This is a genomic window from Luteitalea sp. (assembly GCA_009377605.1).
Classification (GTDB): Bacteria; Acidobacteriota; Vicinamibacteria; order Vicinamibacterales; family Vicinamibacteraceae; genus WHTT01.
Genome location: WHTT01000043.1, coordinates 1 through 53,425 on the forward strand (window position 1 = coordinate 1; position 53,425 = coordinate 53,425).

A 53,425-nucleotide genomic window follows, 5' to 3' on the forward strand; every position below is an offset into this window, starting at 1 on the left:
GTTGCGGCCGAGACGGTAAGTGTCAACCGGACAGCAGTGGGACAGCCCCCGTTTTACGGAACACGTAAGGAAGTACGCAGTTCCTTCTTCATGGTTTCATGGTAGACAAAGGACAGTGCCCGTTTTACGTGTTCCGTAAAACGGGGGCTGTCCCCGTTTTATGTCGACGATAGCCGTTATCGGTGCCGGAAGTTGGGGTACCGCGTTCGCTATTCATCTTGCACGGCGTGGCCACGAAGTGCGCCTCTGGGCGCGTGATCCTGCGCTTGCGGCTGACATCGCCAAGCGGCGCGCCAATGCCGTGTACTTGCCAGATGCGGTCTTGCCCGATGGCGTCACGCCGGTTGCGCGTCTGGATGAGGCGCTGTCCGGCGCCAGCGTCGCGGTCTGCACGGTGCCATCGCACGGCGTTCGGCTCGTGCTCCGTGCTGCGGCGCCACATCTCGAGCCGGGCGTTGTCCTCGTGAGCGGAACCAAGGGGCTCGAGACCGGCAGCCTGCTTCGCGTGTCCGAAGTGATTCACGACGAAATCGGAGCGGCACACCCGATCGTCGTGTTATCGGGGCCGAGCTTTGCGACGGAGGTGGCTCGCGGATTACCCGCCGCGGTGTGCGTCGCTTCCACCGAGAGCGCGGCGGTCGAACGGGTGCAGGCGGAGTTCCGCGGACCCAGCCTACGGCTCTACGGCAGCACCGATGTGGTAGGTGTTGAGATTGGCGGTGCGCTCAAGAACGTGATTGCCATCGCCGCAGGTGTTGTCGAAGGGCTGGGCCTTGGTGCCAATGCCATGGCTGCGCTCATCACCCGCGGTCTCGTGGAGGTCTCCCGGCTGGCCTGCGCTCTTGGCGGCCGGCGTGACACGCTCGCCGGTTTGAGCGGCCTCGGGGATCTCGTGCTCACCTGCACGGGCGAGCTCAGTCGCAACCACCATGTTGGCGTGGAGCTGGGCAAGGGGCGTCCCCTGCACGAGATTCTGGCCGGGATGAAGATGGTGGCCGAGGGCGTGAAGACGACCGAGGCGGCCGTGGCGCTCGGTGCTCGGCTCGGGGTCGAGCTGCCGATTGCGAGGCAGATGGCCGACGTGCTCGGGGACCGCAAAGCCCCGCGCATTGCCGTCGAGGAGCTCATGGCGCGGCCGCAACGGAATGAGCTGGAGTAAGCCGGACGTCATGGGATTCTTCGATCGACTCAAAGCAAGCCTGGATCGGACCAAGCAGCAGTTCCGCGGCCGGTTCGACGATCTGACCGGCGCGGCGGACCAACAGCGCGCGTCGACGCGCACCGTGGAAGTGGACACGCTCGAGGCGCTCGAAGAGCTGCTCATTTCGGCCGACGTGGGCGTGGCGGCCACCGAACGGATCGTCGCCACGGTCGGGCAGCGAGCTCGCCGAGGTCAGAGCTTGGGCCACCTCGTGCAGGAGGAAATCCTCCAGATCTTCGACGAGGTGAACCAGCCGCCGCCAGACGGTGCGACGCCGCGGATCATGCTCCTGGTCGGTGTCAACGGCACGGGCAAGACGACAACCGTCGGCAAGCTGGCGAACTTGTTTCGAATGTCCGGCCAGGCGCCGCTCGTGTGTGCCGCCGACACGTTTCGTGCGGCTGCGGTCGAGCAGCTGGAGGTTTGGACGACCCGCGCCGGCGTCGATTTCGTTCGCGCCCATCCCGGCGGCGATCCCGCAGCCGTCGTGTTCGATGCCATCAAGTCAGCGCAGACCCGCCGCCGCGATCCGGTCATCGTCGACACGGCCGGACGCCTGCACACGCGGGTCAACCTGATGAACGAGCTCGAGAAGATCAAGCGCATCGCGGGGCGAGAGGTGGAGGGCGCGCCGCACGACGTCCTCTTGGTGCTCGATGCCACGGTCGGCCAGAACGGTCTCGTCCAGGCGCAGCAGTTCATGAACGCTGCCGGCGTGAACGGGATCGTGCTGACGAAGCTCGATGGAACCGCCAAGGGCGGCGTCGCCGTGGCGATCGCGCAGGACCTGCGGCTCCCGATTCGTTACGTGGGCACGGGCGAGACCATCGAGGATCTCGTGCCGTTCTCGGCTGGCGAGTACGTCCAGGCCTTGTTCGAGGAGACCTGGTAGCCGTGTCGCTCGACGCGAGCGCGCAGGATGCTGTCGATCGTGAGCTCATGCGTCGCGCGTTGCGGCTTGCCGAGCGCGGGCGCGGCCAGACGAGCCCGAACCCGCTCGTGGGCGCGATCATCGTGTCGCGGAGCGGCGTGCTGGTCGGCAGTGGCCATCATCGCAGAGCCGGCGGACCGCACGCCGAGATCATGGCGCTCGAGGAGGCCGGTGGCGCCGCGCGGGGGGCCACGCTGTACTGCACGCTCGAGCCGTGTTGCCACCAGGGCCGGACCGGCCCGTGCGTGGTACCGATTGCCGCCTCGGGGATCCAGCGCGTCGTGATTCCGCTCGAGGATCCCGACCCCCGGGTCGCCGGACGGGGCGTCCAGTATCTCCGCGAGCACGGTATCCGCGTAGACGTCGGCATTGGCCGCGACGAGGCTGTCACGCTCAACGCCGCCTTTTTCACCGGTTTGCGCGAGCGGCGCCCGCATGTCACCATTAAGATTGCGATTAGCCAGGACGGGCGGATCGCGGCTGCACCTGGTCAGCGCACGCCAGTGACTGGGGAGGCGGCACTGCGGCGCGTGCAGCGGCTCCGTGCGGAGGTCGACGCCGTTGGCGTCGGATCGGAGACGGCGCTGGTCGACGATCCTCTGCTGACCGTGCGTGAGGTCTATCGCGCACGGCCACTGGTGCGAGCGGTGTTCGACCGTCGCTTGCGGACGCCGCCGACCTCGCGCCTTCTCTCGGCGCCGGAGCGTGGCACTGTCTGGATCATCACAACGCAAGCACGCGTGGAGGACGCAGCCGAACGGGTGCGTGCGCTCGAAGCGGCAGGTGCGACGCTCGTTTGCCTGGACCAGGGCCACCTGGTGTCAGCGCTTGCCGAGCTGTACGCACGTGGCATCCAGTCGCTGCTCGTCGAGGGTGGCGCGCTCTTGCACCGTGCTTGTTGGGACGCGGGTGTTGTCGATCGTGTGGAGATTCACCAGAGCCCACGGGTGCTGGGCTCGGGCGGCGTGGCCTGGATGATGCCGGCTGAAACGGTCGTCGAGCGCCTCAGCGGCACGCGCCGGACCACGGCAGGAGACGACGTGATCGTGACGGGCGACGTGAGGCGTGGATAACCTGATGTTCACGGGACTGATCGAAGCGGTGGGCGAGATCGTCGCGCGGGAGATCTTCGAGCACGGAGAGCGGCTGCACATCACAGCGCCGATTGCCGACGAGCTGTCGGTGGGCGACAGTATTGCCACGAGCGGCGTTTGTCTGACCGTGACAGCGCTCACCTCGTCTGCCTGGAGCGTTGACGTCTCGCCGGAAACGCTCCGCGTCACGACACTAGGACAGATCGAGCCCGGCCGCCTGGTCAACCTGGAGCGACCGCTGCGCGTGGGTGCGAGCTTTGGCGGCCACTTCGTGCAGGGCCACGTGGACGGCATCGGCAGCCTCATGAGCGTGGTCGAGGAGGGCGAGTTCCATCGGATCACGGTATCCTATCCTGCAGTGCTGGCACCGTTCATGGTGTCGAAGGGCGCCATTGCCGTCGACGGAGTGAGCCTGACAATTGCCGATCTGCGCAACGGCGAGTTCGACGCCCAGATTGTGCCGCACACCTGGCGGGCGACGGCGCTCCAGAGGACGCGTGTCGGCGACGCGGTGAATCTCGAGTGCGACATGCTGGGCAAGTACGTGATTCGATTCTTGGAGTTCCGGGCGCCCTGACGGCGAAGGACACGAAGGGACGGGAAGGACACGAAGGTTTTCACCACGAAGGACACGAAGATCACGAAGAAAACCAATTTGAATCCTTCTTCGTGAACTTCGTGTTCTTCGTGGTTGATTCTTCGTATCCTTCGTGGTCGTCGACTTCGTGGTCCGCCGCCTTCGTAGCGGTGACGGCGAGTGAGTGAAGTTCCATGAGCACGAAAATTCGCTTGGCGAAAGGCGCGCGGCGCGAGCGGTTGCCGTTTGCGCGGATCGAGGAGGCGGTCGAAGCGTTCCGCGCGGGGCGCATGGTCATCATTGTCGATGACGAAGACCGTGAGAACGAGGGGGACCTCGCGCTTGCCGCCGAGAAGGTCACGCCGGAGGCGATCAACTTCATGGCCACACATGGCCGGGGCCTGATTTGTCTGTCGATGACCGCCGAGCGACTGGACGAGCTGCAGATTCCGCTCATGGTCCAGGACAATACGTCGTGCTACGGCACCGCGTTTTGCGTGACGATCGAGGCGAAGTACAAGACGACCACCGGCATCTCGGCGTCGGACCGGGCGGCCACGATTCTCACGGCCATCGATCCGAATACACAACCGTTCGACCTCGCGCGGCCCGGCCATGTGTTTCCTCTGCGCGCGCGTGCGGGCGGTGTCCTCGTCCGCGCCGGCCAGACCGAGGCCTCGGTCGACCTCGCGCGGATTGCCGGGCTGACGCCTGCCGCGGTGATTTGCGAGATCATGAACAGCGACGGCACGATGGCGCGCGTGCCCGATCTCCGCCGCGTCGCTCGCAAGCACGATCTCCTCGTCATCACGATTGCGGATCTCATTCGGTATCGCGTACGCACCGAGCGTATGGTACGGCGCATTGCCGCCGCTCAACTGCCCACTGGCTTTGGCGAGTTCCGTGTCTTTGCGTATGAAAGCGATATCGATGGCCAAGGCCACGTGGCGTTGGTCCGCGGCGACGTCGGCGACGGCGAGAGCATCATGGTGCGCGTCCATTCGAAGTGCCTCACGGGTGATGTGTTCCACTCGATGCGCTGCGATTGCGGCGCCCAGCTCCATCGGGCGCTCGAGCGTATTGCGCAGGAAGGGCGAGGGATTCTGTTGTACCTGCATCAAGAGGGACGTGGCATCGGTCTCGCCAACAAGATCCGCGCCTATGAGCTGCAGGACCAAGGCTACGATACCGTCGAGGCCAATGAGCGACTGGGGTTCAAGGCGGATCAGCGGGACTACGGCATCGGTGCGCAGATCCTCCGTGATCTAGGCGTTTGCTCCATGCGACTCCTCACGAACAATCCGCGCAAGTTCATCGGCCTGGAAGGCTACGGCCTGTCGATTGTCGACACGCTGCCCATCGAGATCCCCGTGTCGGAGCACACGCGCCGATATCTGAAGGCCAAGAAGGACAAACTGGGCCACAAGCTGTCCAGCGTGTGAAAAGGTACGCGGTTCCTGTTTTTCCGCCAGTTTGACAGGTGGGGTGTGGCTAGGCTACTCTAACTGTTTGCGTGCGAGTGGCTTAGCGCCCACGTATGCGTACCGACGGCCATGTTCGAGTCTCTGAGCACACGACTTCAGGACGTTTTCCGCTCCCTCCGCGGCGAGGCACGCCTCACGCCGGAGCTGGTCGAAGTCGCCCTGCGCGAGATTCGCATGGCGCTGCTCGAAGCCGATGTGAACTTCAAGGTCGTGAAAGCGTTCGTCGACCGCGTTCGCGACCGGGCCGTCGATCAAGAAGTTCTCCGTAGCCTCACGCCAGACCAGCACGTCGTCCGCATCGTCCGGGACGAGATGTTGGCGCTCTTCGGCGACGCGCAGGGCGGGTTGGCGCCCACCTCCGAGACGCCGCGCGTAATCCTCTTGTTAGGGCTGCAGGGGTCCGGTAAGACGACGACCACAGCGAAGCTCGGGAGGTGGCTGGCGCGCCAGGGACGGCACCCGATCGTCGTGTCGACCGACGTCCGACGGCCCGCCGCGATCGAGCAGCTCACGCTGCTCGGCCGTCAGGCCAGTCTGCGCGTGCACGATCCGGACGGCAACCTGGATCCGGTGTCTCGAGCGTCCGGCGCCGTCGCACAAGCGAAGACGCTTGGCTTCGACGTCGTGCTCGTCGACACGGCGGGGCGTCTCCACATCGATGACGAGCTCATGGGGGAGCTCGAGCGCATCAAAGCGGCTGTTACGCCCAGCGACATGCTGTATGTCGCAGACGCCATGACCGGGCAGGATGCCATCAAGAGTGCCGGTGAGTTCAACCGCCGGATTGGCATCAGCGGCGTGGTGCTGAGCAAGATGGATGGCGACGCGCGAGGTGGTGCAGCGCTCTCGGTGGTCTCGGTCGTGGGCGTGCCCATTGCATTCGTGGGCAGCGGGGAGCGATTGGATGATCTCGAGTCGTTCCACGCCGAGCGTGTGGTGTCGCGCGTGCTCGGTATGGGTGACGTGCTGTCACTCATCGAGAAGGCCGAGCAGGTGGTCACCGAAGAGGAAGCGGTCCGCCTCGAGGACAAGCTGCGGTCTGCCTCCTTCACGCTCGAGGATTTCCGCGATCAGCTCCGGACGATACGGCGCATGGGGCCGCTGGAAAATCTGCTGGGCATGCTGCCAGGCTTTGCGCAGGTGAAGAGCCAGCTCGCCGGCGGCGTGGACGAGAAGCAGATCACCCGCGTCGAGGCGATCATCGATTCGATGACGTCAAAGGAGCGGGACCACCACCAGATCCTCAACGGCAGCCGGCGCAAGCGCATCGCGCGCGGCAGCGGAACGTCGGTCGAAGAGGTGAACCGCCTGCTCAAGCAGTTCGTGCAGATGAAGAAGATGCTCAAGATGATGGGGCCAGGGTCCGGTGGCGGCAAGGGGAAGAAGAAGATGCGCAAGCAGCTTGGCGCCATCCGACAGATGATGGAGGCCGAGCGTTGGTGAATTCCAGAAAGGTTCTTACATGCTAGTAATCCGGCTGCGCCGCCATGGTGCGAAACGAAGTCCGTTCTATCGAATCGTCGTCGCCGAGGATGCGAGCCGACGTGACGGGCGGTTCGTCGAGGTGATCGGTCACTACAATCCCCGCACGAAGCCCGAGCAGGTAAAGCTCGATTACGAGCGGCTCGCGCATTGGCAGTCGAAGGGCGCGCAGGTCAGCGACACGGTTCGGACGCTCGCCGTGCGTCACAAGGGGGCGGTCGCGGCGGAGCGGGGGACCATCCGTGAAGGGGGCGAACCGGTGCCGGAGACTGCCGGCGCCGTTGCCGACACGACGGCCCCGCCGCCCAGCGCGGCGCCAGATGCCGGGACCGAGGAGGCCGGACCGAGCCCGGAGCAAGCCCCGTCGTGAGCCACGCGCGCGCGGTCGTCGAGGTGATTGCCCGGACGTTGGCGGATCACCCAGAGCACGTCGCAATCACGGAGGAACAACACCGCGGCACAGCGGTGCTCGAGCTCTATATGGAGCCTGGAGATCTCGGACGCGTGATCGGGCGTCAAGGGCGCACCGCCACCGCGCTGCGGACGCTCGTGGCGTTGGCGGCGGACCGGGACGGGCACAGGGTACAGCTCGAGTTTCGTGACTGGCCTCCGGCCGGCCATGACCAGTGATTGGGACGAGATGGTCGTCGTGGGGACCATTGCACGACCTCACGGCATCCGCGGAGAAGTGGCCATCGATCCGCAGACGGATTTTCCCGACGAGCGCTTTCGACGAGGCGCCCAGCTGTTCGTGAAGCGGGCGGGCCAGGTCGAAAGGCTCACGGTGCGAGGGTGTCGCGCGCACCAGCGCCGCGTCCTGGTGCTCTTCGAGGGCGTGGCCACGCGCACGGCCGCCGAAGCACTTGGTCGAGCCGAGCTGCGCGTGCCAGCGTCGACGCTCCAGTCGCTGCCACCGGACACGTACTATCAGCACGATCTGGTGGGCTGCCGTGTTCGGCTCGCCTCTGGAGAGCTGGTGGGTGAGGTGGTGGGGTACGACGCCGGGCCCGAGGCTGGGCGGCTGGTCGTGCGCTCCGCGCGGGGCGAGCTGCTGATCCCACTCGTGCGCTCGATATGCGTCTCGGTCGACACCGGGGCAAAGGACATCCTCGTCGACCCGCCCGAAGGGCTGCTGGATCTGTGAAGTTCGACATCGTGACCATCTTTCCGAAGATGGTCGAAGCCGGGCTGACCGAGGGCATCGTTGGGCGCGCGCGTGCTCGCGGGGTGCTCGATGTGGCGGTTCACGATCTCCGCGGCTTCACGGCGGACCGGCACCGGACCGTCGACGATGTGCCGTTCGGTGGGGGGCCGGGGATGGTCATGAAGCCGGAGCCGCTGTTCAAGGCGGTTGAGTGGATAGGTGAGCAACGCGGCTCGCCCGACGCGGTGCTGTTGCCTTCGCCGCAGGGCGCGCGGCTGACACACGCGTACGCCGAGCGGCTCAGCGGTCTCGAGCATATCGTGGTGCTCTGTGGTCGCTACGAGGGGGTCGATGAGCGCGTCCGCGCAGCCTTGGCCACCGACGAGCTGTCGATTGGCGACTACGTGCTCACGGGGGGGGAACTGCCCGCGCTGGTCATAGTGGACGTGGTCGCGCGGCTGATCCCTGGTGTGGTAGGCGACCAACGATCGGTCGAGTGTGACTCGTTCGCGCGCGGGGTCTTGGACCATCCACACTACACGCGCCCGGCCGATTTCCGAGGCATGGGCGTTCCCGACGTGCTGCTCTCCGGGCATCACGCGGAGATCGAGCGATGGCGCAAGCGCGAATCGCTCGGCCGAACGCTGGAGCGGCGACCGGATCTGCTGGCTGCCGCGACGCTGGATGAAGAGGAGCGGGCGATCCTGGAAACGTTGGAAACGCGCCCACGCACGTAGCGCGCAGATGTTGGAACGGAGCAGAAGCCATGAACGTCATTGATATCATCGAGCAAGGGGAAGTCACCGAGCGGCCGGCTATCCGCCCGGGCGATACATTACGCGTCCACCTGAAGGTGCGCGAGGGCGACAAGGAGCGCATCCAGGTGTTCGAGGGAACCGTGATCGGGTTGCACGGCAGCGGGACGCGCGAGACGATGACCGTGCGCAAGGTGTCCTTTGGACAAGGCGTCGAGCGGATCTTCCCACTACAATCGCCGTCGATCGACAAGATCGATGTCGTGCGGGGCGCACGGGTTCGCCGCGCGAAGCTGTACTACCTCAGAGGTCTTCGTGGTAAGGCCGCCCGCATGCGGGAGCAGACACGGAAGCGAACCGCTTAGGGAAAAGGGGCCTGTCCACGTTCCGCTCTCGAACTTCCAACCTCGGACCTATGGTACGCGGGGCCCGTCGGACACACGAGAATCTCCTCCGCCGCCAAGGGTACGCCCGGATCGCGGGCGTCGACGAGGTCGGGCGTGGGTGTCTTGCCGGCCCGGTTACGGCGGCGGCCGTGATTCTGAATCCCGGACGGCGATGCGACGGCTTGCGCGACTCGAAGCTACTGACAGCGGCCCGCCGCGAGTGGCTCTACGGGACGATTACGCGGCGGGCGCTCACCTGGGCGGTTGCCTCCTGTGAGCCACCGGAGATCGATGAGCTGAACATCCACCGGGCGACGCTCGTGGCGATGCACCGCGCGGTGCTGGCGCTGGATCCGTTGCCCGATTACGTGCTCATCGATGCCTTTCGTGTCCCGGATCTCGCGGTTCCCCAAGAAGCCGTCGTGGGCGGCGATCGCCGATGTGCGGCCATCGCGGCCGCCTCGATCGTCGCGAAAGTCACGCGCGACCGCTTGATGCGCGCCCTCCACGAAGCGGATGCGCGCTACGGGTTCGATCGCCACAAAGGGTACGCAACGGCCACGCACCTGGCTGCGATTCGTCGATACGGCTACTCGGCGATTCACCGCAAGACGTTCAGGCCACCGACGCTCTTCGACCTGTTTGATACGATAGGCGAGGCCTGATGCTGATCGGGTTTCGATGACCGTCGAACCGCGACGCGCTGTGGAGGTCGGCTATCTCGGTGCTCAGTCGGCTCATGTTCGTGATTTACTTCTTCGAGGTGGGCCTCCTCCTCATCCTCGTCCCGTGGTCCACCTTCTGGGAGCGCAACTTCTTCGTCGAGCATCTGTCTTGGCTTCAGCAGATCACGCACAACTACTACGTGCGCGGTGCCGTTTCCGGCATCGGTCTGGTCAGCCTCGGCGCCGCGGTTGCTGATCTCCTGCTGTTACTCGGTCTACGCCGGGAAGCCAGCGCTCACGCCATCGACAAACAGTGGGAGCCGAGGCGGCCGTAATTCAGTGGTCAGTGGTCAGCCGATGGGCGAGCGGTTGGGGGCTGGCGACCGGGTTGGCGACCGGGTTGGCTGCCGCGTTGCGACGTGGGCCTCGAGCCGTGGCCTACCGCCTGGCCACTGATCACTGGCCACTGATCACTGAACTGTGGCAGGCATCTTTCAGCTCGTCACTGATCACGCGAGACTGGGACCGCCGCAATCGGCGGAGGCCCTCGATGCGCTGGTTGCTCTCGTCGCAGCGGCGGGCGAGGCGGGTATTGACTTAGTGCAAGTTCGCGAGCCCTCACTGTCGGACGAGGCGCTGTTTCGCCTGGTCGAGCGGCTCGTGGCCAGAACGCCCCCCAACTGTCGCATCCTCGTCAATGAGCGATTCGACATTGCCCTGGCTGCCGGTGCCTCTGGCGTTCACCTCCGTGCTTCGTCATTGGCGGCGTCGCGCGTTCGACGTGTCCTGCCGCCCGGCTTCCTCATTGGCCGATCCGTCCACACGACCACCGAGATCAGGGCAGCGTGCCGCGACGCGGCCGTCGACTACCTCCTCTTTGGCATGGTGTTCCCGAGCGCCTCGAAGGCATCGGGACATCCGGCGGTGGGAATTGCCGCCCTCGGGGCTGCCGTGCGGGCCTCCAACGTGCCAGTGCTCGCCATTGGGGGGATCACGGTGGAGCGTATCCCCCAGGTTGCCGAGGTGGGAGCTGCGGGCGTCGCGGCCATTGGGTGGCTGACAGATGCGGCCCGACGTGGCACGCTCCCCTCGGAGCTGTCCGCCGCTCGCCAGTCGTTTCGCACTGGGGCAACCGACCTACGGTAGAATTGGAGCGAGGCCGATAGGTACCACGGATGACGTTCAGTGAAGAGCTTCGAGCGGCGCGCGAACAGAGTGGCATCACCCTGCGGCAGATCGCCGAGCGGACCAATGTCGCCGGAGGTTTGCTCGACGCGCTCGAGCGCGGTCAGTTCGACAAACTGCCGGGCGGCATATTTTCTCGCGGCTTCGTGCGCGCGTATGCCCGCGAGGTAGGTCTCGATCCGGATGAGGCCGTTCAGCGATTCCTTGCCGAGTGTGCGAGCTATCCAGCGTACTGCGCGAAGAGCCCTGCCGCGGGGACGCCTGAGGATCACGCGCGCGCCGTCGCCGAGGAAGCCAGCGTGACGCAGAGACGCATGGCTGCCCTGCAGGTCCTGACCGCGATCGTTGGCGGCATCTGTCTCTTCGCGGCCATCACCTACGGCATGGTCAGGCTGTTCAGTGGGCCGGAACAGGCGGAGCAGGCGCGTCAGCCTAGCACCGCAGCGGACCAGCGCGCGCCAGCGCCGGAGCAAGTCGCGGAGGCTCCGCCGGCGAGCCCGCCGGAGGGAATCACGGTCCAACGCGTTCGAACGACGGCCGCGGCCGATCACCTGACCATCGATATCCAGCCGCAGGCTCCCTGTTGGGTGCGTTTGGTGATTGACGGCCGAGTGGCAATGGCTCGCCTCCTCGAGCCAGGCGATCGTGTCGTGCAGCGCGCCGAGGAGAGAATCGTCGTGCGGGTCGGCGACGCCGCAGCCTTCCAGTACACCCTCAACGATGCGCCCGGGAGGAGCCTTGGCGCGGCGGGCGAGGTTGTGACGGCACGCATCGACAAGGACAACCTCGATCAGTTCATCGTTCGCCAATAGGCTGTGCGCATCGGCGTCGATACGGGCGGAACGTTCACCGATGTCGTCGTGCTCGACGACGCCGGCCTCAGAATCCACAAGGTACGATCCACCCCCGCAGATCCTTCTCGAGCGATGCTGCGCGGCATCCAAGAAGCCGCCGGTCCAATGGCCCATGCAGACATCGTCCACGGTTCCACCGTGGCGACCAATGCCGTTCTCGAAGGGCGCGGCGCCCGCGTGGCGCTCATCACGACGGCTGGCTTCGAGGATGTGCTGAAGATCGGCCGGCAGACGCGGCGCGCGTTGTACGACTTCATGGTCACCGCACCTCGAACGTTGATTGCACCAGGCTCGACATTCGGGCTGCAAGAGCGCGTGTCACGCAGTGGTGAGATTCTCGAGCCGGTTCACGAGGACCAACTCGAGGCGTTGATCCTCCAACTACAGGCACGAACACCGGAAGCGGTGGCTGTTTGTCTGCTCCATTCGTACGCCAATCCTTCTCATGAGAAGGCCGTGGCGGAGCGCCTGGCGGCATTGGGCGTGTCGGTCTCCTGCTCACACCAGGTTCTGCCGGAGTATCGCGAGTTCGAGCGTTGGAGCACGACTGCCATCAACGCGTACGTGGCGCCGCTCATGGATCGGTATTTGGCGAATCTGGAGACGCAGGTGGGAAGCGCCCGTCTGCGGGTCATGCAGTCCAACGGCGGCTGCATCTCTGCCGAGACCGCGAGGCGCGCAGCGGTTCGCACGATTCTGTCAGGTCCTGCGGCCGGTGTGGTCGGGGCTCGGGCCGTGGCGGAAGCTGCTGGCTTTTCCCGCGTCATCAGCTTCGACATGGGCGGCACCTCGACCGACGTGAGCCTGATCGATGAGAGCATTGCGGTGACGACCGAGTCGCTGATTGCGGACTGTCCGGTCAGGCTGCCGGTCATCGATATACACACGGTGGGTGCTGGGGGCGGATCGATCGCCTTCGTCGACGCAGGCGGAGCCCTTCGTGTTGGGCCGCGGAGCGCCGGGGCAGATCCTGGGCCAGCGTGCTACGGCAGCGGCGCCGACGTCACGGTAACCGATGCCAACCTCTTGTTGGGCCGTCTGGACCCAGCGTATTTTCTCGGTGGACGGATTGCCCTCGACGTCGAACGAGCCGAGCGATGCGCGGCCGATCTCGCCAAACGTGCGGGCCTGACGGTGCGCGCGCTGGCACAAGGGATCATTCGTGTTGCAAACGCCAACATGGAGCGTGCCATACGTGTGGTGTCGGTCCAGCGGGGCTTCGATCCGCGCGATTTCGCCTTGCTCGCCTTCGGCGGCGCAGGCGGCATGCATGCGTGCGAGATTGCCGAGGCGCTCGACATCCGGACGGTAATCGTGCCCCGACATGCCGGTGTCTTGTCGGCACTCGGAACGCTGCTCGCGGACGTGAAGAGGGACTATTCGCAGAGCGTGCTTCGGTCAGCCTCCGACCTCCGCGACGCCGACCTGCGGACGCTCTTCCAGCCGTTGATCGCACAGGCGCAGCGGGATATGGCAGATGAGGGATTTTCGGGCGAGCGCTTGGCCATCGACTGTTCGGTCGACGTGCGTTACATCGGGCAGTCTTACGAGATTACCGTGCCACTGACGCCGCACTATTGTGACGAGTTCGATCGACATCACGCACGTCTCTACGGCTATTCCAATCCCCAGCGATCGAGAGAGGTCGTCAACGTCCGCGTGGTTGCCATCGGCCTGTCACGAAAACCGGCGCTGCCGCGAATGCCGCGCGAGCAGGCGATCAGCGCGACGCCGTGCCGTCTGCGTGACAGCGTCTTTGCGGGCCGCTCGCATCGAGCCGCCGTTTATCGCCACGATCAGCTGGTGTCGGGAGCCAGCGCCGACGGTCCGGCGCTCGTCGTGAGCGAGATGGCGACAACCGTTGTACCGCCCCGGTTCCGGTTCGAGGTGGACGACGTTGGCAACGTCATTGTCTCCGGACGTGCCGCGCATGCTCGACCCAGAAGGTCGGGCCCGCGCGTCGAGGCGCCGGGCGGCGGAGGCGATTGGGGGCAGACAAGGTGACCGGGGTGACAGGGTGATGGGGTGACAGGGGATGGGGTTGCGCGAACGTCCGTGGCGAGTGCCTGCTTGGCTCAGCTCCGCACGGGACGTCTCCCCCGGCTTGCGACCTCCAACCACCGAGTTGCCCCGTCACCTGGTCACCCGGTCACCTTGTCACCTCGTCACCCGGTTACCCCGGTGAGCCGGCCAGCCCCACCAGGTGACGTTAGCGGGCGAGCTCTCGCTCGATGTTGTCGAACATCTGTCGCGTCAGTTGGCGAGCGACGCCGGTCAAGAGACGCTGGCCGACCGACGCAATGAGCCCGCCCACCTGGGCTTGCCCCTTTACGGACAGCAGTGTCTGGCTGTCGCTCGTTTCGCTCAGGTCCAGCTTGGCCGTCCCCTGCATGAAGCCGGGAGCGGCGCGTCCTTCGATCTCGAGCGTGTAGCTCGCAGGAAAATCCTTCTCCTTGATTTGCACCACGCCGTTGTACGTGCCTTTGACGGCCGCGACACCCACGGTGAGCGTCGCGGCGTAGCGATCCGGCCCGATGGCCTCGAGTCGCTCACAACCTGGGATAAAGTTCACCATGCTCTCGGTGTCGTGCAGGACGCGCCACAGTGTTTCGCGTGACACGGGGAACGAGCGCTCCATATCGATGTTCACGTCCGCCTCCTTCGGGCTCGGGGTAGACACCATGATACCGACAGAACACGAGGATCGATTGCCATGACCACGATGGTTGCCAAACCGCCCTGCGACGCCGGAGAGATCCTCAGCGGGCCGCTCGTCATCGCCTGCGATCCAGCCGTCGGCCGCTGGGTGCTCACGGCAACGATCCTGGGCAGCAGCATGGCCTTCATCGATAGCTCCGCCGTCAACGTGGCGCTGCCGGTCTTGCAGAGCAGTCTCGGCGCCTCCGTGACCGAATTGCAATGGATCATCGAGGTGTACATGCTCTTTCTCGCGGCGCTCATCCTGGTGGGTGGCGCACTGGGAGATCGCCTCGGACGCCGCCGCGTGTTCATGTGGGGCGTGGGCGCCTTTGCCACGGCGTCGCTCTGGTGTGGGCTGGCGCCGGACCCCACCCAGCTGATCATTGCGCGCGCAGGGCAGGGCATTGGCGGGGCGCTGCTGGTGCCAGGAAGCTTGGCCATCATCAGCGCGTCGTTCGACAAGTCTTCCAGAGGCAAGGCCATCGGGACATGGTCCGGCTTCACGGCGATCACCGCGGCGGCTGGACCGGTCCTCGGGGGCTGGCTCGCGACCACGTTCTCCTGGCGCTGGGTCTTCCTGCTCAACCTCCCGTTTGCCGTCGTCGTGCTCCTGATCGCTGCGACCCGCGTGCCCGAGACGCGGGACATGTCCGCGGCAACCGCTAACCCCGGCGCGGGACGGATCGACTGGCTCGGCGCCGGGCTCAGCGTCGCTGGACTGGGCATGCTCGTCTATGGGCTGATCGAATCGGCGAACCTCGGGGTGACACACCCGATCGCGCTGGGAACGATGATCGCCGGCGTTCTGATCCTCGGTCTCTTCGTTTGGGTGGAAGGGCAGGTCGCGGCCCCGATGATGCCGCTCGACGTCTTCAGATCCCGAACCTTCACGGGCGCGAACCTCCTCACGGTCCTGCTCTATGGCGCCCTTGGCGGGGCGTTGTTCTTCCTGCCGTTCAATCTCGTTCAGGTCCAGGGCTACACGCCGGCTCAGGCGGGGGCGGCGTGGCTCCCCTTCATTCTTGCCATCGCGTTCCTCTCCCGCTGGACCGGTGCACTCGTCCCCCTCGTCGGCGCCAAGCTCCCCCTCGTTGTGGGCCCGCTGGTCACCGCCGCCGGCTTCGCGCTTGCGGTGCGTCCCGGGACGGAGGGGAGCTACTGGACGACCTTCTTCCCAGCGTTTCTGGTCATGGGAGTGGGCATGGCGATTGCCGTTGCCCCACTGGTGACCGTCGTCATGAGCTCGGTGGAATCGGACCGCGCAGGCGTCGCCTCCGGAATCAACAATGCGCTCTCCCGCGCTGCCGGCCTGCTGGCGCTCGCCGTCATGGGACTGCTGGTCGTCAGCACGTTCAACGAGGCACTGGACGATCGCCTGGTCGCGCTCAACGTCGGTCCGCATGTCGTGGAGCAGCTCGCGGAGCAACGGATCAACCTCGCCGCAGCGGAGCCTCCCGCAAGCGCGTCACCCGCGGAGGCACGAGAGCTTCGGAAGGCCATTGACGAGTCGTTCCTCGTGGGCTTCCGCGTGGCGATGTGGAGTGGTGCAGCGCTTGCCGTGGCCAGCGCGCTCGTCGCCTGGATGATGATCGGTGATGTGCGACCTCCGGCCAAGGTGGCTTGACGGTGAAGCTCATATGAGCCGATAATATGGCTCAGGTGATTAGTTTCGGAGATGGTCGACCTGCCTGATGTCATGTACGTGCTCGCTGGCGCGCGTGCGCGTCAGATGCGCATGCGGTCCTGGATTGATTTCCATGAGCGCCTCACCGGCGGCTTGCCGAAGCACATGTATCAGCATGTGTTCCGCCTCATCGCCGCACACCCCTTCCACAAGGATGTCGTGAGCGGGCTCGAGCGTTTCGTCGTGGCACCTGCTACGCTCAAGCGTCGGACGGATCGGCTCTCGCCCGAGGAGAGCGAGCGGCTCGCACGCGTCGCACGGCTGCTGGCGATGGCGACCAAGGTCTTCGATGATCCGGAGGATACCGCGCGGTTTTTGACGCGCGCTCATCCCCTCCTCGGCCAGAAGAGTCCTTTCGAGTTGCTCAAGACGGACGTCGGGCTACGCCAGGTCGAGGACGTCCTTGCCAGGATCCTCTACGGCTTACCTGTGTGACAGATGCGAGCGTATCGGCTGGGCGACGCCAGATTTCCGCTGTTGAGCGGCGAAGGCGCGGCGCTGTATGGCGGTAGGTGGAATTCGCCCGGACGGCGCGTGGTCTATGCGTCGTGTGATCTCGCGACCGCCATGCTGGAATATCTCGCAGCCAGCAACGACATCGTGGCCAAGCATTCGGTCTGGCTCGAGCTGACGCTACCGGAGGCGGTGGCCGTCGAACGTGTTGGCCGAGCAGACCTTCCGGAATGGGACGCCCATCCGCCGTATGCGAGTCGCCTCTTCGGAGATCAGTGGCTGGCGAGGTCCGAGTCAATCGCCCTCGTCGTCCCGTCGGTCGTCGTGCCTACGGGTGAGAATATCGTCCTGAATCCCGCTCACCCAGGCTTTTCCAAGATCTCTGCAGCTCCACCGAACCCGCTACGGTGGGACCGCCGCCTTGCGCGTCTTCTCCGGCAAGTTCTTGCCGCGTCGCTGCCAATGGGTCTCTGGACGCACCTTTGGCGGGCGCAGGTGCTTGCTGGGTGAAGATCTGCTCACCAGCGTGTTCCACGCCGCCATCGCGCAATGAGCGACCGCGAGTAGCGTCTCGCGCGAGGCGCCGTCGCGAGCCTGAATGGACATGCCATGCTGGACAGTCGCGTAGAACGTGGCGGCGGCACGACAGTCGAAGCCTTCGGAAAGCTCCCCCTCGGCGACGCCGCGCTCCAGCCGTAGACGTAGCGTCTTGGCGTTCTGGGCACGGTGATCTCGTAGCTCGCGGCAGACAACCGCGTCCGACCCGTCACGCGTGTGAAGGGCGCCCAGCGCGATGAGGCAGCCCCTGGGCTTACCCCGCCTCGTGAACGACTCAGCCGTTCGGTGGAGAAAGCGCTCGATCGCCTCCCGCGCCGTCGGAGCGTTCGGAATGGCGTCCCAGATTTCCGTGCCTTCGCTTGCGCCGTAGAGCCGCACAGCTTCCCGAAACAGCGCCTGTTTGCTACGGAAGGCAGCATACAGGCTGGGCGAATTGATGCCCATCGCGGTCGTCAGGTCTGACAGCGACGTGCCGTCATAGCCTTTTGCCCAGAACAACTCCATCGCGCGCCGCAGCGCGGCGTCGCGGTCGAAGCTGCGTGGACGACCTCTGTCTGGCATCGGAACCCTCTTTCTGTACCGATCAATATATAAACCCTTGACGCGACCGGGCAAGCGCTATTATATTCTGTATCGATCGATACAGAAAGGAAGTGGTGAATGCCTGGACTCAAGAACAAGGTTGCACTGGTGACGGGCGGCAGTCGCGGGATTGGAGCGTCGATCGCCATGAGGCTCGGCAATGAGGGTGCCAACGTGGCACTGACGTATGCGCGCTCCGAGGAGAAGGCACGAGCGGTCGTCTCTGACATCGAAGCTGCCGGGCGGCGCGGTCTCGCCATTGCGGCGGACAATGCTGATCCTGCCGCCTTGGATGCCGCAGTGGAACAGACCGTGGCGGCTCTCGGACGACTGGATATTCTCGTCAACAATGCTGGCATCTTTTCGGCGGGACTGTTGGAGACGGTCACTCTTCAGGACTTCGACGCGGCCATGGCGGTCAATGTGCGCGCCGTGTTCATCGCGTCGAAGGCAGCCGCGGGCCACATGGGCCAGGGCGGGCGCATCATCTCGATCGGCAGCAACTTGGCCGAGCGTGTTCCCGGCCCGGGGCTCAGTGTGTATGCGGCGAGCAAGGCAGCGCTCGTCGGGCTCACCAAAGGGATGGCGCGTGATCTCGGCTCCCGTGGGATCACGGTGAACGTCGTCCATCCCGGCTCGACCGACACCGACATGAACCCCGCCGAGGGACCGCTGGCTGACGAGCAGCGCAGCCTCATGGCGATTCCGCGTTACGGCGAGCCGCACGACGTCGCCGGTCTGGTCGCGTGGCTCGCGGGCCCGGACGGGCGCTTCGTGACGGGCGCCGCCCTCACCATCGACGGCGGAGCCAACGCGTGAAGGCAGCGTCTCGACTCGAGCCGGCATCCCCGGGGCCGCCGGCGCTCTCTCTGAACGCCACGACCGCCCTGTTTGCCTTCGCGGTCGCAGTGGTCGTGACAACGGAGTTCATCGTCGTTGGCCTAGTGCCCATGATCGCGCGGGACCTCGCAATCTCTCTTTCGGAGAGCGGTCGTCTTGTGACGTGGTTCGCCCTGTCATCGGCATTCCTAGGGCCGCCGCTTACCATTGGTGTGAGTAAGCTCGAGGCGCGGCCCGTTCTCGTTGTGGCGCTGCTCATCTTCGGGCTCGGGGGCCTCGCGGCGACGGTGATCCCGAGCTATCCGATCCTGGTTGCTGTTCGTGTCGTCCAAGGCGCCGCCCTGCCCGTCTTTGTCAGCGTTGGCAGCGCGGCCATCGCCCGGATCGCCGGGCCAGGCCGCGACGGAAGGGCGCTCGCCCTCATCAATGTTGGCGTGATCGTGGGGGCAGTACTTGCGATGCCTGCCGGCGTCCTTCTGGCCGATCGCGCAGGCTGGTCGGCGAGCTTCGTCGGCCTACTCGGCCGCGCCGACGCGCGGCGAAACGAGCTCGCGGTCCGTACCGCCCTCGGTTGCAGCCGTGCTCGCATCGCCCGCCAGGCTAAGGCCTCGCGGCGGAGGAAGCCTTGGTGCCCTTGTAGCCGGGGCCGAGCAGTGGGCGGCCTGGGCGAGCTCCCGAATGCTCCCCCTGGTCGATCACCAGCGCCCCGTTGACGATCGTATAGAGCACTCCCTTCGCGTACGACTTGGGCTTCTCGAACGAGTTCGTGTCTCCGACGGTCGCCGGATCGAAGACCACGACGTCGGCTGCGAAGCCCTCGCGAATCTGGCCGCGGTCGCGCAGGCCGAGGATCTGGGCTGGCAGCGACGACATCTTGCGGACCGCTTCCTCGAGCGTCAGGCCTTTCTTCTCGCGGACGTACCGGCCGAGCACACGAACGTTCGTCCCGTAGCTGCGCGGATGAGGGAACCCTGCTACGTCGAGGTTGAGGGCGCTGCCATCGCTTGCTGGGGCAACCCACGGCTGCCTCATCACCATTTCGACGTTCTCTTCCGACTGGTTGTGGAAGATGCCTCTGACGTTGCCTCCTTCTTCCGCCAACAGCGTGATGATGGTATCGGCGGGGTCTTCGTCACCGCGCTGCTTGGCAATGTCAGCGACCGACATACCCTCGTACTTGCGGTTCTCCGGCGTCGACGCAGTCCCCAAGACGATGCCCTCCCACCAGCCGTGCTCCTTCGACCAGGCGATGAACTCCGGATCGTTCTTGACCTTCTCGCGCAGAGCCGTATCGGTCATTGCTTGCTCGAGCCGCTCGGCGAACTTCGTGGGACCTCCCTCACGCATCCAGAGTGGAAAGCAGGCGCTCCAGCCGTGCTGCATCGCCGTGTAGGGATAGAGGTTCGCGGTGACGTCGAGGCCACGGTCACGCGCGGCCTGAATCTGTTCCACGTTGGACCGCAGTTTCGGCCAGAGCTCCTCGCCACGGATCTTGAGGTGGAAGATGTGTACGGGCATCTTGCCCTCTTCGGCCACCCGTATCGCGAAGGCGATCTCCTTGTCCTGCTCGTAACCCTCGCTGCCGTGGTGCGTGGCGTAGTTGCCGCCATAGGTGGCCGCGACCTTCGCCAGCGCCAGAACCTCATCTGGGTATGGCGGGCCCCCGCTCTCGAAGCGGCCGACGAGCCCCCAGGCACCCTCCTCCATCGAGCGCGCCACGAGCTGCTTCATACGGTCGAGCTCGGCCGGCGTCGCCGGACGTGTCTCGTAGCCGAGCACGACACGACGCACCTGCTCGGAGGAGACGTGTGAGATCACGTTCATCGAGATGCCTTGGCGCTTCAGCAGCTCGAAGTAGTCAGTGAAGGTCCTCCACCGAGCATCCGCGAGGTTGTCTCCCGGCGCCACGGTGCTTCCTTCACCGAGGACGTCGATTGTGACGCCCTGCCGAACCTTGCTCTCCGCGTTCCCGTCGGCGACGAGAGGTTCGTCTGAATGCGTGTGCAGGTCGATGAAGCCGGGCGAGACGACGAGACCGGTCGCATCGATGACGCGTCGAGCGCTGGCGTTGTCCAGCTGGCCGACGGCGGCGATCCGATTGCCTCGTATACCGACATCGCCACTGAACCAGGGATTGCCGGTCCCATCGATGACTCGGCCTCCCCGCACGAGGAGGTCGTAGCGCTCATCCTGTCCCTGCAGCCAACGAGCGCTGCCGCTCAGGAGAACGACTCCCGCGATGGTGATGAGAAGCGCGCGGCGCCAGCGAGTCGACATAGCTACTGCTCCCGCGCCCGACCTAACCGCGTGTTGTCACGCGGCGGCGTCAGAGAAGTTCTCAACTGAGGTTCTCTGTAGTATCCCATCGATCCGGTAACGACGCCCAGCCGATACTGCCGGTCGTCCATCAACCACGGACGTCTCCAACGCGATGGACGGGTCGACGAGTAGATGCGGAGCTCGCCCGGGAGGCTGGTGATGATTTCTTCACGCCAGTCTCCCAGGACGTCCGCAATGGCCAGCACGCCTCCTTCGATGTTCATGATCGTCTCATCCGGATACGTGAACAATCGACCGTCGACCACGATCTCCTTCTGCGCGTCGTCGTCCCACCACACGGCCAACGGGCCAAGGATGCCGAACGATGGATCCGAGAGACGCGTGCCATCGGCTGCGTACAACCAATACTGGCTGCCGTTCTGTTCGCCTCCGTACAATTCCATCCCAGGGTGCGCCGGATCGATGTCACCGATCATCCCTTTGGAATGGATGTGTTGCGTTGGACCGTCGTACGACCAGAGGATGCGCCCGTCCCGTGCGGAAATCAGTGCCAGCCCCTGGCTGGACCGGCGAGGTTCGATCCCCACGAACAGCTCTAACCCTGGGCGGTTGGGATCGATGTCGGCGAGGTGGCAAACATCGGGATGCCCCAGTCCGGTCTCCCAGAGCACGCGTCCGTCATGGTCGAGCGCGGTCGCCCCCAAGATCAACTCGTCGCGACCATCGTCATCGACGTCGGCGCTGATCAGGCCGTGGGTGCCGGGACCAGGCAGATCGTGAGGATTCTTGGCTTCTCGGTTCCAGATCTGATTGAAGTCCTTGTCCAGCGTCGTAGTCTTCATCAGATCATACGTGCCACGCTGCATGATCAAGGCAGGAGTCTTGCCATCCAGGTAGGCCACCGCCAGCATGTGCCGCTGGGAACGATTGTAGTGATTCCAGCCCCCGCGGGACAGCCATTCGGTGCGGGCTGTGACCTGACCCGTACGCCCGTCAAGCTTCACCAAATATTCAGGACCGGTCAGGACACGGCCGTCGATCTCCCGCGGATCTCCTTCGCCCGCCTTTGTGTACACCTCCGCAAAGCCGTCCTGATCGATGTCGTACACGACGAACGGGGAGTACCACGTCCCCGTTTCGATGGCCCAGCCCATGTCGTAGCGCCATATCAGCCGTCCATTGGCGCCGTTGTAAGCCTCCAGTTTGTAGGGTTCGGCGCTCCGCTTCCAGTACCGCTGGCGATAGTAGGGATCCGTGTTGAAGTCCGGCTGCTTGATGACGAAGTCGAGGATCCGATCGCCGTCGAGGTCGCCGATACCTACGGCTCGGGCCGTGTAGTCACCGTCGAGGGCGATGGAGACGTAGGGTTTGTGCCAGTCCGTGGAGGTGACGTAAGCCGTCTCTCGGTCGGGGACTTCGTTCGCGTCGACAATTGATTGGACCCGGTAGCGATAGGATTTGCCGTTGCGCGCGCTGTCGTCCACATAGGTCGTACTCTCGGTGACGGGATTGGACGTCAGGCGCTCATATTCCGTGGCGCCATAGATATCCTGACGGTAGACATGAAACGCCACCGTTTCAGGATCCTGGAGCACATCCGGGCGGATCGTCACCAGGGGTCGGTTGTTGGACTGCGTGAACGCGATGCCCGCAGGATCTGGCATATTGACGGTTGGGGTCAAGTGCTGCCCGGTCTGCAGAATCCCGATGAGTGAGACCATCCAGCCGCCAGCAAGCGCGTCTACCACCCCTGGGGCGCTGGCTAACCACCGCTGGCCCCGGCCGAATGGCAACTCATAGAGGACGAAGTTCACCCATCGGTGCGTCGGAATGAATTGCCGCGGGCCGCGCTGCCCGAGGGGCTCATGCGGATCTTCCCCCTGGCCCTCTTCGATATCGCGCGCCCAGGTCCAGGTGGACTGGAAGCTCAAGCCGTTCCTGAGCCGACGCCGCACCTCGAGGTTCAGCGCATGGTAGTCGTGGCGCGCGCCGTTGTCGATGAAATTGATGGCCGGATATTGCGGGAACAGGCGGGGGACACAAGACCCGTGAGGCCGATTTGTTCGCGCCGCGAACTATATCGCCAGGCGACGTTGACCGTTCCCGAACAGTTGCTCCGCATTATCTCAAGCGCAACTGGAAAGCGCCTTCAGCCGAAGGATAGAAAATCGGCGAGGTGGACCTTTCGCGAGCAAAGGGCCCGTAGCGCGTCTGCCTCAGCTTTGTCGCCATACAATATATGATCTGCGTTCGTTGTCAAGGCACCGTCCTCACGCTCGAAAAGCGCAGGCCTACAGACACACGAAAAGGACGTCAATCGGTCTGCTGGGGGTTACGCCGATAACCCGGGCCCGTCAGGACTTGACCCGGCAGTGCACCAGTGTGCTTGCCGTTATCGAGGACGAGCACGCCGTTGACGATGACGTAAGGAATGCCCTCTGGATACTGGTGCGGCTCTTCGAAGGTCGCCTTATCCGCCACCGTATCCGGATCGAAGACAGTCACATCTGCCCAATTGCCGGTCTTCAAGACGCCGCGATCCACGACGTTGATCTTCTCGGCGTTCATAGTCGTCATCTTCCGGACCGCTTCGGGCAAGGTGAGCAGCTTTAGCTCCCGCGTGTAGCGCGCGAGCACCCGTGGAAACGTGCCGTACCAGCGAGGGTGCACGTGTGTGCTGGCCCTGCGGCCGTCACGTGAAATCGCGGATCCGTCCGAGCCGATCGACGTATAGGGCTGCTTCATCACCTGCTGCATATCCTCTTCGGCGTGGTGAAAGAAGATGGTGGAGACGCTTCCTTCCTCTTCCAGCAGCACATCGAAGAGCACCTCGACTGGATCCCCACCGCGCGCAGCAATGAGCTCGCTCATACGCTTGCCAACGAACGGCGCGTTTCGCTCGTCGGCGAGGGCAACGAGCTGCATGCCCCCCCAACCGCCGCCAGTGGCGAGGTAGTGGTTGTACCAGCCCGGGAGGCCCTCGAGAATCTCTCGACGCATCCGGGCGCGTAGTCGTGGGTCCCGCAGGCGCTCGAGCATCTTCTCGTTCCCACCGTCGTGCGCCCACGGTGGAATGATGGATCGCAAGTTGTTGTTGCCCGCGCGGTATGGATAGACGTTGGCGCGGATGTCGTGTCCATCTGCGCGCGCCTGCTCGATCATCGTGAAGATCTCCGAGACACGGCCCCAGAGCTCACGATGCGCGATCTTCATGTGGATGATATCCACTCGGATGTCCGCCCACGTGCCCACGTTGATGGCTTCTTGCACGGCGTCGAGCACGCCCTCGCCTTCATCGCGAATATGCGTCGAATAGATGCCGCCGTACTCGCCTGCCACGCGCGCGAGATCCGCCAGCTGCTCATTGGTCACGAGATTGGCGGGAGGCATCAGAAGGGACGTCGATAGGCCCATGGCGCCCTCGCGCATGGCTCTCGCGATCTCCTCTTGCATTGCCTCGATTTCGTCAGGCGTCGCCGGGGTCATCTCGTGCCCTTTGACGTAGGTCCAGACCTGCCCCTGGCCGACGTACGAGCCGATGTTCGCGGCGACGCCCTTGTGCGCGACGTGGTCGAAGTATCCGCCGAGCGTTGTCCAGGCGCGTTCGCCTTCCCTGAGGGGGCCCTGTGACTCGCCTTCGCCGAGCACCATGGTCGTGACGCCCTGGCGGATCATGCTCTCGCATCTGGGCTCATCGAGCAGCGTGTCGTCGGAGTGGTTGTGCATATCGACGAAGCCGGGCGCAACGACGAGGCCCGTGGCGTCGATGGTCCGAGCGCTCTGAGCGCTGCTCAAATCGCCCAGCGCCACGATCCGTCCGTCGCGGATGCCCACATCTTCGCGCCGGCCTTCGGCTCCGGTGCCGTCGACCACGGTGCCGTTGACGATGAGCAGATCGTAGGATTCTCGCGAGCAAGCCGGGATGGCGAGCGCGAGCGTCAGGATCAGGAGGAAGCAGCGCATATGGATGAGACGTTTCCAAGTCGTGGTAAGGCGCCTTAGCGCCCGACCTAAAGGTCTGGCCTACAGCAGCTATCAGCTCTCAGCCATCAAAGTAGGCCCGACCTTTAGGTCGGGCGATCCGCGAGGGCCGCCCCGATCTATTGACGTGTGGTGTTGGATTGATTCGGTAGGGCAAAGGCAAAGTATGCTGCTTGCGCCTCGTCTTCTGCCGTTTCCGCCGCCTTTGCTGGAGCCGCGCCTGCGGGCTCGATCGCTTCCGCCTCTTTCGGGGTTGCCGACTCGTCGGACTCTTCTCGCAAGGGGCTCGCGGAAATGACGACATACTGCCGGCCGCCAGCTTCGTAGGTCGCCGCGACGCCGAGCGGGTTCAACGGCAGTTTCTTCGTCCACAGCTCCTCGCCCGTATCCTTGTCGAAGGCACGGAAGGTGCCGTCTGGTGTGCCGGAGAAGATCAAACCACCGGCCGTCACCACCGCCCCTCTCGGTGAGCCCGATCCGGTGTGCTCGATGCCCTTCTCGACCAGCTCTGGAACCTCGCCGATTGGCACCTGCCACTTGATCGTTCCCTTGTTGAGATCGTAGGCGGTCATCGTCGACCAGGGCGGCGCGATTGGCGCTGGCCCAATGGTCGGCCGCATGTACCCGTAATCGCTCCAGAAGCGCAGGGGACCGGTCGCCTCGTCGGCCTGCCTGCCCTCGGGGTCGGCACGATGTTCCGCATCGAACGCGGCTGCCGCTTCTTCCGCCGTGCTCGGATCGGCCAGATACGCGATGAGGCCGGTCAGCTCGCGATCCCCGAGCTTGAACGGCGGCATGCGGCCCATACCCACGAGCAGCGTTCGCTTGATGGTGTGACTGTCCAGGCGCGTGGTGACACCGACGAGCGACGGAATCTCCGGAGGGACACCGCGGAGCCCCTCGCCGTGACAGGCCTGGCAGGTCTCTTCGTAAACGATCCTGCCGATCTGTTCCGGCGGGCCCTCCGGCAGCGTCTGGCGTCGCGGTGGACGCCGCTCGAGCTTGAGCATGGTCGGTTCATCCTTCGACAGGACGTACACCACTCCCTGTGTCGGGTCGGCCGCCGTGCTTCCCCAATTCGCGCCCCCCGCGTTGCCAGGAATCTGCATCGTGTTCTGCAAGGCGGGCGGCGTGAACAGTCCCTTGTTGACCGAGCTTCCCACCATGTCCGTCCATTTCGCATGCTCGGCAGCGTCCAGGTGGGGACTGATGTCTCGCACCGTAAACGATTGGCGGGCGAACGGCGGCGGCGCGGTGGGGAAGGGCTGCGTCGGCCATGCCTCTTCGCCCGGCACATCGGAGGCGGGTACCTTCCGCTCTTCGATGGGCCACAAGGGCTCGCCAGTGACACGGTCGAACACATAAAGGAAGCCTGTCTTACCGGCCATCGCCACCACGTCGACTTCCTGGCCCTCGTGAGTGACGGTCACGAGCTGCGGCGCGGCCGTGTTGTCGTAGTCCCACAAGTCGTGGTGGATCACCTGATAGTGCCAGAGCCGCTTGCCGGTCCGCGCATCGAGCGCAAGCAGGCAGTTGCCGAACAGATTGGATCCTTTCCGGTCGCCGCCGTAGAAGTCGTACGTCGGAGACCCAGTCGGCACGTAAACGATCCCGCGGGCTTCGTCCAGGCTGATATCGCCCCAAGCATTGTTGGCGCCGACGTACTCGTGGGCCTCCTTGGGGTACGTGTCGTATCCGAGCTCGCCGGGGCGCGGGACGGTGTGGAAGGACCACACCAACGTGCCGGAGACGACGTCGTAGGCACGAATGTCCCCAGGCGGCGAGTTGTAGGCCTCACCTGTTCTCGATCCGACGATGAGGAGGTTCTCGAAGACGCGACCGGGAGAGGTCCAGCCGAGCGAACCAAAGCCGAACTCGATAATCGAGCTCGGGTCTCGCCCGAGGCCCTCGCGCAGGTCGACCTTGCCGTTCTTCCCGAACGAGGTTATGAGCTTCCCGGTGCGCGCGTCGATGGCCTGCAGGTAGGCGCCCGCGGCAAAGAGAAGACGGCGCTCGGAACCGTCCTGACGTTGCCAGACGTTGATCCCGCGGTCAGTGATGTCGCGCTGGAATAGCGGGTCGTGCTCATAGACCCAGAGCTCCTTGCCGCTGGTTGCATCCAGAGCGACAATAGATCTTTCCTTCCCCAGTGCGTACATCGTGCCGTCGACGACGATAGGATTGAACCGTAGTCGATCGTTGGCGCCGGCCTGATACGTCCAGGCGATCTCCAACCGATGCACGTTGGATCGATTGATCTGCGCGAGAGCCGAGTAAGATGACGAGTCCGCGCCTCCGAGATAGTCGGGCCACTCGGGGGCGGACTGCCCGCTGGTCGTGCCGCGGACGCCGAGCGGGACAATGAGGCAAGTTACGAGCACGGCGGTCACCTTGTGGCGATGTAGAGGGACGTTACCGAGCTGTACGCGCATGAGCGCTCTCCACGATATGAAACGGGGCACGACGTGTGGCGCGGATTATTGGGTGCGCCGGCGGTTGTGTCAACCGCACATGCGCACGGACAAGCCAATGCGTCACGCCGTCGATGCTCGCATGCATCGTCAGATATTGCCGCCGAGAAGGTGCTAATGTAAAGTGTTTAAAATTCATTGCCTGTCGTCCGAGCCAACCCTATTTCCGTAGACTGGCCCAACGATGCTGAACTACATGTGCAGGGATTAGGAGGTTGTGTGCCATCAGCTGCTGTCATTCGTCCGGATATCCTGCGTGCCTGCGCGGAGCTCTTCGGCAGTCAGACCGTCGAAGGTCGAGCGCTGAACGTGGAGGATCTCATCGCACGACTCACGATGGAGGCTCGGGACGACATCAATGTGCTTCTGCAAGCGAGGCATCAGCGTCAAGCGCAGGTCGCGCGTGGCGAGGATCGCTATGACTTCTTGGAGAGCGCCGTGATGGTCACGGATCCAGATGGTAACCGTGCGACGGTGTCGATGATTCGGCAGGGCATGCTCGACGCTTTCATGGGGCGCGCTACCGCGGCGGCCTGGAAGATTGCGCCGAGCCGGCCGATTCCGGACGAAGTGACGAGGCCGGGGCTCGAGGGTACCGGTCCTTGCATCGACCTCGGCATGGCGATGGGCGCGATTGGTACCGGTGCGTCCTCATGGATGTGGGATTGGGAAGACGCCGGTGGCGACTATCGTGACCAGCTCTATCAGGCCTGGCGAAATCTCAAGCAGATTCTCGCCCATGAATGGGATGACCGCCCGTTCGACCATCCAACGAAGGTGCAGAAGGACGCGCAGGGGAACAGCGTGCCGCGCCGCTATACGATCGACGTGCCACCCGAGCAATGGCCGACGATCTTCCACCGCGTCCCTGGCCTGCATCTGCGGAACCGGCAGATAGCGGTCGACGGGCGTGCCGTCCCAGCCATCATCCCGGCTCTCGTGATACATGCCTTGAACAACTATGACGCGCAGAGACGAAACGGCTCCGGAATCTACTACTACATTCCGAAGATCGAGAGCTGGCAGGAAGCGCAGCTCGTCGGACGGCTGCTCAAGTCGCTCGAGAACGCGATGGGACTGGGTCGAGGCTCCCTGAAGATCAAGATGCTCAATGAACGCGCGGAGTTCGTCCTCCAGCAAGAGGTGATTCAGTGGGTGCTGCGCGAGAACCTGATAGGACCCAATGTCGGCCGGTGGGATTACCTGAACAGCCGTGAAGACATGTTCCACCACGATCCGGATATGGTCATCCCGAACCCTGGTGCGGTGACGATGACCGAGCCGACGATGACGTGCTACACGAGGCGCAATGCGCTGCTGGCGCTGCTGGCTGGCGGCATGCCGATTGGCGGCATGGCGGCGCAAATGCAGAATCCACGTGCGCCCGAGAACGACGAGAAGGCGCTGCGCGACATCTGGTTCGACAAGCTGCGCGAGCGGCTGACCGGCCTGTTCGTCATCAACGGGACGCTCTATGACACGTACCGTCAGAGCTGGGTCGCGACCATCACTCCTGCATACGTTGCGGCGGGGCGTGAGCCGCTCGTCGCAGAGCTCGGCGAGCTGGAGCGCATCGTTGGCACGGCCACCGACGGCGAGCGCGCGCGGTTGGAAGCGCTTGGCGTCCTGACCAACGGGCGGATCACGCCGCTCGAGCTGTCGGAACGTGACCTGACCGCCGAGCGCCTGTTCTCGGAGGAGGCGCGCACCGAGCTCCTTGCTCGACCGCAGGGCCCGACGACGGAGGAGGGGCTTCGGCACGCGATGTACATGGCGACGGAGTACATGTATCAACAGCTCCACGGTAACAACGCCGCCGCCATTGACGATCCCTCGACCGGCCTGCGGTTCATGAACGACCTGGCGACCTATGAGATCTTCTGGCATTTCCTGTACTTGACCGTGTCTCACCGTGTCCGCCTGGACGCGGACGGCCGCTACTCGAAGATGGGTGATCGTGTGACACCGGAGCTTTTTCTCCGTCTATTGGACGAGCGCCGTGAGACGGTCAAAGAGCTGTTTGCGACGCTGGGCATCACCTATGAAGAGACCGATGCCGAGCTCGTCCTGGACATCCTCCGTCGTCAGGTCGTGGAAACGGCGAAAGACGACCGGGTCATCGCGCAGCCACGGTGGATCAAGTACGGATCGCGGGTATTGCTCTCCTTGATCGAGCAAAGTCAGAGCGACCGTCAAGCCATTCTCGATGGGATCTTTGGTGAGCGACAGGATCTCGTCGCGCGACTCGAGCGGGCGCCGGACGGCGAGAGCCGGGATCTCGCGCTCCGTGTGTTGGAGGCCCACGACTACGTGTACGACACGTTCGAGCCCGCCCCTGGGCGCGCGGATGTCGGCGGTGTGACCGAGCGGTGGACGACGGCCTCTTGATCGAGCTCCGGACGATGAGTAGACACAAGAAATGGATCGACCCGGCGAACTGGGCCAGCCTCAAGCCGTTCGGCATCGGTGAGGGAAAGCCCAACAACTACGGCGAGATCGTCAGAGCGCTTGGCGAGAACCGCGGGCAGCTTCGGTACGCCTGGCGCATCCTGCGGCACGGCACCTGTGACGGCTGTGCGCTGGGCACCAAGGGGATGCGGGATTGGACCATGCGCGAGGTCCACCTGTGCAACATCCGCCTCCGGTTGCTCCGACTCAATACGATGCCGCCGCTCGACGTTACGCGGCTGGACGACGTCAATCTGCTGGCGGGGAAGTCCAGCGCTGAGCTCCGCGAGCTCGGCCGGCTGCCTTACCCGCTGCTCCGCCGAAGGGGTGAGCAACGGTTCGTCCGGATTTCCTGGGATGAGGCGCTCGCGCTGGCGGCCGAACGGCTGCAGGAGACGGCCCCGGCCAGGTTCGGCGCGTATCTGACGAGCCGCGGGCAGCCCAACGAGAACTACTTCGCGGCACAAAAAGCCGTCCGCGCCCTGGGAAGCAACTCCATCGACAACGCGGCACGCGTCTGCCATTCGCCGAGCACCTTCGGCCTCAAAGGCGCGCTCGGCGTTGCCGCCACCACCTGTTCGTACTCGGACTGGATCGGGAGCGACCTGATCGTCTTCGTTGGCTCGAACGTCGCGAACAATCAGCCCGTCGCGATGAAGTATCTCTACCACGCCAAGAAGGCGGGCACGAAGGTCGTCTGCATCAACCCGTACCGGGAGCCGGGAATGGAGCGGTACTGGGTGCCGTCCAATATCGAGAGCGCCCTCTTTGGCACCAAGATCACCGATCGGTTCTTCCAGATCAACGTCGGCGGCGACATCGGCTTCTTGACCGGCGTCCTCAAGCACATGGTCGGCAACGAGTGGGTCGACCAACGCTTTATCGCGGAGCACACCGCGGGATTCACAGATGTGAGCGCCGCCCTCGACCGGCACAGTTGGGACGAGCTCGAGGCGGTCTCGGGCAGCACCGAACGAGAGATGCTCGCGCTCGCGGAGTTGCTTCGTGCGGCCGACACCGCGGTCTTCGTATGGAGCATGGGCATCACCCAGCACGAGTTCGGCGAGGACAACGTCCGCGCCATCATCAACCTTGGCTTGACCAAGGGATTCGTAGGGCGCACCAACTGTGGCCTCATGCCGATCCGCGGGCACTCGGGCGTGCAGGGTGGCGCGGAAATGGGTGCGTATTCGACCGTGCTTCCCGGGGGCGCACCGATTACCGAGGATGGCGCCCGTCACTTCGCTGACTTGTGGGGCTTCCCTGTGTCCAGTGCCATGGGCCTCACCGCACCGGAGATGATCGACGCCGCTCACGAGGGGAAGCTCGACGTGCTCGTGAGCTCCGGCGGGAACTTTCTCGAGGTGCTGCCAGATCCTGCCTACTGCCGCGACGGGCTGGCCAGGATCCCGTTGCGTATCCATATCGACATCTGTTTGTCGAGCCAGATGCTGATCGATCCTGCCGACATCGTGCTGCTGCTGCCGGCCGAGACGCGTTACGAGATGGCGGGTGGTGTGACGGAAACATCGACCGAGCGGCGCATCATCTTCAGCCCCGAGATTCCGGGCCCGCGGATTCCCGAAGCGTGGCCCGAGTACCGCATCTTTGGTGAGATCGCCGCGCGGGCCCAGCCGGAGCTGGCCGGCGCCGTCCGTTACGACAGCACGCGCGCCATCCGCGAAGACATCGCCAGGGCAGTGCCGTCGTACGCCGGGATCGAGAAGCTGGAGAAGTTCGGCGACGCCTTCCAGTACGGCGGCCCGCACCTGTGCGCTGGCTGGAGGTTCCCAACCGTCGACGGCCGCGCCCATTTCTCGGTGGTGGCGCTACCAGACTGTTCTCGACCGGACGGGACGTTCGTGGTGGCCACCCGGCGAGGGAAGCAGTTCAACAGCATGGTGCAGGAACACAGGGACCCGCTCACCGGCGCTGCACGCGAAGCGGTGCTTATGAATCCGCGTGACGCCGATCGGCTCGGCCTCGCCGACGGTGATGCCGTGGTGCTGACCAGTGAAGCAGGTTCGCTGACCGGGCGTGTTGCTCGCGCGCCTGTGGCACCTGGGAATCTCCAGGTGCACTGGCCGGAGGGTGAGGTACTGATCGACCGCAGGCGTCGCTCCCCACAGGCGAAGATCCCAGACTACAACGCGGTGGTTCGGGTCGCGGCCGCCGAGCTGTCGAGAGGAACGTAGGCCCGACCTTTAGAGTCTGTGAGAATTCCTCGTAGCGCAGGCCTTGAGGCCTGCCCATGGCGGCGCTGGCAGGCCTCAAGGCCTGCGCTACGGCCATTATTGCTCACGCTCTTTAGGTCGGCCGGGATGCGCTATGACAAATGGAAAGACGCCAGGCCGGTGGGGAATCGCTGCGGCTGCGGTGCTCCTGCAGCTCGCCCTTGGTGCCGTGTACGCCTGGAGCACGTTCTCTCGCGCGCTCCAGAGCGAGGAGTCTCGATTCGCGCTCAGCGCGTCGCAGGCGGCGCTGCCGTTTTCGGTGACCATCGCGATGATCTTCCTCGGCACCTACATCGGCGGCCGGATCCAAGACGTCAAGGGACCGCGCATCGTTGCGTTCGTTGGCGGCGTGGTCTACGCGGCAGGCATTCTCCTGGCTGGCCTGTCCAGCAGCGAGAGCCAGCTGTGGCTGCTGATCCTGGGCTACGGCGTGATTGCCGGTTTCGGGCTCGGCCTCGGCTACATCGTGCCGGTGGCCATGTTGCAGAAGTGGTTCCCGGACAAGCGCGGTCTCATCACCGGTATTGCGGTTGGCGGATTCGGGTTCGGCGCGGTGATCACATCCCCGATCGCCCAGGAGTTGGTCGAGGTCTATGCCGAGGTGCCGACCCGTGCGTTCCTCTGGCTCGGCTTCGCGTATCTCATCATGACATCGGTGGGCGCGGCGTTCTTCCGGAACCCGCCGGCGGGCTATCACGTGCCCGGTTGGACGCCGCCTACCGGCGGGCGGGTGGTTCAAACGGCCCGCGAATACACGCAACGCGAAGCGCTCCGCACGCCCCAGTGGTTCATGCTCACGGCCGTTCTGACGCTCAACGTGACTGCGGGCATCGCATTGATCTCTGTTGCCAGCTCCGCAGCGACCGACATCGCCGGCTACAGCGCGGCGGGCGCGGCGACCTTTACTGGTGTCATGGGGCTGTTCAACGGTGCTGGACGTGTCTTCTGGGGATGGCTGTCGGAGCGGACCGGCCGGATGGTCGCCTTTGCGGGGATGCTGGCAGTCCAGGGGGTCTGTTTCTTGATGCTGCCGCACGCCTCCTCGGTGGTCCTCTTCGCGGTGCTCGGCGCCCTGATTTATCTGTGTTACGGCGGGGGCTTTGGTACCATGCCGGCCACTGCCGGCGACTTCTTCGGGCTCCGCAACGCCGGGGCAATCTATGGCCTGATGGTCGTCGGCTGGAGCATCGGCGGCGTTGTCGGCCCATTGCTCGTCGCTGAGCTGATCTCTGGAAAGCAGTACACGTCCGCGTTCACCACGATCGGCGTGATGGCGCTCGCGGCTGTGATGCTGCCGCTACTCACCCGTCGGCCGCGCGAGGAGCCAGACGAGCTGCCGGAAAAGAGCCTTCAACCGGAATGACCAACGATGCCTTGCCGCGGAAGCTCGGGTTCTTCGACGGCGCTTCGTTGCTCGTCGGGTCCGTTATCGGATCCGGCATCTTCGTCGTGCCCAGCCTTATTGCTCAGAGAGTGCCGGAGCCCGGGCTCGTGCTCGGCATCTGGGTCTTTTCGGGATTGCTCGTGCTGTGCGGTGCGCTCACGCTGGCGGAGCTTGGGACGATGCTCCCGCAATCGGGTGGGCTCTACGTCTACATGCGCGAGGCTTACGGGCCGTTCTGGGCGTTCCTCTACGGCTGGACGATCATGCTGGTCGCCATTCCGAGCTCGATCGCCGCGTTGACCAGCGCCTTCCTGTTGTACCTCCAACTCTTCATACCGATGCCCTGGCTGGCCGAAAAAGGGGTCGGCATCTTCCTGATTCTCGGGCTCGCCCTCGTCAATGCGAGGGGCGTGAAGCAGGGTGCGGGGGTGCAGAATCTGTTCACCGTGCTGAAGGTCTCCGGCCTCGTGGGCCTCGTGGGAACGGCGCTCGTCACGCTCCGCGGTGAGCCGTCGCACTTCTTGCCGGTGCTGCCGGACGAGCTCTCGGGTGGGCTGCTGACTGCTATTGGCCTTGCCATGATCTCGACGCTCTTTGCCTATGATGGCTGGCACTTCGTTGGCTTCGTGGCGGGCGAGATCCGTGACCCACAACGTAACGTACCTCGCAGCATCATTCTCGGTGTTCTCATCATCATCGTGGTGTACGTCAGCGCCAACCTGGCGTATATCTTCGTCCTTGGCCAACCCCGTATCGCCTCGTCTGCGCGCGTCGCGACGGACGCGATGTCGGCGATGATCGGGCCCACCGGCGCGACGCTGATCACGTTGGTCATCCTCTGTTCCACGTTCGGGGCGATCTCGGCCAACGTGCTGGCGGCGCCCAGGGTCTTGTTCGCGATGGGGCAAGACGGCCAGCTGTCCAAGAGCCTGGCCGTTGTCCATCCACGTTACGAAACGCCGTCCACGGCCATCTGGGCGCTTGCAATGTGGGCCGGGCTGCTGACGCTGACCGGCGGCTACGAGCATCTGATCACGATGTCGGGGTTCGCCAACTTCATCTTCTTCACAATGATCGTGTTGTCGGTCGCGGTACTGCGGCGCAAGCGCCCAGAATGGGAGCGCCCGTATCGTGTGACCGGGTACCCCTGGCCGATGATCGTGTTCGTAGTAGTGTCCTCGGCGTTCGTGCTCAACACCTTGGTGGAGTCTACACGCAGCTCGCTGATGGGATTGGGGTTGTTGCTCCTGGGAGTTCCCTTTTATCTGCGATCGAATAGGGGCCGCTGAATCGGTATCGGACTCGCAGTGCGCTCATTCAGCCGATGGCTGTACACATCCTGCAGCCACTAGCCCTCCTACCGATAGAATGGCTCCTGCTTCAGCCACCGGGGACCGTAAACCGGGATCGTTTGGCCTACCTCGTACGCGCCGAGATCTGGTGCGCTTCCAGCGAATCCATCGTTCACGTTCGGCAGGGGATCTCCAGCGTCCACCGCCTTGCTGCCGGGCTTCAACCGAAAGTTCAGATCGACCGCATCGTACACGGGGCCAGGCTTGGATGAGTCCGGGGGCGATGGCGCCCGTAGGCTCTCGAAGATGTCGTAGTCAATCTCGATCCCGTGGGTCTCCTGCCCAGTGGCCGCCGCCAGCTCCGCGAGGGTCTCGAACGGGCGCCCCTTGTCAGGCGTGCTCTCGTAATCCACTTGCAGGCCTGCCCTTGGACCGAGCCACACATACTGCGCCTGCGCGCGGCGGTTCGGGCGATAGCCGTTGTAGTCATAGGTCGAATATGCCGTGGGTCCGCCCAGAGCCGAGATGCCTCGACCGGCCGCATCCGTTCCCAGGAACAAGTTGTTCCGGAAGTGGGCGTTCGACACGCGCTGTGCGGTTCGGTTCTCCGCGATGATCGTGTTGTGGTAGACGATCACGCCGGCCGGGTTGTTGAGCTTGAGCGCGACGGGAGTGTTGTAGAGGATGTGACGAATGTAGTAGGCGGGACCGCCGAAGATTGGTTGGGCGCTCAGTCCGGTGTGCGCCGCATTCACGCCTCGATTTCTCATCACGCGGATGTTGTGCACACCGCCATCGGCCTCGATGACATCGTCTCCCGTGACGTGGATGTCGTTGTTGTAGATGTCGATGGCGACAGCCTTGAGCGCTTGCTGCGGCTCTGGAACGCCGTGGGTGCACACGGTGATCCCGTCGTGAAAGAACGCCACGGCGTTGTGTGCAATGACGTGCCCGGAGCCATAGACCTTGACCGCATAGTAGCTGTTCAACGGATGGGCGCCGTAGATGCCCGGATTCGCCCAGCCGAGCACTCGGTCTCGGTCGTCGCGCCCCAGGAAGATATTGTCCGCGATGTAGAAATCCTTCGACCCGGCATACTGTGTGGTGACACCAACACCGACGTTCTCAATCCGACAGTTGCGAACCGTTAACCCCACGGCGCCCGCCACGTCTTTCACGCCAGCCCAGAAGGCGACTTCCGTGTTGCGGATTGTGAGGCCTTCGAAGATGTGGTAGTCGGCGCCCATCACGTCGAAGAGGCGAAACGCTTCGTCACCGTCGAAGATGACCTCACCGTCGCCGGCCGCTCGAATAACGATCGGGCGGTCCGCCGTGCCCTTGGCGGTCAGAAGATAGGCGCCGTCGAACGTGGTGCTCAAGGGATCCACGTAGTTCGTCCGATCACCCTTGTACAACCCTGCGTGAACGAGGATGATGTCGCCTGGGCCAACCTTCCGCTGAAACACCACGTTCCAGTCGCCCGTCCCGGCTCCAGCGTAGGCGGCCATCAAGCCCGTGAAGCTCGGCTCTTCCTTGGGCCCGGTCCACTCTGGCGGGTAAACATGCAGCACTCGTCCGCCCGTTGCCGCTTTGGGCTCGCCACGGGTGCGAACCGTGGCCGTCTGCACGGATTGCCCCGACACCCCCTCGGGGTCGGTCATGGTCAGTCGTACTTCGTACTCCGTGTCGGGCTCGAGATCGAGGATGCTTCCAGCAAATCGATCTGGCACGGTGTACGGAGCGCGGAAGATCTTCTCTCCGCCCATCCGCAGCAGAGGTAGACCTTCCGTCCACGCGCTCTGCCCTGACCGTCGATAGCTCACCGCGACGGTGGCGTTCCGGTTCTCGTCCCCGCTGATCTCCCACTCGAACCCCAGACAGATGAGTGTCGGCGGCTCCACAACGAATTCTCCCGCTCGCACCGCGTTCTCCGCCCGAAGGCTGGGTGTTATCAGAAGGATGAACAGAAACGTGGCCGTCAGGGTCTTCATCGTCCTCCTCCACGTGCACAGTGGCGAAGCATGTCGATTATCATCTGTGTGGATCTTCTGTCCATCTGTGGATTTCGTCATGTCTCTCCACCTGCGGAGGGTGCTCGGATGCAGCGACCCAGCCCGTTGATGTCGGCGGTCGGCTTGTGCGCCATGTTGGCCTGTTGGGACTATCACCGAATGTCCGCGGCTGCCGACGCCCTTCCGCAATTCCGCAACGTCGCGAAGGCCGCCGGTCTCACGGCGCGGCTCGAGAACGACGCCACCGCCGAGAAGCATCTGATCGAGACCATGACCGGCGGTGTGGCTGCCTTCGACTACGACAACGATGGTCTCGTTGATCTCTACTTCGTCAATGGCGCCGAGCAGCCGTCGCTCGAGAAGACGTCGCCAGACTTCTGGGGCCGTCTCTATCGCAATCGTGGCGGCTTGAAGTTCGAAGACGTGACCGAGCGGGCAGGGTTGCGCGGAGCTGGTTATGGGATGGGCGTGGCTGCCGCCGACTATGACAACGACGGTGACACGGACCTCTTCGTCGCGGGCGTGAATCGCAGTGTGCTCTACCATAACGCGGGCGATGGTTCGTTCGACGACGTCACTGCCCAGGCGGGCATCGAGAACAAGGTCTGGTCCGTCGCCGCCGGCTGGTTCGACTATGACCACGACGGTCTCCTGGATCTGTTCGTCGTGAACTACGTCCAGTGGGATCCGAAGAAGGAGCGCTTTTGCGGCGATCGCGCGCGTAACCTGCGCATCTACTGCCATCCCAGGCTCTATGAGGGCTTGCCGAACACGTTGTATCGCAACATGGGCGACGGCCGCTTCGAGGACGTCTCGGATCGCAGTGGGATTGGCGGGCACGTCGGCAAAGGGATGAGCGTGGCGTTTGCCGACTACGACCAGGACGGATTCACCGACGCCTTCGTCACCAATGATGGCGTGCCGAACTTCCTCTTTCGCAACCGCCAGGACGGCACGTTCGAGGAAGTCGCGTTGTTGGCCGGAGTGGCCCTGCCAGTGCATGGCCGGCCCGTGTCGAGCATGGGTGTCGATTTCCGTGATTACGACAACGATGGCCTGCCGGATATCAGCGTGACCGCCCTGACCGGCGAGACATTTCCATTGTTTCGCAACGAGGGCAGTGGGACGTTCCAGGACGTGACGTACCCAAGTGGCATCGGGGCGGCCTCCGTGCGGCGAAGCGGCTGGGCCAACAGCTTCGTCGATCTCGACAACGACGGGTGGAAGGATCTGTTCACAGCGAACTCGCATGTCGACGACCTGGTCGACCGGTTCGAGGCGTCGGCATATCGCCAGCCCAATAGCCTGTTTCGTAACAAGCGGGGCACGTTCGAGGACGGCTCCAGTCGCGTCGGCACCTCGTTTGCCGCTGCCGCCGCTGCACATCGAGGCGCGGCGTTTGCCGACTTCAATAACGACGGCCGCATCGACGTTGCCAGCAGCGTGCTGGGCGAAGCCCCAGAGCTCTGGGAGAACCTCGGTCCTGCCGGCCACTGGCTGCGTCTCGAGCTGCAAGGGACCAAGAGCAACCGTGATGGGCTCGGCGCGCGCGTGCAGATCGGCAATCAAGTCAACATCATGACGACGGCTGTTGGCTACGCTTCGTCGAGCAAGCAAGGCGTCCACTTTGGTCTGGGGAGCACGACGACGGTAGACGAGGTGACAATTCACTGGCCAAGCGGCATCCGACAGGTGCTCAGCAACGTGAAGGCCGATCGGGTCGTTACGGTGAAAGAAGCGGCGCGGTAGAGCGTCACCCTGTCACGCTGTCACGCTGCCACCTGGTCACCGGGTCACCGGGTCACCTCGTCACCCTCGCGCCGCGAGCCGACAACCCACAGGTTCGCGTCCGTGCGGATGAAGAGTTGTCCTTGAGAGACGGCGATCGAGCTGAGGCAGTACGGCGCGCACGGATCGTCGAACGAGTTGGAGGCAAGCACTTCGAACTTCGGCCCCGCGCGAAACACCGTCGTGACGCCCGTGCTCTCGCCGGTCGCGTAGATCTTCCCGTCCGCGAGCACCGGCGAGGCGCTGTAGAAATCGCTGGGCAGCCGTTCCGGGCCGTACACCACATCGCCGGTCTTGACGTCGAGGCAGAAGACAATGCCGGTTTCTCTCACGAGGTAGAGGTATTTGCCGTCGCTGACGGGCGACGGCACGTCGGGGCCGCGGTCGAAGGTCCAGGCCACGTGCGAGGTCGAGACGTCGCCTGCGCCGCCCGGACGAAGCGCCACGAGCGGCTTCACGCGGCTCGGCGCGATGATGAGGCCGGCGGCAATGACCGGTGAGGAGATGATCCGATAGTTGGTCTCGTCCGTGGGATTGAGGACATCGGCGCGCCAGACCTCCTGGCCCGTCTCCGGGTCATGGCCGGTAATCACGTTGCCACCCGTGGTGACGATCTCCGCCTTTCCGTCGTGCTGCAGCAGCGCAGGCGTCGTGTAGGAGTCGGGCGATTCAATCTGTGCATCGGTTGGCCGCTCCGTCCGCCATACGGTTCGGCCGGTCATCGTGTCGATGCGCAACAGATACGAAGGATCGTCGGTCTGCATCCCGTGCAGGACCTGCACGAAGAGGCTGTCATCGTGGAGCAGCGGAGACGAGGCGTAGCCGAACTGCAAGCCGAGCTCTCCATAGTCCTTCTGGATGTCGCGTGACCACAGCTCCTTGCCGGAGAAATCGAACGCCTTCAGCACGCCCGTGCCGGTCATCACCCACACATGCTCGCCGTCGGTCACCGGCGACGGTGATGACATGTTCTGCTTGTTCCCGATGCGGTTGCCGCCAGAGAGCGGGCGTTTCCAGACGACGTCCTGCTTGTTGCGATCGACCGCCCAGAGGTGAATCTCTCCGGTGGCCCGCTCGGTGGCGACGTTGAGAAAGACGAGATCGTCCCAGATGATGGGCGTCGAGCCGCTGAATGCGGGCAGTGGCAGCTTCCACGCGACGTTTTCCGTTGGGCTCCAGGTCGTCGGCAGGCCCGTGTCGGTGCTGACGCCGTCCAGCGACGGCCCACGCCACTGGGGCCAGTTTCCGGCGACGAGAGTTGCGCTCGCGATCGTTGCCAGGCATGCGGCGGTCAGGACGCCTCGTCTCATTACAGCTCCTTCACGAAAATGTTGCGAAATTGCACCAGGGCAGGAATGCCAGTGTACTCGCCATCCTTCCCCACACCGCCGTGATGCTGCAAGCCCAACGGTCCCTCCGCCGGGAGATCTGGCAGCGTGGCCTTGTCGATGATCAGCTTGCCGTTGAGCTGTACGGTGACTGTCTTGTCGACGACCGTGACCTCGAACGTGTTCCACTCGCCGATGTCGTTGTCCGCGTTCAGCGCCGGTGTGACGGCTGCCCTGAGCGCGGGAGCCGTGTCCTTGGCCGTCCGATAGCCGTACATCTCGCCAGACCCGACCGGCCAGCACCAGATATTCAACTGCGCCTTGCCCGAGCCGCGGAGAATGAAGCCCGAGTCGGAATCGGGCGCGGTAAGCCGAATCTCCTCGCCCTTTTCGTCCTTCTTGTTGTGGCCATCGGGCATCACGATACGCATGTTCTCGCTGACATAGGGCGTGGCTTTGATCCGCCAGTCCACCTTGGCCTCGAAATTGCCGTACGACTTCACGGTCCACAGATTCTTGTCGTCTTCGGCCTCGCTGCCAGCATCGTAGTCGATGACGCCGTCGACGACTTTCCAGTGACCGTTGTCCCCTTCGGGGATTTTCCATCCCGTGAGATCCTCACCGTTGAAGATCGACACGAAGCCCGGCGGCGGCGCCGTTTGCGCGTGAGATCCGGAATCGACGAGACTCCACGCGACGATGAGCCCCAGTACCGACACGCCTGCAGTTGCTCTCATGGTTCCCTCCCTCGTTATCACCTTGTCACCTTGTCACCTTGTCACCTTGTCACCTTGTCACCTTGTCACCCTGTCACCCTGTCACCCTGTCACCCTGTCACCCCACTCACGGCGGCGTGATCGCCGGCGTCGCAGTCCCGGTGGCTACAGGCGTCGTCTGCGCGCGCTGCCTGATCGCTTGGTATTTCTCGAGCGCCGAGCGGGCCTGGTCGCGCCGGCCGGCTCGTTGATACGCCTGCGCGAGCTGATAGTACAGGCTGCCGTCCCGATCGCTCGGCAACGCGGCCTCCAGATGCGGTATCGCAGCCGCGACTTTCCCCTGCATCATGAATGCTCGGCCGAGCGCCGCCCGCGCCTGAAGGAGCGACTCATCAGCAGCGACGGCGCGCTCGAGAGAAGGGACCGCACGGTCTATCTGCTGCGCTTCGAGCAGGGCACTACCGTAGAGGAACAGCAGCTCTGGATCATCGGGTGCCTTGGCGAGCAGCTTTCGTGCGATTGGCAGCATCGCGTCATGGTCGTGGGCGAGATACAGGGCCGTCGCCAGCCGGCGTTCCAGCTCCTGGTCGTCAGGGGCGAGCTCGAGTGCTCGGCGGAGCTCCTCGACGGCAGCCTGCGGGCGGTTCTGGCTCTCGGCCATGTGTGCGCGTACTGCGTGAACCTCGACGGAACGCGGCAGCTGCTCCAGAGCCGCGAAGGCTCGCGTCGCGAGTTGATTGAGCGCGCGCGTTCGCCAATACCAGTCCTCGTCCGTGTGGGCGCTCCTCGTCCGCTGAAGCGTACGCTGGAAATCCCCCTTCAAGAACGTGCACGCCGTCGTCGGTCGTGCGCAGTCGGGCGTCGTCTTGCGCGCCCGCTCGCGTGCCGCCCAGTCGGCATGGCCAGCCTTTTGGTAGATGTCGGCAATTGCTTCGTGGAGGCCGGGCTGCTCGGGCAGCGCCGCCTCCGCCTTGCGATAGAGCACGAAGGCCTCCGAGAGCTTGCCCATGGTGGCGAGCGCGTCGGCAACGATCAAGGACACGTACGGCGAGTCTGGGGCGACCTTCTGCAGCTCGCCGACGCTCCGGCGTCCCTCGCCGTCATAGCTGCGGACGAGCCCCGCCCAGGCCTGCGGCGACTCCGGTGTGACGTCGGTCAGTTGCTCGAACCAGTCGGCTGCCTCCGCGTACCGGCCCGCCGCCAGCGCCTCGTTGGCCCGTGCTGAGAGCGTTGCGCGAGATGTCTGGCTCGACTCCACGCGCGACTGGTCAGCCGGTGCCGATCTGGCCGCGAGCGCGCCGCGCGTGACTTCGGGCGGCACACCCGCAAAGCTCGTGAGGGCGCCCAGGACCGCCACGCCGTTCCAGCCTCGTTGTGCGAGCACAAGGTATTTTAAATGAAATAAAGATCATCGAGAAACAGTTCGGGAGCGATGACAGGACACTAGATGGTGATCTGCCGCGTGCGCCCGACAACCCGCCATCGTTCCTGTGCACGGCCATCTCTCACCACCACCGCGTGGTCGTGGAGGGCGACGGTGGGGCAGACGTGCCACGGGATACCGTAGAAACTTGCTCCGACCGGGAGCTCGGCCGCCCGAGGCGTCTCGAGGGTGAGATGCTCTTCACTATGACCAACGGCACGTGTGTCCGGGAGGTCCAGCAGCTCCACGCGGGGATGTGGACCTTCCGACGCCACAGCCTTGTGTCCCAGATCCACACAGAGCAGGTCGTGTCCAGGCTTGCTGATCACCCGAGTGAGCAACAGAGCGGCTGGCAGGAAGTCCAGGTCCGGAAGGGAGCGCGTGTACCCCAGGTCCCAGAACACCGCCGTGCCGGGGCTGCACTCCACAGTGGATCGCCGGGCATGGATGGGGAAGGTCGGCGAGCCGCCCGCCACGAGCACCGGGACGGGTAAGCCGGCGCCGCGGAGCTCTGCCCTGAGCGCCTGGACCCGGTCAAACGCCTCGTCACAGGCGCGCGCACGAGCGTCGACATCCGTATCGCGAATGTGCCCGTCGTATGCGTGCAAACCGGCGGCAGCCAAGCCTGGCGAGCGGGCAATCAGCCGGTACAGAGCGGCCGCAGCCGAACCAGGAGCCACGCCGGAGCGGTGCATGCCACAATCGATATCGAGGAACAGGTTGAGCGTGAGCCCTGCCGCCACCGCGGCGTTCGACAAGGCATGTATCGTGCCCTCGTCATCGGCGAGCGTCGAGAAGGTCGTCTTTGGAGACGTCTGCACGAGCTGGACGAGACGGCTCACGTTGGGGCCAACCGGCTGATAGGCGAGCAACACATCGGGCGCACCGCAGGCTGCGGCCATCTCCGCTTCCGCGATGGTGGCGCACTTGAACTTGGTGATGCCCTGGTCCATCTGCATCTGAATGACCTCGGGCAGCTTGCTGGTCTTGATGTGTGGACGAAGACGGTCGACGCCGCCAGCCAGGCGAATCATGCGACGGATGTTCTCCTCGACCCGATCGGGATAGACCACCAACGCTGGCGAGGGGACCTCCGCGACGTTCTCGATGGAGTACCAGGCAGACGGCATGACGTCTCAGTCGATTTCGAACACCGCTTCTATCTCGACGGCGATGTGGCCAGGGAGCGATCCCATGCCGACGGCGCTCCGTGCGCCGATGCCCTGTTCTTTGCCGAACACCTCTGCAAAGAGCTCACTGCAGCCATTGATCACCTGCGGGTGATCCTTGAAGTCTGGCGTGGAGTTCACCATCCCAAGGATCTTGACGACCCGTCTGACACGATCCAACGTGCCAAAGTGCTCGCGGAGGGTGGCAAGAATTGCGAGCCCTACTTGACGGGCGGCGGCGTGGCCCGCCTGCACATCCAGATCTTGCCCGACGCGGCCCACGATCAACGTTTTGTCGGACCGCAATGGGCCGTGGCCGGAGACGTAGGCCATGGTCCCGACCACGACGATCGACTTGTAAACGGCGAGAGGGCGGGGCGCTGGAGGAAGCTCGAGCTTCAGGTCACGAATACGGGTTTCGGCACTCATAATCTATGGTTTCGCCTTGAGTCGCGAGCACGGTGCGTTCGGCGAACGCGCCCTGCAACGGACGATGGTAGGGCCGCCTCGCCGAGGCGGCCGCCTAACTCACAACGGCATCGTCGCACGTGATGTTAGCTGGTTCCATGACTGAATGGTAGACGCTGTGCTAATACTGTCGCGGCGCTCGGCGTAAGGTGCTACGTACATCCAGTGCGGGGAGCGACGATGTGTCGGCGAGTTCATATCATGAAACGTCAAGCGAGTAGCGAACCATGAGCTCAGGCACGCCGGCGATGTCGGCGGGCGGGGGCCGTCTCAGACGGACGCTGACCCTTGGGGATCTCGTGTTCTACGGCATCGTGACGATCCAGCCGGTGGCGCCGATGGGCCTCTTCGGTGTGGTGAGTGTGGAGGCGCGCGGGCACGTCGTGACCACCATCTTGATTGGCATGGTCGCGATGCTCTTCACCGCGTTCAGCTACGGCAGAATGGCGGCAGCGTATCCGAGCGTGGGGTCGGCGTTCACGTACGTGGGCAAAGAGCTGCATCCAGGCCTCGGGTACACCACCGGATGGTGCATGGTCATGGACTACGTCCTGAACCCGGTGATCTGCACGATCCTCTGCAGCAAGCTGGCCATGAACTACCTCCCAGAGGTGCCTTACGCGGTCTGGGTCGTGTTCTTCGCCTCGCTGCTCACCGGCCTCAATCTGCGCGGGATCAAGGCGAGCGCGCGCACGAACCAGATACTCGTGATCGGCATGTTCGTGGTTGTCGTCCTCTTTCTCGCTGCTGCTCTCCGCTTCGTCCTCAGTGCTGATGTCACCAGTGGTGATCTGACGAGACCCTTCTACGATCCGGAGACCTTCTCGATGCCGGTCGTGCTCACGGGCGCCTCCATTGCCGCGCTCACCTACATTGGCTTCGACGGCATATCGACACTGTCCGAGGAGGTGAGCGACCCACGCGGCAATGTGCTGCGCGCGACCGTGTACACCTGCCTCGCGATCGGGATCCTCGCGTCCATCGAGGTCTACGCCGCACAGCTCGTCTGGGGCGAGTGGACGGGGTTCCCGGACGTCGAGACCGCGTTCGTTCACGTGGCGCAGAAGGCCGGTGGCGTCACGCTGTTCATCATCCTGAACGCGACGCTCCTGGTGGCGAACATCGGTTCGGGAACCGGCGCACACTTGGGAGCGGCGCGCCTGCTCTATGGCATGGGGCGTGGCAATGCCCTGCCGCGTCGCTTCTTCGGTGCCATCAGCGCCAGACGAGGCATCCCGCGCAACAACGTGCTGTTGGTCGGCGCTTGCGCGCTGGTGGGCGGGTTCGTCTTGAGCTTCCAGCTCGGCGCGGAGATGCTGAACTTCGGCGCGTTCATCGCGTTCATGGGCGTGAACCTGGCGGCGTTCACCCGTTACTGGGTACGCGCCGAGAGAAAGACATTCCTCGCCTTCGCCATGCCGCTTCTCGGCTTCTTCTTCTGTCTCTATCTCTGGCTGAGCCTGCGCACAGAGGCCAAGCTGGCCGGCGGCGTCTGGCTCGCGGCGGGGTTGATCTACGGTGCTATCCGCACGCGCGGCTTCCAGCGTAGCCTGATCACCTTCGACACGCCACCCGATGAGAAAGCGTGAACGCGCGCGACGTCAAGGGAAAATGGTAGGGCGCGTTCGCCGAACGCGCCGTCACGCCCGCCTCGGCGAGGCGGCCTACCTAGAGCGCGCGAATGCGCATGTTGCGAAACTTCACGAAGCCGGCGTGGTCCTCGGCGCCATACGTCTGAAACGAGAGCGGCCCTCTGCCGAGCCATGCCGGATCGGGATCTGGATCGGTGACGTTGGTCGTTTCGACCCCGTTCAAGGTGATTTCGAAGTGCGCCCCCTTCGCCAGGATGCGCAACGTGTTCCACTCCAGCTTCTTGCGCACGGTGTCCTTTTCGTCTCCCTTGTGGAGCCACTGCCATTCCCGTGGCTCGCCGCGATGAACACCGATGCCGATGTACTCTTCCGCAGGTGGCCGCCCGATATTGATCTGATACGTCTTGCCGCGAATCTGCACCCCGCTGTTGTATTTCCCGTGCTCGTCGATGAGGAAGTCCAGCTCCAGCTCGAAGTCCTGGAACTCGTCGACGGTCACCAGTGCCCCCCGTTTGCTCGGGTCCCCGAACTGTCCACCGGAGATCACACCGTCTTCCACCTTCCAGGTCGCGGTGCCGGTCGTCGTGAAACCGGTCAGATCCTTGCCGTTGAAGAGCGACCGCCAAGACGAGGCGGGAGTCTGCGCTGCAAGCGTCCGTGGCGTGAGACCGGCGGCTGTCACAATGGCCGCTCCGAGAACGAGGACGACGAGTGCACCACGCGGTGGAAGGACGACTTTCATGTTTGACACCTTCTAGTGTAATTTAACTTACTTTAATATTTGAGGTCGCGGCAAGACGAACGTGTAGTGGACTATATTTGACCCGCTCTGAGCAATTGTCGGACGACGCTCCCCTTGGCGGAGGCTGTTGATGAAGAGACTCGTACCCTGCTGCTTTCTTCTACTGGTCAGCGTTGTCGAAGGACAACAAGCTCCGGAGCAGACGGTCGCCGGACTGGATCTGGCCCCCGGACTCGAGGTGACACGGTTCGCGTCTGAACCGGCGTTGTCGAACCCGACGAACATCACGGTGGATGAGCGTGGCCGGGTGTGGGTGCTCGAGGCCGTGAACTATCGGCGGGCGTCCAGGAAGCAGCCCGACCTCCGTCCTGAGGGTGACCGGATCGTCATCCTGGAGGACACGGACCACGATGGCCAAGCCGACAAGGTGAGGACTTTCGACCAGAGTCCGGAGATTCGGGCGCCGCTGGGCATTGCCGTCCTCGGTGACAAGGTGTACGTGTCGCAATCCCCGGACCTCATCGTCTACACGAAGGATGCCGACGACAATATCGTCAAGAAAGAGGTTCTGCTGACTGGGTGGGGGGGCGTCGACCATGATCACGGCGTGCATGCGGTGGTGTTTGGCCCGGACGGCAAGCTCTACTTCAATCAGGGCAACACTGGCTTCGATATCACGGACCGATCTGGGAAGCGCATCCGATCGAAGGGCGAGGATGCCGGCGAGGGCGCGGAGCCTGGCTACTACGAGGGCGTTGCGCTTCGAATGAACACGGATGGCACGGAGCTCGAGGTGCTCGGACAGAATTTCAGGAATCCGTACGAGCTGGCCGTGGACTCCTTCGGCAACGTGTTCCAGACGGACAACGACGATGACGGGAATGCGTGGACGCGGCTGCTGTACAACATGGAGGGGGGGAACTACGGTTTTCGCGGGCCGCTGAACAGGACGTGGAGGGAGGACCGCGGATCGCACTGGCATCTCGAGCTTCCCGGTGTGGTCCCGCTGGTCTTGCGCACCGGGGCCGGATCGCCGTGCGGTCTCGCGGTGTACGAGGGGCGCGTGCTTCCCGAGAAGTATCGCGGACAGTTGCTCCATGCCGAGGCGGGCCAGCGCATCATCGCCTTGTATTCCCTGAGCGATGACGGGGCCGGCTACTCGGCCGTGAGCGAGGATGTCATGAACGGCGGTGAGGACACCTGGGCCCGTCCGTCAGACGTGGCGGTTGCCCCCGATGGCTCTCTCTTCGTCGCCGACTGGTACGACCCAGGCGTCGGCGGGCATCAGATGGGAGATGCGAAAGGGACTCAGGGCCGCATCTATCGGCTCGCACCCGCGGGGAGCCCGCCGCACGTCCCGGAGATCGACCTTGCGTCGGCGTCGGGGCTCACGGCTGCCTTCGGCTCTCCGAATCAGTCGGTTCAATACCTTGCGCACAGGGCCATCGTCGCGCAAGGGGAGCGCGCCGTGCCGCTGCTCCAGACCTTCTGGCGCCGTGACGATCCGATTCTGAAAGCGCGAGCCCTGTGGATCCTCGGTGGCCTCGGCGATGCCGGCCCACGCGCCATTCAGGAAGCGCTTCGCGATCCCGATCCCAGATTCCGCATTCTCGGACTGCGCGTGGCGCAGCTGCATGGAGCGGATATGCTGAGGGTTTCCCAGCCTCTCCTTGGCGACGGGTCGCCGCTGGTCCGGCGTGAGATTGCTGTGATGCTGCAGGATCGCACACGGATGCTCCCGCCGTACTTGGTCGGCGAGCAAGTGCAACCCTCGCAGCCATGGCTCGACGCCGTGACCGAGCTCGTGGAGCAGTACGACGGCGAGGACCGCTGGTATCTCGAGGCACTGGCCATTGCCGCGCGCGGACGGGAGGATGCGCTGTACGGGCGGCTGAAGAGCGACCACGGCGGCAAGCTGGGGCCACCGCTCAACCGGTTGGTGTGGGCACTCCGTCCACGAGCGGCGCTGCCCGATCTCGTCGAGGCGATTGATGCCCCCTCGCGCTCGATGGAGGAGCGGGAGCTCGCCTTGGACACGCTTGGCGCGATGCAGTGGCCCGAAGCGGCGCGTGCGATGGAGTCCTTCATCACCGGATCGTCGAGTCCGGCGGCGCTCGTGGAGCGGGCCTTTGGTCTCTACAGTCATCAGCTCTTCAGCCTGTGGATGGAGGCGCGCACGAGCCCCGCGCTGCCAGCGGTGATGCGAAAGGGCTTCGCGCTGCCGGGCGCGCAGAGCGCGGCGGTGAGCGTGGGCGACCAATTGAAGGACCCGCAGTATGTGCCGGAGCTTCTCGCCCTGGCCAAGTCTGCCGCGGCAATACCAGAAGCGCGTGCGGCCGCGCTCGAATCGGCCGCGATGGACGAGCCTCGGTACCTCAACGACTTTCAAGCCCTGGCTGAGCGCGGACCGACGCCCGTGCGCGCGGCCGCAGTTCGCGCGGTGGCCAATCTTGCCCCGCCGAATATCGAGCCGTGGGCCCAGAAACTCGTGCTGAGCGACGCCCCCAATGAAGTTCGCACGAGCGCGTTGCGCCTGCTCGCCGAATCCGCCGCGGGTCTGACGGCCATCCTCGATATGGCGGAAGAGGGAACGCTTCCGCCTGAGCTTCGCACGCTCGCGAGAAATGTGACGAATCATGCGGGTGAGCAGCGCGGGGGGCGCCGGGAGAGCAGCCAATCGCCCGTCGCGCTCAGACAGACGGGGCGCGGTGATGACGTGGAGCCTGCGATCCTTGCCATCCGCGAGCGCGCAGCGAAGGTCCTGCCGATGCCGGCGGCGACGCAGATCCCGACGTCGTTCCAGCTCGACCTCAGCTACCGCGGCGTCGTCGCCGACGGCCGGAAATGGTTCGAGGCAGATGCTGGTTGCGCCGCATGTCACAGCCTCGGTGGCAAGAACGCGCTTGGGCCGGACCTGTCAGCGATTGGCGCGAAGTACGGCAAGCAGGCGATGCTGGACCACATCGTGAACCCGAATGACGCCATTGGGCCCGAATACATCACGACGATGTTCACGTTGAAGAGTGGCGATCAGCTGCTCGGACTCGTGGTCGATGAAGCGCCGGACCGGATCGTCGTTCAGACCGGTGCCGGTCAGCAGCGCCGGCTGGCGCCGTCGGATGTGGCGTCCCGCCAACGAAGTCAAGTGTCCTCGATGCCCGAGGGCCTGCTCGACAATCTCTCGCTGCAACAGATTGCAGACCTACTCGAGTTCCTGTCGACGCTGAAGTAGGGAGAGCATCACGCAACAGGTCTCATCCGCCCGACTCGAGGGTCGGGCGGATGAGAGATCCGACTTTCTAAATGATCTTGACAAATAGAAGGCGCAGTCTAGACTGATGATGGAATTCAATCCATACTAGGGTGCCATGATGATGAGCGAAAGGGTCCAGCGGCTCGTTTTCGCCGGAGCGTTCGGTGCTGCGATCATCGGTGTGGTCGCCGGTGGGGCTGCGAGTCGGCAGCAAGGAGCGACCGACGGGACGCTGCAATTTCGCGCACAAGAGATCGCCGGTGGCTTTGGCGTCGGCTACGCAATCACGACCGGTGACGTCAACGGTGATGACCGTACCGACGTCTTGGCGATCAACGAGACGGATCTCGTCTGGTTCGAGGCGCCAAGCTGGGAAAAGCATGTGATTGTAGGCGCCGGCGCGACGGTCGAAGACAACGTCTGCCTGGCCGCCCATGACATCGATGGCGATGGGCGGCTCGACGTTGCGCTCGGCGCAGGCTGGACGGGCGAGAATACCGGTACGCTGCAGTGGGTGCGACAAGGCGAGCCTGGAGCCAATCCTGCCTGGGAGGTGTTTCCTATCTCCGCGGAGCGGAGGCTGCATCGAATCAACTGGGCCGATGTCGATGGCGATGGTACGCGGGAGCTGATTGTGGCTCCCTTGCATGGACGCGACAGCAAGGGGCCGGACTGGGAGGGCGAGGGCGCGCGGCTTCTCGTATTCAAGCCACCGGCCAATCCCCGAGGCAAGCCTTGGCCGATGGAGGTGGCCGACGACAAGAACCACATCATGCACAACGTTCTCCCCATGAACCTCGATGACGACCCGCAGGACGAGCTGATCACCGCCAGCCGCGAAGGCCTGTACGCCATCAAGCGGGACGCTGATGGAACGTGGTCGCGCACGTTGATTGGGGAGGGACAGCCCGGCGAGGTGAGGGCCGGGCGTGTGGGCGGCCGGCGCATGTTGGCGACAGTAGAGCCCTGGCATGGCACCTCGGTCGTGATCTACACGGAACAGCAGCCCGGACGCGTGTGGGCTCGCACGGAGATCGAATCGGCGCTGACCGAGGGGCACGCCCTCGGCTGGGCCGACTTCGACGACGACGGTGACGATGAGTTGGCTGTGGGGTGGCGCGGTTCGCGAGACGATCCTAAACGGGGCCTGGCAATCTATTCGGTCGACCGCGAGGGCGCCCTCCAGGGGAAAGTGACGTTGGACGAAGATGGTATGGCCGCCGAAGATCTGGTGGTCGCAGATCTCAACGGCGATGGCCGGCCCGATATCGCGGCGTCGGGACGCGCCACGGCGAACGTCAAAATCTATTGGAACGAAACGGGGGGATCGTCCCAATAAGGACGCTCATCGCACGCTTCGGGCCCAGTCCAATATGCTCCACTCACCGACATCATGCGGAATCGAACGCGAGCTTCCTGGTTTCTCCTTCTGACGATGGGCGTCCTGACCGTCACCGATGTCGCCTCTCGTGCGCCGGCTCCGCAGGCGGCTCCGGGAGAAGGCCGCTGGTTCTCTGATGTGACCGCGGGGCGATCGGTGGTGCGCGCCAGTCATGGCATGGTCGCGACGAGTCAGCCGCTGGCGTCGCAGGTCGGCTTGGACGTCCTGAAGCGGGGCGGCAATGCCGTGGATGCGGCCATCGCGATTGCGGCGGTGCTCAACGTGACGGAACCGAGCATGACCGGCATCGGCGGGGACGCCTTCATGCTGGTCTATTGGGCGAAGGCGAAGAAGCTCGAGGGGCTCAACGCGAGTGGACGCGCGCCGCGTGCGTTGAGCCTGGAGCACTTCGCTTCACAGAAGATGACCACAATGCCCCAAACGGGCATGGAGCCAATCACCGTACCGGGCGCCTTCGACGGTTGGGTCACCTTGCTCGAGCGGTACGGCTCCATGGAGCTGTCGGACTTGATGGCGCCGGCAATCGACTACGCGGAGAACGGTTTCCCGGTGATGGAAACCATCGCGGCCGATTGGGAGCCGGAGGTGCCGAAGCTCGCGCGAAACGCGGCGGCAGCCGCAACCTATCTCGTCGACGGCCGCGCGCCCAAGCCGGGTGAGATCTTCTACCAGAAGAACCTGGCGCGAACGTTCCGCACGCTGGCGCAAGGCGGCCGTGACGCGTTCTACCGCGGGGAAATCGCGCGAGCCATCGTAGAGTACTGCCAGAAGAATCGGGGCTTCCTCTCGATGGAGGACTTCGCGGCCCAGAAGTCTGAATGGGTCGATCCGATATCCACAACATACCGCGGCTACACGCTGTACGAGATCCCGCCGAACGGCCAGGGCCTGACGGCGCTCCTCCTGCTCAATATCCTGGAAGGCATCGACCTGCGATCGATGCGGGCCGAGCCCGACCGCTACTACCACACGCTGATCGAAGCAACGAAAATAGCGTTTGCCGACCGCAATCGGTACATTGCCGATCCGGCGTTCGCGAAAGTCCCGGTGAAGGAGCTGCTCTCCAAGGAGTACGCTGCGCGCCGGCGTGCGCTCATCGATCCCGAGAAGGCCATCGATGCGCCCGCCTACGGCGATATTCGCACCGGCAGTGACACGACCTACTTCACCGTCGTCGACAAGGATCGCAACGCTGTCTCGTTCATCAACAGCATCTACTTCGCATTCGGGTCTGGCATCGTCGCTGGTGACACCGGCATCATGCTGCAGAATCGGGGCGCAGGCTTCTCACTGGAGCCCGACCATCCCAATCGATACGAACCGGGCAAGCGGCCGTTTCACACCATCATTCCGGCCATGGTATTCAAGGACGGGAAGCTCCTCATGTCGTACGGCGTGATGGGGGGCGATGTGCAGCCGCAGGGGCATGCCCAGGTGCTCGTGAACGTGATCGATCGCGGCTTGAACCTGCAGCAGGCGATTTCAGCGCCGCGCGTGAGATACATCAGCGGTCGTGGTGTGATGCTGGACGAGGAGCTGACCGAGCCGGTGATCAAGCGCCTCGTTGAGCGAGGCCACGAGCGTGTCATGCCGACCGACGGTTTGACGCACCGCGCTTTGATGGGCGGCGGCCAAGCCATCATGATCGACCCATCGACGGGCGCTCTGCTCGGAGCGTCTGATCCACGCAAGGACGGCCTGGCGCTGGGGTACTGAGATCTACCGTCCGAACCACTTCAACGTACGTAGCGAGGGGCCTTCCACCTTCGTGCTTCGGTGGACAGGTTGGGCCCCTCGCTCGCACATGTTGAAGGCAGGGCGGGGCTGTCTTGGCCTGAGCGGAGTCGAAGGCAGCCCGCCAGCGAGGCGGGCGGGCGCCGTCATGAGGCCGGCGCGCCGCCGATTTTGCGCGACGATTGAAAGAAGAACAGCACCATCAGCATGATGCCGAACGACATGGTGGCCGCAAAGAGCCAGAAGGCCGTCCAATCGCGTGAGACCACACCGGCTGCCGTCGAGGAGAAGTAATCCAGAATACCGCCGGACACGAGCGAGCCGGCGAGCATGCCGACGCCGTAGGTCACGAATGTGATGAACCCCTGAGCCGTGCTGCGCAGATGCTGCGGCGCTTCCTGATCCGTATAGAGCTGTCCCGCGATGAAGAAGAAGTCGTAGCAGATGCCGTGCAGCAGAATGCCGCCGTAGAGCATCCACACCAGCTCGCCGTTGTTTCCGGCCGCGAAGAGCACGTAGCGCGCACTCCAGGCCGCCATGCCGACGAGCAGCAGGACGCCTCGGATAGAGATCGCACGGAACACGAGGGGCATGGCCAGCAGCATGGGGACCTCGGACATCTGTCCGAGGGTCATCTTGCCGGCGGCGTTCACGACGCCGACCTCGTTGAGATAGGGGTTCGTGAACGAATAGTAAAACGTCAAGGGGATGCAGGCCAGAATGGAGGCGATGACGAACACCGCGAACGAGCGCTGCTTCATCATGGCCAAGGCGTCCAGGCCGAGGATCTGGCGGACCGATGCCGTTTGCCCTTTGGCGCGCGGCGGCGTGTGCGGCAGCGCGACCAGGCTGTAGACGGCCATGACGACGCTCGCGGCGGCGGCCAGGAGGAACGGTGTGGACTGCGCTTCGATTCGCATGAAGCCGACCACGAGGTTGATGGCGATCCAACCGAGCGTGCCCAAGGTTCGAATCGGTGGGAAATCGCGGGCAGGGTTTGCCACCTGCTGCATCGTGATGGAATTGGTGAGCGCGATGGTGGGGAAATAGCACAGGCAAAATGCGAGGAGAACGACATAGACCGCGCCGAAGCTCGTGACCTGTGTCGCCAGCAGCATGAGCACCGCGCCCAG

44 protein-coding genes are annotated in these 53,425 nt (G+C 64.3%); 30 read left to right on the forward strand and 14 right to left on the reverse strand.

Annotated elements, in window-relative coordinates; translation table 11 throughout:
- Positions 1-160 precede the first annotated feature (160 nt).
- The 16 genes from GEV06_15320 (at position 161) to GEV06_15395 (ending at position 13,762) form a co-directional block, all read left to right on the forward strand.
- Positions 161-1,159, forward strand: coding sequence for an NAD(P)H-dependent glycerol-3-phosphate dehydrogenase (locus GEV06_15320; GenBank protein ID MPZ19263.1), 999 nt, complete (start codon positions 161-163; stop codon positions 1,157-1,159).
- A 10-nt stretch (positions 1,160-1,169) separates the two neighbouring features.
- A complete protein-coding gene (gene ftsY, locus GEV06_15325) occupies positions 1,170-2,093 on the forward strand; it encodes a signal recognition particle-docking protein FtsY (GenBank protein MPZ19264.1) in 924 nt (307 codons plus the stop codon).
- Positions 2,094-2,095: 2 nt separating this feature from the next.
- Positions 2,096-3,205, forward strand: a complete 1,110-nt coding sequence (gene ribD / locus GEV06_15330) for a bifunctional diaminohydroxyphosphoribosylaminopyrimidine deaminase/5-amino-6-(5-phosphoribosylamino)uracil reductase RibD (GenBank protein MPZ19265.1) — start codon at positions 2,096-2,098, stop codon at positions 3,203-3,205.
- Positions 3,206-3,209: 4 nt separating this feature from the next.
- Positions 3,210-3,803, forward strand: coding sequence for a riboflavin synthase (locus GEV06_15335; protein ID MPZ19266.1), 594 nt, complete (start codon positions 3,210-3,212; stop codon positions 3,801-3,803).
- Between the two features lie 194 nt (positions 3,804-3,997).
- Positions 3,998-5,245, forward strand: coding sequence for a bifunctional 3,4-dihydroxy-2-butanone-4-phosphate synthase/GTP cyclohydrolase II (locus tag GEV06_15340; GenBank protein ID MPZ19267.1), 1,248 nt, complete (start codon positions 3,998-4,000; stop codon positions 5,243-5,245).
- A gap of 111 nt (positions 5,246-5,356) precedes the next feature.
- Positions 5,357-6,730 (forward strand): signal recognition particle protein, encoded by a 1,374-nt coding sequence (locus GEV06_15345; GenBank protein ID MPZ19268.1) that lies wholly within the window; start codon positions 5,357-5,359, stop codon positions 6,728-6,730.
- 19 nt (positions 6,731-6,749) lie between these two features.
- Positions 6,750-7,139 (forward strand): 30S ribosomal protein S16, encoded by a 390-nt coding sequence (gene rpsP / locus GEV06_15350; GenBank protein MPZ19269.1) that lies wholly within the window; start codon positions 6,750-6,752, stop codon positions 7,137-7,139.
- Entirely contained in the window at positions 7,136-7,399 is a 264-nt protein-coding gene (locus tag GEV06_15355) for a KH domain-containing protein (GenBank protein ID MPZ19270.1), read from the forward strand. The genes rpsP and GEV06_15355 overlap by 4 nt, the downstream gene beginning before the upstream one ends.
- Positions 7,389-7,913, forward strand: a complete 525-nt coding sequence (gene rimM / locus GEV06_15360) for a ribosome maturation factor RimM (GenBank protein ID MPZ19271.1) — start codon at positions 7,389-7,391, stop codon at positions 7,911-7,913. Before GEV06_15355 ends, rimM begins: the two co-directional genes overlap by 11 nt.
- Entirely contained in the window at positions 7,910-8,650 is a 741-nt protein-coding gene (gene trmD, locus GEV06_15365; GenBank protein MPZ19272.1) for a tRNA (guanosine(37)-N1)-methyltransferase TrmD, read from the forward strand. The genes rimM and trmD overlap by 4 nt, the downstream gene beginning before the upstream one ends.
- Positions 8,651-8,679: 29 nt before the next feature.
- Positions 8,680-9,033, forward strand: coding sequence for a 50S ribosomal protein L19 (gene rplS / locus GEV06_15370; protein ID MPZ19273.1), 354 nt, complete (start codon positions 8,680-8,682; stop codon positions 9,031-9,033).
- Between the two features lie 50 nt (positions 9,034-9,083).
- Positions 9,084-9,719, forward strand: coding sequence for a ribonuclease HII (locus GEV06_15375; GenBank protein ID MPZ19274.1), 636 nt, complete (start codon positions 9,084-9,086; stop codon positions 9,717-9,719).
- A 59-nt stretch (positions 9,720-9,778) separates the two neighbouring features.
- Positions 9,779-10,054, forward strand: coding sequence for a hypothetical protein (locus GEV06_15380; GenBank protein ID MPZ19275.1), 276 nt, complete (start codon positions 9,779-9,781; stop codon positions 10,052-10,054).
- 145 nt (positions 10,055-10,199) lie between these two features.
- Positions 10,200-10,865 (forward strand): thiamine phosphate synthase, encoded by a 666-nt coding sequence (locus tag GEV06_15385; protein MPZ19276.1) that lies wholly within the window; start codon positions 10,200-10,202, stop codon positions 10,863-10,865.
- 29 nt (positions 10,866-10,894) lie between these two features.
- Positions 10,895-11,716 carry a DUF4115 domain-containing protein gene (locus GEV06_15390; GenBank protein ID MPZ19277.1) on the forward strand — a complete coding sequence of 274 codons (822 nt, stop codon included), beginning with the start codon at positions 10,895-10,897 and terminating at the stop codon, positions 11,714-11,716.
- A 3-nt stretch (positions 11,717-11,719) separates the two neighbouring features.
- Positions 11,720-13,762 carry a hydantoinase/oxoprolinase family protein gene (locus GEV06_15395; GenBank protein MPZ19278.1) on the forward strand — a complete coding sequence of 681 codons (2,043 nt, stop codon included), beginning with the start codon at positions 11,720-11,722 and terminating at the stop codon, positions 13,760-13,762.
- A 205-nt stretch (positions 13,763-13,967) separates the two neighbouring features.
- On the opposite strand, the gene GEV06_15400 is transcribed toward GEV06_15395, so the two are convergent.
- Entirely contained in the window at positions 13,968-14,441 is a 474-nt protein-coding gene (locus GEV06_15400) for a carbon monoxide dehydrogenase (GenBank protein ID MPZ19279.1), read from the reverse strand.
- Positions 14,442-14,471: 30 nt separating this feature from the next.
- Here GEV06_15400 and GEV06_15405 point away from each other — a divergent pair, with 30 nt between their 5' ends.
- From GEV06_15405 to GEV06_15415, 3 genes are read left to right on the forward strand one after another with little or no spacing between them, the layout of a single operon-like run.
- Complete coding sequence (locus GEV06_15405; GenBank protein ID MPZ19280.1) at positions 14,472-16,082, forward strand: DHA2 family efflux MFS transporter permease subunit; 1,611 nt, start codon at positions 14,472-14,474, stop codon at positions 16,080-16,082.
- A gap of 51 nt (positions 16,083-16,133) precedes the next feature.
- Positions 16,134-16,577 (forward strand): DUF2384 domain-containing protein, encoded by a 444-nt coding sequence (locus tag GEV06_15410; protein MPZ19281.1) that lies wholly within the window; start codon positions 16,134-16,136, stop codon positions 16,575-16,577.
- Positions 16,578-16,580: 3 nt separating this feature from the next.
- Positions 16,581-17,105 carry an RES domain-containing protein gene (locus GEV06_15415; protein MPZ19282.1) on the forward strand — a complete coding sequence of 175 codons (525 nt, stop codon included), beginning with the start codon at positions 16,581-16,583 and terminating at the stop codon, positions 17,103-17,105.
- Here the strand turns inward: GEV06_15415 and GEV06_15420 are convergent.
- Complete coding sequence (locus GEV06_15420) at positions 16,998-17,714, reverse strand: TetR family transcriptional regulator (protein MPZ19283.1); 717 nt, start codon at positions 17,712-17,714, stop codon at positions 16,998-17,000. The two genes, GEV06_15415 and GEV06_15420, sit on opposite strands and share 108 nt — an antisense overlap.
- A 99-nt stretch (positions 17,715-17,813) precedes the next feature.
- On the opposite strand from GEV06_15420, the gene GEV06_15425 reads away from it, so the two are divergent.
- Both GEV06_15425 and GEV06_15430 read left to right on the forward strand, forming a co-directional pair.
- Complete coding sequence (locus GEV06_15425; protein ID MPZ19284.1) at positions 17,814-18,554, forward strand: SDR family oxidoreductase; 741 nt, start codon at positions 17,814-17,816, stop codon at positions 18,552-18,554.
- The gene (locus GEV06_15430) at positions 18,482-19,288 is read left to right on the forward strand and encodes an MFS transporter (protein MPZ19285.1); all 807 of its coding nucleotides are present in this window, start codon (positions 18,482-18,484) and stop codon (positions 19,286-19,288) included. The genes GEV06_15425 and GEV06_15430 overlap by 73 nt, the downstream gene beginning before the upstream one ends.
- Here GEV06_15430 and GEV06_15435 read toward each other — a convergent pair.
- From GEV06_15435 to GEV06_15450, 4 genes are all read right to left on the reverse strand, one after another.
- The gene (locus tag GEV06_15435) at positions 19,176-20,852 is read right to left on the reverse strand and encodes an amidohydrolase family protein (GenBank protein ID MPZ19286.1); all 1,677 of its coding nucleotides are present in this window, start codon (positions 20,850-20,852) and stop codon (positions 19,176-19,178) included. The genes GEV06_15430 and GEV06_15435 overlap by 113 nt on opposite strands.
- Positions 20,853-20,854: 2 nt before the next feature.
- Entirely contained in the window at positions 20,855-22,810 is a 1,956-nt protein-coding gene (locus tag GEV06_15440; protein ID MPZ19287.1) for a hypothetical protein, read from the reverse strand.
- Positions 22,811-23,168: 358 nt separating this feature from the next.
- On the reverse strand, positions 23,169-24,818 hold the full coding sequence (locus GEV06_15445) for an amidohydrolase family protein (GenBank protein MPZ19288.1): 1,650 nt from the start codon (positions 24,816-24,818) through the stop codon (positions 23,169-23,171).
- A 137-nt stretch (positions 24,819-24,955) separates the two neighbouring features.
- Positions 24,956-27,268, reverse strand: a complete 2,313-nt coding sequence (locus GEV06_15450) for a PQQ-binding-like beta-propeller repeat protein (protein MPZ19289.1) — start codon at positions 27,266-27,268, stop codon at positions 24,956-24,958.
- A gap of 258 nt (positions 27,269-27,526) precedes the next feature.
- On the opposite strand from GEV06_15450, the gene GEV06_15455 reads away from it, so the two are divergent.
- The 4 genes from GEV06_15455 to GEV06_15470 all read left to right on the forward strand — a co-directional run bounded on the left by GEV06_15455 (position 27,527) and on the right by GEV06_15470 (position 34,662).
- Positions 27,527-29,695 (forward strand): hypothetical protein, encoded by a 2,169-nt coding sequence (locus GEV06_15455; protein MPZ19290.1) that lies wholly within the window; start codon positions 27,527-27,529, stop codon positions 29,693-29,695.
- A 14-nt stretch (positions 29,696-29,709) separates the two neighbouring features.
- The gene (locus tag GEV06_15460) at positions 29,710-31,950 is read left to right on the forward strand and encodes an FdhF/YdeP family oxidoreductase (GenBank protein MPZ19291.1); all 2,241 of its coding nucleotides are present in this window, start codon (positions 29,710-29,712) and stop codon (positions 31,948-31,950) included.
- A gap of 133 nt (positions 31,951-32,083) precedes the next feature.
- The gene (locus GEV06_15465; protein ID MPZ19292.1) at positions 32,084-33,352 is read left to right on the forward strand and encodes an MFS transporter; all 1,269 of its coding nucleotides are present in this window, start codon (positions 32,084-32,086) and stop codon (positions 33,350-33,352) included.
- A complete protein-coding gene (locus tag GEV06_15470) occupies positions 33,349-34,662 on the forward strand; it encodes an amino acid permease (protein MPZ19293.1) in 1,314 nt (437 codons plus the stop codon). Before GEV06_15465 ends, GEV06_15470 begins: the two co-directional genes overlap by 4 nt.
- A 68-nt stretch (positions 34,663-34,730) precedes the next feature.
- On the opposite strand, the gene GEV06_15475 is transcribed toward GEV06_15470, so the two are convergent.
- On the reverse strand, positions 34,731-36,656 hold the full coding sequence (locus GEV06_15475; protein MPZ19294.1) for a hypothetical protein: 1,926 nt from the start codon (positions 36,654-36,656) through the stop codon (positions 34,731-34,733).
- 108 nt (positions 36,657-36,764) lie between these two features.
- Here GEV06_15475 and GEV06_15480 point away from each other — a divergent pair, with 108 nt between their 5' ends.
- Positions 36,765-38,426, forward strand: a complete 1,662-nt coding sequence (locus tag GEV06_15480) for a CRTAC1 family protein (GenBank protein MPZ19295.1) — start codon at positions 36,765-36,767, stop codon at positions 38,424-38,426.
- Positions 38,427-38,470: 44 nt separating this feature from the next.
- Here GEV06_15480 and GEV06_15485 read toward each other — a convergent pair whose 3' ends face one another.
- The 5 genes from GEV06_15485 to GEV06_15505 form a co-directional block, all read right to left on the reverse strand.
- Entirely contained in the window at positions 38,471-39,775 is a 1,305-nt protein-coding gene (locus GEV06_15485; GenBank protein MPZ19296.1) for a PQQ-binding-like beta-propeller repeat protein, read from the reverse strand.
- Positions 39,775-40,530 carry a DUF1080 domain-containing protein gene (locus GEV06_15490; protein ID MPZ19297.1) on the reverse strand — a complete coding sequence of 252 codons (756 nt, stop codon included), beginning with the start codon at positions 40,528-40,530 and terminating at the stop codon, positions 39,775-39,777. The genes GEV06_15485 and GEV06_15490 overlap by 1 nt, the downstream gene beginning before the upstream one ends.
- A gap of 106 nt (positions 40,531-40,636) precedes the next feature.
- On the reverse strand, positions 40,637-41,893 hold the full coding sequence (locus GEV06_15495) for a tetratricopeptide repeat protein (protein ID MPZ19298.1): 1,257 nt from the start codon (positions 41,891-41,893) through the stop codon (positions 40,637-40,639).
- Positions 41,894-41,952: 59 nt separating this feature from the next.
- Positions 41,953-43,062: a D-TA family PLP-dependent enzyme gene (locus tag GEV06_15500; GenBank protein ID MPZ19299.1), complete on the reverse strand. Its 1,110-nt coding sequence runs from the start codon at positions 43,060-43,062 to the stop codon at positions 41,953-41,955.
- 6 nt (positions 43,063-43,068) lie between these two features.
- On the reverse strand, positions 43,069-43,530 hold the full coding sequence (locus GEV06_15505; protein MPZ19300.1) for a RidA family protein: 462 nt from the start codon (positions 43,528-43,530) through the stop codon (positions 43,069-43,071).
- Positions 43,531-43,817: 287 nt separating this feature from the next.
- On the opposite strand from GEV06_15505, the gene GEV06_15510 reads away from it, so the two are divergent.
- The gene (locus tag GEV06_15510) at positions 43,818-45,158 is read left to right on the forward strand and encodes an amino acid permease (protein ID MPZ19301.1); all 1,341 of its coding nucleotides are present in this window, start codon (positions 43,818-43,820) and stop codon (positions 45,156-45,158) included.
- Positions 45,159-45,237: 79 nt separating this feature from the next.
- Here GEV06_15510 and GEV06_15515 read toward each other — a convergent pair whose 3' ends face one another.
- Entirely contained in the window at positions 45,238-45,903 is a 666-nt protein-coding gene (locus tag GEV06_15515) for a DUF1080 domain-containing protein (GenBank protein ID MPZ19302.1), read from the reverse strand.
- 130 nt (positions 45,904-46,033) lie between these two features.
- On the opposite strand from GEV06_15515, the gene GEV06_15520 reads away from it, so the two are divergent.
- The 3 genes from GEV06_15520 (at position 46,034) to ggt (ending at position 52,274) form a co-directional block, all read left to right on the forward strand.
- Positions 46,034-49,135, forward strand: coding sequence for a c-type cytochrome (locus GEV06_15520; protein ID MPZ19303.1), 3,102 nt, complete (start codon positions 46,034-46,036; stop codon positions 49,133-49,135).
- Positions 49,136-49,271: 136 nt separating this feature from the next.
- Entirely contained in the window at positions 49,272-50,495 is a 1,224-nt protein-coding gene (locus GEV06_15525) for a hypothetical protein (protein MPZ19304.1), read from the forward strand.
- A gap of 96 nt (positions 50,496-50,591) precedes the next feature.
- Entirely contained in the window at positions 50,592-52,274 is a 1,683-nt protein-coding gene (gene ggt, locus GEV06_15530; protein ID MPZ19305.1) for a gamma-glutamyltransferase, read from the forward strand.
- Positions 52,275-52,438: 164 nt separating this feature from the next.
- On the opposite strand, the gene GEV06_15535 is transcribed toward ggt, so the two are convergent.
- Positions 52,439-53,425, reverse strand: a 987-nt coding sequence (locus GEV06_15535; protein MPZ19306.1) for an MFS transporter, incomplete at its 5' end; no start/stop codon positions are given.

Coding starts and splice junctions, on each gene's coding strand:
- GEV06_15320 (MPZ19263.1), top strand. CDS start 161: ATGTCGACGATAGCCGTTATCGGTGCCGGAAGTTGGGGTACCGCGTTC.
- GEV06_15450 (MPZ19289.1), bottom strand. CDS start 27,268: ATGCGCGTACAGCTCGGTAACGTCCCTCTACATCGCCACAAGGTGACC.
- GEV06_15435 (MPZ19286.1), bottom strand. CDS start 20,852: ATGTCGACTCGCTGGCGCCGCGCGCTTCTCATCACCATCGCGGGAGTC.
- rpsP (MPZ19269.1), top strand. CDS start 6,750: ATGCTAGTAATCCGGCTGCGCCGCCATGGTGCGAAACGAAGTCCGTTC.
- GEV06_15400 (MPZ19279.1), bottom strand. CDS start 14,441: ATGGTGTCTACCCCGAGCCCGAAGGAGGCGGACGTGAACATCGATATG.
- GEV06_15335 (MPZ19266.1), top strand. CDS start 3,210: ATGTTCACGGGACTGATCGAAGCGGTGGGCGAGATCGTCGCGCGGGAG.
- GEV06_15525 (MPZ19304.1), top strand. CDS start 49,272: ATGATGATGAGCGAAAGGGTCCAGCGGCTCGTTTTCGCCGGAGCGTTC.
- rimM (MPZ19271.1), top strand. CDS start 7,389: ATGACCAGTGATTGGGACGAGATGGTCGTCGTGGGGACCATTGCACGA.
- GEV06_15445 (MPZ19288.1), bottom strand. CDS start 24,818: ATGCGCTGCTTCCTCCTGATCCTGACGCTCGCGCTCGCCATCCCGGCT.
- GEV06_15375 (MPZ19274.1), top strand. CDS start 9,084: ATGGTACGCGGGGCCCGTCGGACACACGAGAATCTCCTCCGCCGCCAA.
- GEV06_15485 (MPZ19296.1), bottom strand. CDS start 39,775: ATGAGACGAGGCGTCCTGACCGCCGCATGCCTGGCAACGATCGCGAGC.
- GEV06_15460 (MPZ19291.1), top strand. CDS start 29,710: ATGAGTAGACACAAGAAATGGATCGACCCGGCGAACTGGGCCAGCCTC.
- GEV06_15475 (MPZ19294.1), bottom strand. CDS start 36,656: ATGAAGACCCTGACGGCCACGTTTCTGTTCATCCTTCTGATAACACCC.
- GEV06_15420 (MPZ19283.1), bottom strand. CDS start 17,714: ATGCCAGACAGAGGTCGTCCACGCAGCTTCGACCGCGACGCCGCGCTG.
- GEV06_15515 (MPZ19302.1), bottom strand. CDS start 45,903: ATGAAAGTCGTCCTTCCACCGCGTGGTGCACTCGTCGTCCTCGTTCTC.
- GEV06_15500 (MPZ19299.1), bottom strand. CDS start 43,062: ATGCCGTCTGCCTGGTACTCCATCGAGAACGTCGCGGAGGTCCCCTCG.
- GEV06_15520 (MPZ19303.1), top strand. CDS start 46,034: ATGAAGAGACTCGTACCCTGCTGCTTTCTTCTACTGGTCAGCGTTGTC.
- GEV06_15405 (MPZ19280.1), top strand. CDS start 14,472: ATGACCACGATGGTTGCCAAACCGCCCTGCGACGCCGGAGAGATCCTC.
- GEV06_15490 (MPZ19297.1), bottom strand. CDS start 40,530: ATGAGAGCAACTGCAGGCGTGTCGGTACTGGGGCTCATCGTCGCGTGG.
- ggt (MPZ19305.1), top strand. CDS start 50,592: ATGGGCGTCCTGACCGTCACCGATGTCGCCTCTCGTGCGCCGGCTCCG.
- GEV06_15510 (MPZ19301.1), top strand. CDS start 43,818: ATGTCGGCGGGCGGGGGCCGTCTCAGACGGACGCTGACCCTTGGGGAT.
- GEV06_15470 (MPZ19293.1), top strand. CDS start 33,349: ATGACCAACGATGCCTTGCCGCGGAAGCTCGGGTTCTTCGACGGCGCT.
- GEV06_15340 (MPZ19267.1), top strand. CDS start 3,998: ATGAGCACGAAAATTCGCTTGGCGAAAGGCGCGCGGCGCGAGCGGTTG.
- rplS (MPZ19273.1), top strand. CDS start 8,680: ATGAACGTCATTGATATCATCGAGCAAGGGGAAGTCACCGAGCGGCCG.
- GEV06_15505 (MPZ19300.1), bottom strand. CDS start 43,530: ATGAGTGCCGAAACCCGTATTCGTGACCTGAAGCTCGAGCTTCCTCCA.
- GEV06_15465 (MPZ19292.1), top strand. CDS start 32,084: ATGACAAATGGAAAGACGCCAGGCCGGTGGGGAATCGCTGCGGCTGCG.
- GEV06_15390 (MPZ19277.1), top strand. CDS start 10,895: ATGACGTTCAGTGAAGAGCTTCGAGCGGCGCGCGAACAGAGTGGCATC.
- ftsY (MPZ19264.1), top strand. CDS start 1,170: ATGGGATTCTTCGATCGACTCAAAGCAAGCCTGGATCGGACCAAGCAG.
- GEV06_15425 (MPZ19284.1), top strand. CDS start 17,814: ATGCCTGGACTCAAGAACAAGGTTGCACTGGTGACGGGCGGCAGTCGC.
- GEV06_15480 (MPZ19295.1), top strand. CDS start 36,765: ATGCAGCGACCCAGCCCGTTGATGTCGGCGGTCGGCTTGTGCGCCATG.
- GEV06_15345 (MPZ19268.1), top strand. CDS start 5,357: ATGTTCGAGTCTCTGAGCACACGACTTCAGGACGTTTTCCGCTCCCTC.
- GEV06_15410 (MPZ19281.1), top strand. CDS start 16,134: ATGGTCGACCTGCCTGATGTCATGTACGTGCTCGCTGGCGCGCGTGCG.
- GEV06_15415 (MPZ19282.1), top strand. CDS start 16,581: ATGCGAGCGTATCGGCTGGGCGACGCCAGATTTCCGCTGTTGAGCGGC.